We start from the raw sequence: 57,671 nt of genomic DNA, 5'->3' as shown, positions 1-57,671 counted from the left end.
TGAGCATTTATCTTTTTCCTTTTGGGCAGACAAGTTCTTTCAGGCTTACTGCAGTGTATTACAGGAAGAGCAGATTCGGTTCTTTGAGGTCACGGCGCAAAGAAGCGCTGATTTTTATATCAATAAGATCGTAAAGCGGTTGAGAATACTGTTTGAAAGCACCAGCTTGACTGAAGAAATGCATAAGCTGAATGAGCGATACGAGAAACGGATTGAAAAGCTGAGAGAATCCTATTGCAATACCAGTCAGCTCTATCCCGATGCTGCAGATTTGAAACTAGAACTGAGCTTAAATGATACAGGAAGTGAAATTATCGGCATACGGCAGCTAGAGCGGTATTTATTAAATTTTCAAAAAAGTCTAGCGGCTGAGTATTGGTATAGAACACAAGTCGTTTACCGCTTTTATCAGATTGTACGGGATGATGTTCAGCAGCGCTATGTGATTCACTTTTATCTGAGCTTTAACCGATCACTCTATTCTGACCCTTTGGGATATTGCAATGAGATCAGAGAGCACTGGATGAGAACGACTGGATATCTGGGCACATGCGTTTATCCAGAAATGCATCATCAGCTTTCCGATGCTGATGCACAAAAAGCGTTGCGGATTGACTGGATCATGCAAGAAGAAGCGGGCTGTCCTTTGGGTGCATTAAATAGCATGCCGGAGAATCAAACGGGTCAGTTTGGGCTTCCGAGTAGAATCTGCATCTACCCGAAAGGATTTAAATGGTTTGATGGAGCCCCTGTACGGCGCTGAAAATTCATATTGCATTCCAGCACTTGCTTGACGCTCTACATTGCGCAGATTATCCTTAGACTGCTGACCTACATCGTCAGCGGGTTTTAGCAGACCCATTTACCTAAGTACACTAAAAAGTCTAACTTTTTGGTGGGTATCCCTACGTACCCCCTCTGCGGCGGAACGGGAGGGGGGACGTCTTCGGACGTGCTGATTTCTTAGGTATCAGTCTGCTAACCCGTCTTCTGTTTCGCCACCATCATTTAGCAGTGATTTGGTGAAACTTCTTTATACCTAAGGAGTACGCCATGCGCTTACATCAAGACCGTCTTTTATATTTCTCTTTTTTAATGTGTGTGCTCGATCTACACCACAGGGGTAATGTGACCTGATGCTGTGTATTTCATACATTGCTGTGTAGATCACTTTCTAAGAATAAAACTTTTTTAAGTACATATTACCGATATGAAGATGAATCTCTCATGCTGTTTTTGAGGGGGATAGATTTGTGTGCTTTATCGTCTATAACACTTCAAAAAAACATAGATATTCATTCTAACATTCATGCATGGGGAGCACTGCGTCTGATTAAGACCAAGACCAGTGATGCCTATAAAAAAGAGAAAATGATGATGTTTAAAACTTTCCTAAAAACTGCCCTTATTTCATCACTACTTGCAGGCGCATCATTGGCGCAGGCAGGCTGGTTTGCACAAGCCAGTGAATCCTACCTTGTTCAAGCACGTCATACAGGCGGTGGGGTTTATCAATGTCTTTATAAAACCAATCCTGGCAACCGTGGTTGGCGTAATTTCACGGTGAACTTTCAAGGTGGTTGTCCACGCTTTGTTCACTTTAATGCGCAGAATGGTCAAGTCACTGTGCCCAACTAAATGAGGGGAACATTCAAATGACTCAAAAAACCATATTGGGCTTGGCGGCAATCTTAGCCCTGACCTTGATCAGCATCGCAGGCTTCTACTTCTTTAGCCATAAACACACAACTGAAAAAACGGTTCCAGCCAGTACTTCTGAGGTCAGCTCTGCACAACCTTTAGAATCCGCCAGTTCAGAAGCAGTATCCACTGTGATTGCAGCGGCAGAAGTGGATGGCATCGATGTCAAAGAATTGACCACGGGAAGCAAGCGTCTGAGTCCATCAGATCATGAACCTGAATTGCTGAGTTTTGAGTTTGATCAAAACCTTAAGGCGGTGGATACCTTACTGTCGATGCTGCCTTATGATGAACTGCCTGAATTTGAGCAGGACAATATAGACAAGTATCAGCGCTATATCTTTGCCAAAGCCGCAAAAGATACAGGCAAATCAGTGCAAGACTTTAGCTTGCAAGAACATGGCGCACTGGAATCGGAGCAAGCGGGTAATCGCTACTACGTTTATAAATTTGATAACGGCACAGACTGTGAAATCCATCTGGCCAGCATTGACTTAAATACAGGCGATTATGGCGTGAGCTATAACTACTGCTAAGGATGAATTTGATGAAGCAACTTTTAAAACCCTTACTCCTCGCAGTGACTACAACGACAGGCATCATGTTGAGTGGCTGTAATGCAGGTCTTGATCCAAACACGTTTACGGTCGAACTCGATGTAATTGATACCAGTAACTGGTATGCCCAAAATCAATCCGCTACGGTATTGACCATCCGTTCCAATATTGCAGAGCCTATCGATGTCAGCCATGTTTCTGTCAATCATGGACAATGTCGTTATGAAGGCTATCGTCGATCATTGGAATATCCGCAGCATTTTAAGATGGGGCAACGTTTAAGACTGAAATTAACAGACTGTAGCTACAGTAATGTGGTGCAGGTTGATGTCGAAACAGATAAAGGCACTGCAAGCTACAGCTTTCAATAACCGTCGTGCATTCTAAATGTTAAAACACAGCATTTAAATTTAGATGAAACACCAAATCAAACCGTGTCCTCAATGGGCACGGTTTTTTTATGCCCTTCATCCAGCGCTTTGCACTGAATTCATTTCGCAAGGAATCCCCATGTCTTTTATTCGATGTCCCTACTGTCAGTCTACGCATGTCAGACAAACCGACTCAGGCAATACGCATGCCAATTATTTTGAGCAACTACAACGTTGTATCTCACCAACACAGATGGCGATGTTGGGGATGCAAGTTGCACGAAAATCAGGCTTTTCACCACTCTTCGGTGCAGCCGTTGGGGTAGTGGTGGGTGGTGTACTGGTGGTGGTGAGTCAGTATGCCTTTGAAAAATACTACAGCAATGCCGAGCAGTATCTCTGTCTGGATTGCCAACAAGCGTTTGCATGGATGCCGTAATCGCATCTCTGACTTTACACGGTTGCATCTTTAAATCTTTACATCTTTTACTTTTATTTGAGGAATAATCAAAATGGCACATCAACTTGAACAAATGGCGTATGTCGGACAAACCCCATGGCATGGTCTGGGCAATCAACTTAGCCAAAACCAACCGATTGAAGTCTGGGCCAAGCAAGCAGGTATGGACTGGCGCATTGAATCATCCAATGTCAGCTACATGGCTCAAAACTCACGTGGACAAAGCATCATCATGCCGTATGAAGAACAACGGGTACTGTACCGTTCAGATACTCATGCGCCTTTATCGGTGGTGAGTCAGCGTTATCAAGAAGTCCAACCAATGGAAATTCTGGAGTTCTACCGTGATCTGACTGAGCAATCAGGCTTTGAACTGGAAACCGCAGGTGTCCTAAAAGGTGGGAAAAAGTTCTGGGCCTTGGCACGTACAGGACAAACTGCAGAATTGAAAGGTGGGGATGTCAGCAATGGCTATATTCTGCTGGCAACCGCATGTGATGGTACTTTAGCCACCACCGCACAATTCACCAATATCCGTGTGGTGTGCAACAACACTTTAGCCATTGCCTTGCGTGGACAGAGTTCCAATGCAGGCGTGGTCAAAGTACCGCACAGTACCAAGTTTGATGCTGATAAAGTCAAAGATCAACTCGGTATTTCAGTGAAAACATGGTACGACCATATGTATGAAATGAAACAACTTACCCAACGTAAAGTCACCCAGAAAGAAGCAGCGGCTTATTTTGATGCGGTATTTAACAACAATAGCCTAAGTGCGATGGAACAGGAGGATAACATCATTCAGTACTACCGTAATGTTGCATCCCAAGCCAATCCACAGCCGAATAAAACTGAACCGAATGGACGTGCCATGACCAAAGTCATGAATATGTTTAATGGGCAGGGACGTGGAGCAGACCTATCTTCAGCCAAAGATACCGCTTATGGACTGCTTTGTGCGATCACAGAATTTGTCGACCATGAACGTCGAGCGATGAGTACCGATCACCGCCTTGATTCTGCATGGTTTGGTGCAGGCGCAGCATTGAAACAACGTGGATTGGAGCAAGCTTTATATCTTGCAGCCTAAATTTTATCTTGTATCCCTCTTTGCCACATCTTCGGATGTGGCTTTTTTTATGCCGTTTTAAAATCAATGATAGAAGGATAAACCCATGAATCAGATTATAAACCCAACAGTAACGTCTCAATCTCAGTATTTACCAACTGTAGCCAATGACAAGCTTAAACAAAGTCAATCAGGTTCAAAACGTAGCTTAAATGCCAAACGTCTGATCAACACCAAACAACTGGACTATCAGGCATGGCTTGAAGTGCGTAAACAGGGAATAGGCAGCAGTGATGCCGCAGCTGCCTGTGGCTTGAATCCCTATATATCGATGCTGGAACTGTGGCTGATTAAAACAGGACGGGTAAAGCAAAACATTGATGATGAAAGCTCAGGACATGCACCTTTATATTGGGGCAAGCAGTTAGAACCGCTAGTGGCTGAATACTACAGTCTGCATACCAACAGCAAAGTTCGTCGGGTCAATGCGGTGCTGCAGCATCCTGATCCTGACAAAGCCTTTATGTTGGCGAACTTGGATTATGCCGTGGTGGGCAATGAAGACGTGCAAATACTGGAATGCAAAACCGCAGGAGAATATGGCGCTAAACTGTGGCGAGATGGTGTGCCGTTATACGTGTTGTGTCAGGTACAACACCAACTGGCGGTGACAGGTAAACAAGCGGCACATATTTGTGTCTTGCTGTGTGGGCAGGAAACCAAAATCTACAAAGTCAGTCGTAACGAAGCCCTGATTGAACAGATCATTCAGGCAGAACGATTATTTTGGGAATGTGTTGAAAATGATGTTCCACCAGCAGTGGATGCCAGTGAATCGGCAGCCAAAGCTTTACAACAGCTCTATCCTGAACATACCCCACTGAGCTGTGTTGACCTAACGGAGGTCGAACTTGCCAATGAACTGTTTGATCAGTTGATAGAGGAAAAACAGCAGATTGAACAACACCAAAGCCAGTTTGATCTACTCAAACACCGAGTTCAGGCACTGATGCAGGAACATGAACGTGCCGTATTTCAGCAAGGTTCAGTGACATGGAAGAAGAGCAAGGATAGTATTAGCCTAGACATCAAATCCTTACTTCAGCACCAACCTGAACTCATTCAACAGTACCCACTGCAGAAAGCAGGCAGTCGTCGTTTCAACATTTATCACGATTAGCTCAAAACTTAGAGTTAATCACTCAGCAAGAAGCAATCTGAAATCCCGTGCAGCCCTGCATGGGATTTTTTTATGCCGATTTTATTTTAAGCAAACAGTGCAACACTTCTAAACATCTCAACGACAGAGGAATTTCAACATGATTAAAGGTCTAGCAATCACACCACCCATCTTGGGCCGGATCAGTATTGGTCGTGTAGTCGAAAAGAATGGCAAGCGTCTGCCTGAGAAAGACGATCAGTTCACCATTACCAGTCAAATACAAGGCAAGGATGGTTGGGTCAAACACCCCTTGGATGAGCAATTGCGTAGTCAAGCACCGAATCAAAAGCTGCGTAGCATTCCTGTGCGTATGATCTTCAATGATCCTGAATTGAACTTACGTGCCGAGTACAGCTTGTTTGACCGACAGACAGGTCGCCCGATTTGTGTGGGGAATGGTCAGACCTGCCAACGCATGACATCACAAGGTGTAGAGCAACATCCTTGTCCATCACCCGACTTATGCCCACTTGGACAAGGCGGGCATTGCAAGCCTTATGGACGTCTGCATGTCAATTTAGGTGAAGCAGATGAGTTTGGGACTTTTATTTTCAGAACCACAGGCTTTAACAGCATTCGCACTTTGGCAGCACGTTTGAATTACTACCATGCAGCATCAAATGGGTTGCTTTCATGCTTGCCACTGCAGCTGACCTTGCGAGGAAAGAGTACAACGCAAAGTTATCGTCAACCTGTGTACTACGTGGATTTAACGCTCAGGGATGGCATTCATTTACAAGAGGCGATTCAAACAGCGAAGGAAATTGACCAGAAAAGTAAGTTGTGTGGTTTTAATCAGGCTGCTTTAGATCAAATGGCACGGCAGGGTTATGGTAATGCACGATTTGAGGTGAATGCTGAGGAGGGACTAGATTTGGTTGAAGAGTTTTATAATGATAAGGGTTTTGAGTCTGAATCGGTACAAACTGAAATCAAAAATAAATCTAAATCAGAGCTTAAGTCCCATCAGGGAGAGGGTGTTGTACAAGAGATTCAGAAAAGCTTGAAGCAGAATGTAAGGATTGTAAATTAAAAAATTTAAAGAGAACAGCGAGTTCTCTTTAATTTATTTTTTTTGTATTAAAAAACAAATAAGATGATTGAATCTAATACCAAGCGATACCAAGCAAAAACTTTTAAAGTATGTTTTTCTACAAATTTAACCATGGCTTTTACCACAAGCAAAGCTGCGATGAATGCGGTTACAAAGCCTACGGAAATATTCAATAAATTTTCTGAAGTTAAAACATCAACGTTGCGAAATATGTCTAAGTAACGGCACCAATAATGGTTGCACCAGACCGTGAAGTCCCCGGAATCATCGCAAGACATTGAACCAAACCAATAACAATGGCCTGTTTGAATCCAATATTGGTTGCCTCAATGGTTTGGACTTTAAAATTTTTAGCTTCTACAGCAAAAATTAACAGTGCACCAATAATCAGTGCAGATGCCACAACCGAAGGACTGAATAAAACTTGTTTAATAAAATCAACAGCTATAACTCCGATCACTACTGCAGGAATAAATGAAATGAAGACATTTATCGCAAAACGTCTCGCATGGTAATCACCTGATATAAAACCATGTAGTAGATTAATAATTTTTTTACGGTAGAGCCAACAAACGGCTAAGATTGCGCCCAGTTGAATGACAACTTCAAAGACACGGCCTGAGTCTGAATGAAAATCAATTAAATGGCCAAATAAAATTAAATGACCAGTACTGGAAATGGGTAAAAACTCCGTTAAACCTTCTATAAAACCTAAAAATAAGGCTTTAAGTACTGAAATTATATCCATAAATAAAGTGAGTCACAGAATAATAATAGCCATCACTTTTAAGATATTTTTCTGCATTTATAAATTCACTGAGCCAAATTTTTACGCTTTCTTTACGCGGCATCCAAAGTTATGGATAGAGACTTTACGGTTTTATTTTTCATACTAGATAGTGGAATATCCCAATGCTTAGGATGAAAAACATGAGTGCGGTCATTCACGCGCATCAGCAGGTACAGCATCAAAAAAATTGCGTTGTACAAAACAATCAAAATATATCTTATTTCAACTTCTTTAAGCAGATTTCAGCTCTGAAACATAGGAGTGAAATGCCATGTTAGAGTTTGCTTTGCTTTTAGCCATCGTCTTTGTTCTGGCTTATCCCTTGGGTAAATACCTCGCAGCGATAATGCACAACCGCGAGATGAAAATTGATCCTCTATTCAATTGGATTGAAAAGCCCATTTACGCGGTTTTAGGAACCAATCCCAAACGGGGAATGAATGTCAAAACCTATTCATTCAATTTTGTCATGAGCTGTGCGGTGATCGGTTTGGTGACTTGGATTCTATTTATGGTTCAAGCCAGCCTGCCGCTGAATCCAAACCATGCACCGAATATGTCATGGGATTTGGCGCTGCATACCATGATTTCATTTTTGACCAATACCAATCAGCAGCACTATTCAGGACAGGCGCAACTGTCATATTTATCGCAAATGGTTGGCATTGTCGGCTTGCAGATCATCACGCCGATGATGGGGCTCGCAATGGTGGTGGCAACAGTACGAGCACTATTTTATAAACAATCCAATGTGCTTTCTGAAACCGATAAGCAAACCAGCTTTAAGCATAAAGTGCAGCAAATTGATGTCGGCAACTATTGGGCTGATGTGATTCGTCCGACATTCCGCTTTTTGATTCCTTTATGCATGGTTTGGTCATTGCTGCTCACTAGCCAAGGTGTGCCATCGACTTTTCAAGGCGGACCAGAAGTTCAAGTCATCGATCAAAGCAGCGAATTAACAGCGCAAAAAATACCTTTAGGCCCAGTTGCACCAATGGTGGCGATAAAGCAATTAGGTAGCAATGGTGGTGGCTGGTATGGTCCGAACAGCAGTGTACCTTTGGAAAATCCGACACCATTGTCAAACTTTCTAGAAATGCTTGCGATTTTACTGATCCCTGTTTCGGTGATTTTCATGCTGGGCTTTTTCACCAAACGTGCCAAATTCGCTGGCTTTGTCTTTGCTTCGATGCTGCTGATGTCGATCATTTCCGCAGTCAGCGCTATCTGGTCAGAAAGCCTTTCATCGACGTCAACATTGCTTTCAGTCATGGAAGGTAAGGAAGTGCGTTTTGGCGAAGCATCTTCTGCCTTGTGGTCAGCGGTCACCACCCAAGTCAATAACGGGTCTGTGGATATGATGCACGATTCATCTGCTCCGCTCACAGGCATGGTGCAATTGTCCAATATGCTGATCAATGCCATTTGGGGCGGAATTGGCTGTGGTTTGCAGCAATTCATTATTTATCTGTTTTTAGCGGTCTTTATTGCTGGCTTAATGACAGGGCGTACTCCAGAGCTGTTTGGACGGAAAATTGAAGCCGGTGAAATCAAGTTGCTCGCTGTGGTGATTCTGATTCAACCCATTGTCATTCTTGGTTTAACGGCAATAACCGTATTTTTCCCTGAATTGACGGGCAACAGCAATCAACAATACCACGGCATTTCCCAAGTGTTGTACGAATATGTCTCTGCATTTGCCAACAACGGCTCAGGCTTTGAGGGGCTGGCAGACAATACCGTATGGTGGAATGTCACTTGCGGTATCGCTTTATTGCTCGGCCGTTTCCCGACCTTGATTATTCCTTTAATCATCGCTGCACGTTTAGCTGCTAAACGCCAAGCGCCTGAAAGCAGTGGCAGTTTAAAAGTTGAAACGCCAACATTCGCACTAACGTTAATCGCAATTGTGGTGATGTTGACCTTATTGCAATTTATGCCAGTCCTGGTCTTGGGACCAATCGCTGATCATCTGTTATTGGTTCAAGGTTAAGGGTGAGTACAATGAATCATTCAAAACACGCTGTTCAAACACAGCAAAACACCATAGCTTCAACCTTATTTCAAGCTGAAGCGTGGAAAAATGCTTTTATTAAACTGCTGCCGCAGCATGTGATTAAAAATCCAGTGATGGCCATCGTTTGGCTTGGCACGCTGATTACACTGATCAGTACAATTCTAGGTCAATCTAGTTTGGTTTTTGGTTTCTTGGTGACGTTGATTTTATTTGTGACGGTTCTCTTTGCCAATTATGCCGAAGCGGTTGCTGAAGCCAAAGGCCGCGGACAGGCGTCATCACTGCGTCAAGCTCGTCAGAATTTGACGGCGCGCCGTATCCATTCTAAAGATGATATGGATGGGGTGCAGATTTCAGCGGCTGAATTGAACATGCATGACTTCATTGAAGTGCGTGCAGGGGAATTGATTCCCGCAGATGGTGAAATAATTCAGGGCTTTGCCACGATCAATGAAGCTGCAGTAACAGGTGAATCTGCGCCGGTACTCCGTGAAGCGGGCACAGATAAATCTGGGGTGATTGGCGGAACCAAAGTCTTAACAGACCGGATCATCGTGCAAGTGACCGCAGAGGCGGGGAATAGCTTTCTCGACCGAATGATTGCTTTAGTCGAAGGCTCAAACCGTCAAAAAACACCGAATGAAATTGCCTTAGGTATTTTACTGACCGTGATGACTGTGACTTTTATAATCGTCGTGGTCAGCCTGCCGTTGATTGGACATTTCCTGAATATGGAAATCAGCCCGATTTTATTGGTGGCGCTATTGGTCTGCTTGATTCCAACCACCATTGGCGGCTTATTGCCAGCTATTGGGATTGCAGGGATGAACAGAGCGCTCAAAGCCAATGTGATTGCCAAATCAGGCAAGGCGGTTGAAGTTGCAGGTGATATAGATGTTTTACTACTCGATAAAACAGGAACTATTACTTACGGTGACCGTCAGGCGACCGCTTTTTATCCATTAACAGGAGTGACGGAGTCTGAGCTTCGCCAAGCGGCGGTACTGACTTCTTTGGCCGATCCAACACCAGAAGGTAAATCGGTGGTGGCTTTGGCCAAAGAGCAAGGTGAAAGAGTGGCCGAGCCTGAACAGGCTGAATTTATCGCTTTTAATGCTTCAACACGCATTTCAGGTCTTAACTTGGCGGATGGTCATCAAGTGCGTAAAGGCGCTATGGATGCCATTCTTAAATTCGCTTCGCAAAACCTTGAAAATCATGCCGAACTGAAAGCGCGCGTAGAACAAGTAGCTTCAAAAGGGGCAACGCCGCTGGTGGTGGCCAAAGACCATCATTTGCTGGGGGTGATTGAACTATCGGATGTGATTAAGCAAGGCATTAAAGAAAAATTTGCGCGCTTACGTGAAATGGGCATTAAAACTGTGATGGTGACCGGAGATAATCCGCTCACAGCAGCGGCCATCGCTGCCGAAGCTGGTGTGGATGATTATATTGCTGAGGCCAAACCTGAAGATAAACTCACTTGTATTCGAACCGAGCAAAACAAAGGGCACTTGGTCGCGATGGTCGGCGATGGCACTAATGATGCACCAGCGTTGGCTCAAGCAGATATTGGCTTAGCCATGAACTCGGGAACGCAAGCAGCCAAAGAAGCAGGCAATATGGTGGACTTAGATTCTGATCCAACCAAATTGCTATCTGTGGTTGAAATAGGCAAACAGCAGCTGATTACTCGCGGTGCATTAACCACCTTTTCCTTGGCAAATGATGTATCAAAGTATTTTGCAATTTTGCCGGCATTATTCGTCGCGGCAATTCCGCAAATGCATGTGTTAAATGTCATGCAACTAGGCAGTTCTGAAAGTGCCATCCTGTCTGCGCTGATCTTTAATGCGATCATTATTCCTATGCTGATTCCAATTGCACTGCGCGGTGTGAAATTCAAACCTTCGACATCTACCCAATTATTGCGCCGCAACATGCTGATTTATGGTGTGGGCGGGGTGCTGCTACCGTTTATTGCCATTAAAGCGATTGATCTGCTGATCAGTCCAATCTTGGCCCTATAAATTTTTTGAGGATGACAAAGTGAATATGCAAAATCATCAATTGGCAGACTCATCATGGGGTGAGAAACTGCGCGCTTCGTTTGGAATGACCATCATTGCTCTAGGCTTATGCGGCTTTGTATATAGTGCTGCTGCAACCAGCTTAGGACAAATGCTCTTTCCAAAACAAGCCAACGGCAGCTTGATTGTCGAAAATAATCAAGTGATCGGTTCACGCTTAGTGGCACAGCCTTTTGCCCAAGTTCAATATTTCCATCCGCGTCCATCTGCCGCAAATTATGATCCTATGGCGATGGCCGGAAGCAACATGGCGAGAACCAATCCTGAACTGCAGAAAGCCATAGAGGAACGGCTGAATCGAATCGCAGCGAAGGAACAGATTGAAAAATCTAAAATTCCTGCGGATCTGGTCACCGCTTCAGGCAGCGGCATCGACCCTGAAATTAGCGTGCAATCAGCCATGATTCAAGTGAAGCGGATTGCCCATGCACGGCATATGCCTGAACAGAATATCGAAAAACTGATTCAGTCGCATACGGTTCAGCCGATTTTTGGGATTTTAGGGCAGGCACGTGTCAATGTGCTTGAATTGAATTTGGCTTTGGATCGGGGCGGGAAGTGATATGAATGGCTTGATGATTAAAATATAGTGATTGAAAGCTATTGAATAATCTGAATTAAGTTATATACGATTGTTGGGCGAGGGGATGTTCTATACCTCCGCCCAACGGTGGCATCCATATTGCCCAGCAATAGCCAAGCTGACTTTAGACGCATTTAAATGAATTTAAAAACATCTTTTAAAGCAATAAATAAAGATTACTTCTATGACTGATCCACGAACCAATAAAGCCGATGTTTTGCTGCAACATACACAGCGTTATCAGTCTGGGCGGCTGACGATTTTTTTAGGCGCAGCTCCGGGCGTGGGAAAGACCTTTGCCATGCTGGTTCGTGCGCATGAACTGGCGCTGCAGGGTATTAATATCGTCATTGGCTATGTAGAAACGCATGGCCGTAGAGAAACTGAAAATTTAATTTCTGGTTTAGAGATTATTCCGCGCAAGGCTATTGAATATCAAGGGCAGCATCTGGAGGAAATGAATCTGGATGCTGTTTTGGAAAAAAAGCCCAGTATTGTTTTGGTGGATGAGTTTGCCCACACTAATATGCCCGGCAGCCGTCATGAAAAACGATGGCAAGACATCAATGAAGTATTAGATGCTGGAATTGATGTTTTTACAACCATGAACATTCAACATTTGGAAAGTTTGAATGATGTGATATATCAAATAACAGGGATTCGTGTCACTGAAACCGTGCCAGACCGGGTATTCGGACGGATTCGAGATATCCGCTTGATTGATTTGCCTGTAAATGAGCTGTTGGAGCGCTTAAACCAAGGAAAGGTCTATGTGCCTGAGCAGGCCGAACAGGCCTTGCAGCGATTTTTCAACAGCTCCAACTTAACGGCACTGCGTGAACTGGCAATGCAAACTGTGGCCAATTATGTTGATAATGATGTACGCGAAAATTTCGCCATTCAAGGGCTTGCTCAAATTCCCTTAAAAAATCATGTCTTAATTATGATTGATGGCAAAGGGCATTCTGAAGCTTTAGTTCGGACTGGATGCCGTATTGCCGAGCATCGTGCGGCAAACTGGACAGTTGTTGCTTTTTCTCATGATACGCAAATCATGAATAAACAGGAAAACTCGCAAAGCCGTGAAATTGAACGGGCTTTAAACTTAACGCGTCAAATGGGCGGAATGACTGAAGTCCTTCACGGCCAGCAACATGCTAAAACTTTATTTGATTATGTGATGGACCGCGGCATTTCAACCTTGGTTTTAGCACAAGCGGCTCCGCAAAAGTTTTCGCTGAATTTAAGGCTCAATTTGATTGATCAGTTGTTGCAATACCGGCCCAGTTTTGAACTCAGTATTGTGCCGATTATTGCAGAGAATAAGCATCTGTCCTTTTTCACTCAAAGGGCATTCTTGTCGCTGAGAGAAATACAGTACGTACTAGCCACCACGGTCATCAGCATTGTGATTGCAAGCTTAGGGGAAAAGTATTTAGGGATTGAAGATCTTTCGGTGATTTTTATCACCGCTGTGGTTTTTGTGGCATCAAAAACACGGATGCTGGCTGCAGCTTTTTCAGCCATCCTATTCTTTCTAGCTTATAATTTTTTCTTTATTTCCCCGCAATTTACATTTCAGATTTCTGCACATCAGGGGATTGTCACCGTGGTTGCATTTTTGGGCGCGGCTTTAATTTCGAGCCGATTAGCGTCACGTTTGAAAGAACAGGTGACTGCACTCAAAACGGCGAACAGTTATAACAGCATTATGCAGGATTTAGGGCAGAAGCTGTCCACAGCATTAGATTTGGCACAAATCAAGGAGATTGCTGAACATAGCCTGAGTAAAAATCTCAATGCAGATGTCTGGCTGTATTTCCCAGATACTGCAGCAACTCAAGCATCATCCACTATCATGAGTAATAAAGAAAAAATTTCAGCCGATTGGACATTCAAAAACCATCAACCGTCCGGTCGCTTTACCCAAACCTTGACGGAAAATGAGTGGTGGTTTTTGCCCTTATTGGCTTCCAAGCAATGCTTAGGCGTGGTGGGGTTGAAACTTAAAGATGTGCAAGCAGTAATCAATACGGAGCAAAAACAGCTCGCTGAACTCATGGTAGAGTATCTTGCGCAGGCGATTTTCCGCACCCAGCTGACCAAGGCTTTGGAAATAGCCAATGTGAATTCTGAAACGGAAAAATTGCGCTCGGCATTATTATCATCCGTATCGCACGATTTACGCTCGCCTTTGGCGTCGATGATTGGAGCAGCGGATACTTTGAGCACTTACCGCCATTCCATGAATGAAAATGATCAGGACAGCTTGCTGGAAGCGATTCATTTAGAGGGGGAACGTTTAGACCGCTATATTCAAAACCTACTGGATATGACCCGTTTAGGCCATGAAGGCTTAAGCTTGAAGCGGGACTGGATTGGAGTTGATGAACTGATCGGTTCAGCAGTGCGCCGTTTAAACCGTTATATGCCAGATGCATTGGTTGAAGTGCATGCGCCTCAAGAATCTTTGAGTTTATTTGTACATGCCGCCTTGATTGAACAGGCCATTTTTAATGTGCTGGAAAATGCCGCAAAATTTTCACCAGAGAATAAAGCTGTGATGATTGAGGTGCAGCAGGTGAATGAAAATGAGATCGAAATTGCCATAACTGATAAGGGGCAGGGTATCCCGGAAGGTGAGCGGGAACGCATTTTTGACATGTTTTATACCATGCAGCGCGGTGACCGCGGGCAATATGGTACAGGCTTGGGCTTGACGATTGTGAAAGCGATTGTGGGTGCGCATATGGGGAAAATCATGGCATCATCAGGCAAGAACAATCAAGGAACATGTATCCGCATACAGCTTCCTATTCAGCAAATTACTTAAAGCATCTAGCAGCTTTTAGGTGGGAAAATGCCAGAACAGAATGAATCAGCCAGCTCCATGACCAATGTCTTGATTATTGATGATGAAAATCAGATTCGAAAATTCTTGGATATAGCACTCAGAGCGCAAGGCTATAAAACCCTTTTGGCTGAAAATGGCCAAAAGGGTTTGGAACTCCTAGCTTTGCAAGGCGCAGATTTAGTGATCCTCGATTTGGGTTTGCCAGATTTGGATGGTTATGAGGTTTTGTCTGAGCTTCGCACATGGTCGCACGTTCCAGTGATAGTGCTGTCTGTGCGGGCAAATGAAGAAGAAAAAGTGAAGCTTCTGGATGCTGGCGCAAATGATTATGTCACCAAGCCGTTTAGTGTTCAGGAGCTGGTGGCGCGCATTCGTGTACTGCTTAGGCAGCACCAGCATAGTACTGTTGATACTGTAATTTTTGATGATGGCGTATTAAAAATCGATTTTTCCAAACGGCAGGTTTTTTTAAATCAACAATTGCTCTCCTTAACACGCAAAGAATATCAGCTGCTGAATTTATTGGCGAAAAATAAAGGCCAATTGATTACTCAGCCGCAAATATTGAAAGAGCTGTGGGGGCCAACGCACCAAGAAGATACGCATTATTTACGGATTCTGGTGGCTAAATTAAGAGTGAAGTTAAATGATAATGCTGTGCAGCCTAAATATATTATTACTGAACCGGGAGTGGGTTTGCGATTTTTGAAGATTTATTAATATTAAATATGCCATTTATTTTACATGAGTAATTAGACCTCTTTCATAAATCATTTTTTGCTCAGTTCCAAGTTGTAGATTCCAGCGATTAAATTGAATCTCAAACTAAGCCTTTTACATCTATTTCGATAACGCTCAGCAAGGATTTTGAAGGTTTTCAGGTTGCCAAATACATGCTCAATTCCGATTCATCTTTTATTGATTTCTTGATTATAGATTTTCAATTCAGGATCCAATTTACAGTGTCTTTTGGCTTTTAATGGCAACAGGCTATTCGGATACAACACATAAATCCGCTGATAGCCTTTATCTGCCAGGATAAAAGCCCCAAAAGGAATCTGGTTTAAATTGCGTTTGAACAACTCGAAATCATGCACTGCCCCGCGACTGGCACATAAACTCAGAATTTGCTGAGTTTTGTAGTGAATCATGGCTTGTACTTTAAAGGTATGGGTCTTTTTTTTGCCGCTATAGCTTTTCTTCTGTTTTTTTAGGCCTTTGGATTGGAATTTCCGTGGCATCCACGATCACAACATTCCAGTCGATGCCTTCGCCCTCGGGTAAATCTTTGGGTAAATTAAACAGATTGGACCGAAGCAGGCAGTCTTCAACATGACGGACAATTCTTGAGGCTGTGGGCTCTGAAACCCCGTAACTCGTCGCAACGTGAAATAAGGTTCGGTATTCCCGCCAATAGCTCAGACAGAGCAGAACCTGATCCTCCAGGCTTAACTTGGGCGGTCTGTCTTTGGCAGAGACATGCTTCTGCAATTGCTCAACCATCAAATAGAAAGTTGACCATGAGATGCCTGTGTATCGCTTGAACTGAGGATCAGAAAGCTTGTTTGAATCGATGTATTTCATCCGCAGATTATGCACGAATGCTAAGAAATCCGGAGTGCAAATATTAACCAAAAAGAAGATCGTTTTTTGATTTATGAAAGAGATCTATTGTTATTTTTATGTTTTAACTTATTTTAAATTAGCTTTTTCGTGGTTTTAATAGTTTAAAAAATAATCATATTAGTTGGGTGCTTTTTTACGGTTTATTTACGTTACATTCGGTAGAACTTGTTTTATTTTGATCATTGTTAATATTTAACAGGACAAAATAATGAGTAATTTACTCATGGCTAGACATAATATAGCTGACGAAGAAGCGGTCCCTGAATCCATGCCATCTGCGCGTCAATGCTGCGATATTGAAGATATTCTATTTTCAGAAGAAATCGAAAACTATCTGCAGCGCTATCCCAATACCCGTCATGTTGAGATTTGCCTGCACGATCTGAATGGTCATGTCCGCGGCAAGCGCATAGATATTGTCGGTCTAAAAAATATTGCACAAGGCTGTTATTTCCCAATGTCTATTTATGCCATGAGTCTTGATGGAGAAGTGATTGAAGAATCGGGTTTAGGAAAATCGATCGGTGAGCCGGATTATTTATGTAAACCTATATTGGGAAGCCTGCAGCCCTGCGCTTTAAATCCAGAGTCCAATGCACAGTTATTCCTAACCATGAAAGATGACAATCATCAAGATTGCGAAGTTGAACCGCGCAATATTTTAAAAAAAAGTTTAAGAGCGCTGCATGATCAAAACTTTTATCCTTGCATGGCCGCAGAATTGGAGTTTTATTTATTTGACAGCAATGAAAAATCTGGCTCCAATCAGATTTATTTAAATCAATGTTTTGATGTGAATGCGCAAGATAAATATCAAGACGTTCTGGATGAAATTGAACGGATTGCCCTTTTGCAGGGGATTCAGATTACAGGCTTAGTCTCGGAATCATCTTCCGGGCAATACGAAATTAATATTCAGCATAGCGGTGATATTTTGAAGCTATGCGATCAGATCATGATGCTAAAGCGCACCATTAAGCAAGTCGCTGTAGAACATGGGTTACATGCAAGCTTTTTGGCTAAGCCTGATCTGAATAAAGCGGGCAGCGGCATGCACTTTCACATGAGTTTGTTAAATCAAGACCAGCAGAATATTTTCAGCATGAAGCAGAATCCTTTACCGTCACGGCAATTATTAAAGGCGATCAGCGGGCTGATAGTCTTGCTGCCGCCGTCCATGGCGGTGCTTGCCCCGAATGTAAACTCATTCCGCCGGTTTAAAGCTGGAAACCATGTGCCCTTAGAAGCTAATTGGGGCGTGAATAACCGCAATGTGGCCATTCGCATACCACGTTCGGACAATGAAAATCAACGCTTGGAATATCGTGTTGCAGGTGCGGATTGCAATCCTTATTTAACTGCAGCCCTGATTTTGATCGGCACACTGCATGGGTTGACACAGAATCTAGAAATTCCACAGCAAGCCACTCAGATAAAAAATAAACATCAGCCGCACTTTTTAAGTACGAATCAGCTGGATGCTTTAACATTTTTTCACCGGAATACTGTTTTGCAAAAATATCTCGGCAAAAGATTTATGGAATTATGGTGTGCAGTTAAACGTGCTGAGCATCAGTATATGTACAGCCAAATTACTTTGATCGAACAACATTGGGATATTTAACTGCTTAAAAATGTATAACACGATAAATAATGAAGATGATGCTAGAAATCAGAAGCTCAATGAAGAATTATATTTGAAGTATAGTTTACAGGAAATTGATTCTGACATTTTAGTAAAGAAATACCAGTATGCGTCAAAAAGTATGAAAAAAATAATTCATACTATTTTTAAAGAAAGAGGTTTTAATCGAAGTGAGATAGATCATATATTGAAATCACTCAAGTAAAATAATTATGCCAATAGTATTGCTGATACTATTGGCATTTAACTTTTAAAAAGATTTAGTCAGGGTGAATACTGCTTCAGTTTTTACCCCTTTTTTATTTTGACTTGTAAAGTCTTTGGTTTTTAAATTACTACCAACCGCTGCTAATTCTGCATTTATTCCCATTGGCTTATAAGCTGTCATTAAAAAGTAAACATGTATTCTTTTCCGAATTGGTTTGATACTCTCTCCACCCATTGCTCTATTTTATCAGCTGTCATGACTTGAAAATCTCGCCAATAATATTTCATCTGCTTCCATACCATCTCGATTCGATTTAACTCAGGGCTATAAGCTGGAATAAAATACAAATTCGTCGAAAAGTTACTTTTAAGTAGCTCTCTGTAATCAGCCATCTTTTTACTTCTATGAATCGAGGCATTATCAACAATAAGAACCAATGGAAGGTTATAAGTCTGTTTTACTTGTTGAGCTATTCCAGTTAAATAGGCATAAAACCAAGTGCTTGTAACTGACTCTTGTAAACAACTTGTCACCAGTTTCCCCGTTGAAAGCAAACACCCCATGACATTAACTCGTTTTAATCTTATTGCATCAACCGCATGAACATCACCTATCTTTGTCCACGCATAGCGGTTATCAGGTGTAGATGAAAACCCTGTTTCATCAACATAACCTAATATAATTTCACCACGTGCCGCTTGCTCTCGTAATTTTTCAATCTGCTGTGTTGCTTGTTCAAATGCAATCGGATCTCTTTTTTTTCAAGCTATGACGGGTACGCTTGAAGACCATACCTGAATCACGTAAAAACTTACGAATGGTTTCAACAGACACGGACACTTCGTATTCTTCATGTAGTTTGACTCGGATTTGTTCTGCATTGAGTGGACTTGTATTGACCCAATCTAGGATTTTCGCCTGATAGTCTGAGATCAATGTATTGGGCCGACCTGAGCGATGACCTTCTTTAATCGATTCAAACTCATACAATTCCCAACGTCGGCGTTGTAGCCTTATGGTTTCTGGGATACGTTCTTGTAGAGTGGCAACTTCCGCAACACTTTTACCTTCAGAAAGCCAGAGAATAGTTTGGGCACGTTGTCTTTCACGCCAATGTTTTGCATGCTTGGCCAGAAAAATGAGTCGTTCTCGCTGTTCTAAACTAAGTGGTACAGAAACAATTCGAGGCATGTGTGAACATCTGTTAACTAAAAAAGCTTTTTCGCATGATTAGTTATTTTTGTCAACTTAGCGGTAAGTTGCACCAATTTTCCAATCAAAAAAATGGTCTTTTGCTTCAGAACCATAAATGTCCTGATTTGCTTTGGAATAACCTAAGCTAACATTTGTGCCAAAATTAGTTTGAGCAATCGGTGTAGCATATAAGACATTAAAATACCAATTTGAGATATCTTTACCTATACTGTCACTGGCAGCTTTGCCGCCATAGTTATAGGTATAGCTTATGCTTGGTGTAAAGCTATCGTTCTGATGCAGCAACGCATTAAAGATCATTTTGAAATAGTATTCATTATAATTTAAATCGCTGTTGCCGATGTAATTGTAGCGCAGCATGCCAAGATCAACTGCAGGATGGATTGAACCTAGCGCGATTGGCGCTGTATAGCCGATCTGGGGATCCAGTTCTAAATTTACTTCGTCATCAAAATCAACATTCGATGCAAATGCAGCAAGATAAAATCCTGAAGCATGGCTTAAAACAAAGTTTCCCTGCAAGGCCGGATCATTCTGGGTTTGCGTTTGGCCGCGCCAGCGGTAGTCGCTGGCCAATGATACATTACCTGAAAAGCTTAAAGCGGGAGAGCTTTCATCTCCAGTAGCAAAAGCATAACTTGAATAGAGCGGTATAAGGCTAAAAAGTAGATGGTATAATTTTTTCATAACACTTTAAATTAGTAGTCATTGAAGTAATGTATGTTATGGTTTAATTTATTGATATATAATAAAATTATCGTAAATTTTGCGTAAAATAAGTATAAAATTTAAGATGAATATTTTTTAAAGTCGCAGATTCAAATCCCAAGTGCAACACATTTGTAGTTAGTTGAAAAAGTTAGGTGTATTCATAGAATCATTAGACTTTACCGCAAGGAAGGGTTTTGCCAATGCACGGTTTGAAACGGATATAGAGGAAGGGTTAGAGGTGCTGGAGGAATACTACCCTGAACAAGAACAAAACCGTACGGTGGAGCAACAAGCTTCGCCTGAAGGGTTTGTGCAGGGTATTCAGCAGGGGTTGCAGCGATCAGTCAGACCCGTCAATTAATCGATTGGTTGGAAAAGAGCAACTTTCTAGGTTGCTCTTTTTTTTTACGACATTATAAGACGTAGCAGTTGTTAAAGGACTATTTTAGCTAAAGTTATCCCGTTAAAATGACAGGACTTTATTAATCTCTATTTTTTTTGTTAAGTGCATGACTTTTAATAGGTCATTGATATGCTAACTTAGCAACATTGTTTAACATTAAGTATAAAACCAAAGCGGTTGATCTTGGATTGAGGAAATAAAATGCATTCATTGGAACAAAAGTTTCTAAATGACTTAGATGACAAGCTTTGGAAAGCCGCCGATAAATTACGCAGCAGTCTGGATGCCGCTAACTACAAGCATATTGTTTTAGGACTGATTTTCTTAAAGTACGTATCAGATGCTTTTGATGAACGGCAATCTGAACTCAAAGAATTGTTTGCACAAAAAGACGATCACAACATCTATTACATGCCGCGTGATCAGTACGACAGCGAAGAAGAATACCAACAGTCTATTGCTGATGAACTAGAAATACTGGATTACTACCAAGAAAAAAACGTATTTTGGGTGCCAAAAGCAGGCCGCTGGTCAAATATCCGTGATGCAGCCGCTTTACCAATTGGCTCAACCATTTGGCAGGATGAACAAGGTACAGATGTCAAACTGCGTTCTGTATCCTGGCTGATTGACAATGCCTTTGATGCAATTGAAAAAGCCAATCCAAAGCTTAAGGGTATTCTTAATCGTATTGGACAGTATCAGCTGGACAATGACAAACTGCTTGATCTGATCAACACCTTCTCTGATACCAGTTTTACCAAGCCTGAATATAATGGCGAAAAACTCAGTCTGCACAGCAAAGATATTCTCGGGCATGTCTACGAATACTTTTTAGGACAGTTTGCTTTGGCTGAAGGCAAGCAAGGTGGGCAGTACTACACGCCTAAAAGCATCGTAACCTTAATCGTTGAAATGTTGCAGCCTTATAAAGGTCGTGTGTATGACCCTGCAATGGGTTCAGGTGGATTCTTTGTATCCAGTGAAAAATTTATTGAACAACATGCACAGGAAAAGCATTACAAAGCATCAGAGCAGAAAAAGCATATTTCTATTTATGGGCAGGAAAGCAATCCGACCACATGGAAACTGGCAGCTATGAACATGGCGATTCGCGGGATTGATTTTAATTTTGGTAAGAAAAACGCAGACAGCTTTTTAGATGATCAGCATCCAGACTTACGTGCTGATTTTGTTATGGCTAATCCGCCTTTTAATATCAAAGATTGGTGGCATGCTTCGCTAGAAAGTGATGTACGCTGGAAATACGGTACACCGCCACAAGGTAATGCCAACTTTGCTTGGATGCAGCACATGCTACATCATCTGTCACCAACAGGCAGCATGGCACTTTTACTTGCCAATGGTTCGATGAGTTCCAATACCAACAATGAAGGTGAGATTCGTAAAAACTTGATCGAAGCCGATCTGGTGGAATGCATTGTTGCATTACCAGGACAACTGTTCACCAACACGCAAATTCCAGCCTGTATCTGGTTTCTAACCAAGGACAAAAAGAATGGCTTGTCGTTAGATAAAAAGAAAGCCAACCGTGAAGGCAAGACGCTGTTCATCGATGCCCGTAATTTGGGCTATATGAAAGATCGCGTACTGCGTGACTTTACCGATGCAGATATTGCTAAAATCACCAATGCTTTACATGCTTGGCAACAAGGCGAAAATTTTGAAGGTGAAGCGTATCAAGATGAGAAAGGGTTCTGTTTCTCTGCTGAGTTAAAAGATATACAAAAGCACGACTACGTACTGACTCCGGGGCGTTATGTGGGTGCAGTCGAGCAGGAAGATGATGGCGAGCCATTCGCTGAGAAAATGCTGCGTTTGACCGCTCAGCTCAAAGAACAATTTGCTGAAAGTGCGGTCTTGGAAAGTGAGATTAAAAAGAACCTAAAGGGCTTGGGCTATGAGTTCTGATCATTCTTTATTGCTGGAAATTCAGAAGGGTGAAAGTCAAACCCTTGAATTTAAAGAGCAGTTACCGAAAGGGCAACAGGTCGCAAAGACCCTGATTGCTTTTGCCAATACCAGTGGTGGTAAATTGGTAGTGGGTGTAAGTGATGATCGCCAACTCGTAGGTATTCAAGATGATATTTTTGAGCTGCAAGATCAGATCACTTCGATGATCAATGAACTGTGTGCGCCAAATATTTTGCCGTATATCTATATCGAGAATATCCAGGGCATTGAGTTGCTAGTGATTGAAGTCAGCCGTGGTTCATTATTGCCTTATTATCTCAAGCCGCAAGGCAAGGCACAGGGGACGTATATCCGTTTAGGTGCAAGCAATCGTGTGGCATCGCCTGAATATATTCAGCAACTTGAATTGCAACGTCTGAACCAGACTTTTGATGAACAGCCGAATCCACAATACAGTTTAGATGACATTGATTTACAGCCTTTACAGCAAGCCTTTGCTGATCTGGGTAAAGAGCTGTCTTTGCAGAAAATGCGTAATCTTAAATTGATCATTCAGCAGAATGGACAGGATTACCCAAGTCATGGGTTACTCATTTTGTTGGGGCTTTATGAGCAAGTTGAGATCAAATGTAGCCGCTTTAAAGGCACGACCATGACAGTGTTTTTGGATAAGAAAGAATACCGTGGAGACTTATTTAGTCAGTTGAAGCAAACAGAGCAATTCATCAAAAACCATCTGCATCTACGTGCTGAAATTTTAGGGTTACAACGTACAGAAAGTTTTGAAATTCCAATCCCTGCTATTCGTGAAGCCTTGGTGAATGCAGTGCTGCACCGTGACTATAGCAATGCAGGGCGTGATATTAAGGTTGGCATTTATGATGACATTTTGAATATCGTATCGCCAGGTGGATTACCAAATGGACTCACTGAAGAAGATTTAGCGCAAGGTCGTTCAGAGATTCGTAACCGTGTTCTGGCGCGTGTGTTTAAAGAGCTGGGTTATATCGAGCAGTGGGGCAGTGGTATTGCCCGTATTAAAGATCTTTGTTTACAAGCAGGTAATGCAGAACCTCAACTGAAAGCACAAGGTGATTTTGTAGATTGGGAATTTTATCGTCCTTCGATTGAGCAATTAGGTGGCTTAATAGGTGGCTCAATAGGTGGCTCAATCCAAGAAACTATGCTGACAGATCGTCAAAAAGAGATTTTGGTTTTGATTCAACAAAATCCCAAAGTTTCCTATCGTACTATGGCGGAGCAGCTCGGTATTAATGAGTCAGCAGTGAAAAAGCATCTAAACAACTTAAAAGATGCAGGCTGGCTTGAGCGTGTGGGTGGGACTCGTGGCTATTGGGTGATTAAGAAAGAGTTTGGGGGTGTGGTGTGAGTTCTACTCTACGTTTGTTTTGGGAAGCTGCGGGCGGTAATGTGCCTGAGCATTGGGAATTTAAAACAATAGATGAGTTATTAGAGCATCCGAAGGCTATATCAGTTGGTGTGATGTATCCGGGATCTGATACTGATGGTGGTGTTCCTTTAATTAAGGTTTCTGATGTTAAAAATGGAGCAATTGCATCACGCCCTTCATTTTGTATCAGTAACAAAGTTGATGAAGAGTATAAAAGGACTCGTTTAAATGGTTCGGAGCTTTTACTGACATTAGTCGGTAATCCCGGTGATTGTGTAATCGTAACTGATGAAATGTGTGGCTGGAACGTGGCTAGAGCATTGGCTGTGATTCGCCTGAAAGATACTCAATTGCGGTCTTGGATACGTTATGTACTGGCAAGTAAGCCCGCACAACATTTAATAGAAGCTAGATTAAATACCACAGTTCAAAAAACCTTGAATTTAAAAGATGTACGGGAAATTGGCATTCCAATTCCTCCTAGAGAAGAACGTGATTCAATAACAAAAGTAATTGATTTAATTGGGAAAAATACATTAATTAATACGCAAATAAATCAAACCTTAGAATCTATCGCCCAAGTGATTTTTAAAAGTTGGTTTGTCGACTTCGATCCTGTCCGTGCCAAAATTGCAGCTAAGCAGGAAGGAAAAGACCCTGAACTTGCTGCCATGTGTGCCATTAGTGGTAAAAACGAAGAAGAGCTTCAGCAAATGTCTGAAGATGATTTTGCTGAGTTACAAGCGAGTGCTGCGCTGTTTCCTGATGAGTTGGTAGAGAGTGAGTTGGGGGATGTGCCGAAGGGGTGGGAATTACAGCAACTTAAAGATATTGCCAAATATAGCTCTAATAAGATTTTATTAAATGACCTAAATCTTGAAAATTATATCTCTACAGAAAATATGTTATCTGAAAAGAAGGGAATTGAAAAAGCGAGTTCATTGCCAAAAGTGAATAACGTGCCTGCTTTCAAAAAAGGAAATATTTTAGTTTCTAATATTCGGCCTTATTTTAAGAAAATTTGGTTTTCTTCTTTTGAGGGAGGACATTCTAATGATGTCTTAAATTTTGAGGTCTTAGAAGAAGGTTGTGAGGAATATTTATACAATTTAATTTACCAAGACAGTTTTTTTGATCAAATGATGGCTTCATCTAAAGGATCAAAAATGCCTAGAGGTGATAAAAAAGCTATTATGAATTTTCAGGTTGTTATACCATCAATAACTTTAAGGAGACTATATTCGAGAAAAGTTAGAAAATTTTATTTAAAACAAAATATTATAGAAAAAGAAAATCAGGCTTTAAAAAGTATTAGAGATACTTTATTACCAAAATTATTATCGGGTGAGGTTAATTTGGCGGCGTTGCAGTGTGAGGGTGCTAAAGCATGAGTATTACAGTTGAACAAATAAATCTTTGGCGACAATTGCCTTCGGAAACACAAAATCTGGAATTTAAAGAAGCAAAAACACAATACGATACTAAAAAATTATCTCGATACTGCGTTGCTATTGCAAATGAGGGTGGTGGTCATCTAATTCTCGGAGTCAAGGATAAATTGCCTCGAGAAGTAGTAGGAACGCAGGCTTTTAATGATGTTGTTGATATAGCTGGTAAGTTATTTACTTGGGTTGGATTTCGCGTTGATATAGAAGAAATTAATCATCCAGATGGCAGAATATTAGTATTTATTATTCCACCACGCCCTAGGGGAACAGCTTATCACTATGAAGGTGCTTATCTCATGCGTTCGGGTGAGGAACTCGTTCCTATGTCTGAAGACCAACTGCGTAAAATTTTTGCTGAAGGACAGCCTAATTGGTTGGAAGAGATTGCACTTAAAAATATATCAGCTCAAGATGTAGTACATCTTTTAGATACTCAGACTTTTTTTGAATTATTGAACCTACCATATCCGACGGATCAATCAGGTGTAATTGGAAAACTTATTAGCGAAAAGCTGATTGAGAAAACAGATGTTGGTTTTAACATACTGAATATTGGCGCAATATTACTGGCTAAAAATCTTAAAAATTTTAGCCATATTCAGAGAAAAGCAACTCGGGTAATTGTCTATAAAGGGGAATCAAAATTAGAAACACTTTCTGACTTAACTGGAGAAAAAGGTTACGCAGTTGGTTTTATTGGGCTAGTTCAATATGTCATGGGTAAATTGCCTCAAAATGAAATAATAAAAAATGCTATCCGTAAAGAAGTGAAGTTAGTGCCAGAAGTGGTTATTAGGGAGCTACTAGCAAATGCCTTAATTCATCAGGACTTTGAAATGACAGGTGCATCACCTGTGGTAGAGGTTTTTTCTAATCGCATAGAGATTTCCAATCCTGGCGAACCAATTGTACCTGTTGAACGATTCATTGATGGTTATCAGTCTAGAAACGAACGTTTGGCAGATATAATGCGTCGGTTTGGTATTTGTGAAGAAAAAAGTAGTGGTATTGATAGAGTAATTGAATCAGCTGAGATTTTACAATTACCAGCTCCTGAATTTCTTATAAGCCATAAAAGAACAATAGTCGTTATTCATGGGGAAAAAGCTTTCCGCGATATGAGTGGTAGTGATCGTATTCGAGCATGTTATCAGCACTGTGTTCTACAATATGTCTTGAGAAAACAAATGACGAATCAATCACTAAGACAGCGTTTTGGTGTATCAGAAGGAAGTGCTAATATTATTTCTCAAATAATTTCTTCTGCTGTCGAACAAAATTTAATTAAGAATGATCCGAATGCCCCTGACTCTAGACGTTATGCTAGATATATACCATTTTGGGCATAAAATCTTATTTCATCGCAAATCGAAATTACTCTTGAATTGTCTGTAAGATTTTGATTTTAAATTTATTTTTTATTTCATTCCAAATCAAGCCAGTGGTTTTGATTGGGGGCTTAACTATGAATAAGACGGAATCTAAGTTGTTATTAGGATACATAATCTTATTTCAGAGCAAATCAAAGTGACTTCTAATTTTAAATTTAAAATATTGATTAACAATTATTTTCTTATTTCATTGTAAGTTGATAAAAATGCTAGATAGGTGAATTTGATCATGAACGAAACACAACTCGAAAACTTATGCCTAGATTGGTTCGCTGAAAATGGCTGGGAAGTCGTTCATGGTATTGATATTGCACCTGATAGCAGTAATCCTCTACGCAAAGACTATAAACAGATTTTAATCGAAGCTGATTTACAGGCGGCTTTTGAACGCTTAAATCCACATTTGCCTGCAAGCTGTTTTGAACAGGTTTGGCAAAAACTGAGCAAGCCTGAAAGTTTGGATCTCGTCACCAATAACCGTGCTTTCCATCGTATGTTGTTGGAGGGTATGCCTGTCACGTATAAGAAGCAAGATGATTGGGTACATGACCATGCCTTCTTGGTGGACTTTAACCATGTTCATCAAAATCGCTTTGTGGCGATTAATCAATTTACTATTCTAGGTACTAAACAACCTCGACGCCCTGACATCATCTGCTTTATCAACGGTATTCCGTTTGCCGTGTTGGAGCTAAAAAGCCCAACCGATGAAAATGCTGATATATGGGATGCCTTTAACCAGTTGCAAACCTACAAAGAAGAAATCTCGGATTTATTTGTTTATAACGAAGCCTTGGTAGTGAGTGATGGCGTAACAGCACGTGTAGGCTCACTGACGGCGAATCAGGAACGTTTTTTGCCGTGGCGTACGATCAAGAATGAAGATGATAAACCTGCTTTAGAATGGGAACTTGAAACATTAGTTCGAGGCTTCTTTGACCGAGAGTTGTTTTTAGATTACATCCGATTTTTTGTGTTATTTGAAACAGATGGTGAAAAGACCATTAAGAAAATTGCAGGCTATCATCAATTCCATGCGGTTAGAGAAGCCGTACAAGCGACCATTGCGGCATCCAATCCAACTGGGGACAAAAAAGCAGGCGTTGTGTGGCATACACAAGGCTCGGGTAAAAGTATTTCCATGTGCTGCTATGCAGGCAAAATTTTACAGCAGCCAGCCATGCACAACCCAACCTTGTTAATCGTAACTGACCGTAATGACTTGGATGGACAGCTTTTTGAAACCTTTAGCAATGCTCAAGGTTTATTAAAACAAACGCCAGTACAAGCAAATAACCGTGATGAGCTGAGAAAGTTTTTAGCTGAGCGTGAGTCTGGTGGCATCATCTTTACCACAGTACAAAAATTCGCATTACTAGAAGGTGAGAGTGAGCATCCATTATTGAATGGACGCCATAATATTGTTGTGATGTCAGATGAAGCACATCGTAGCCAATATGGTCTGAAAGCAAAACTGAGCAATGATGGCACATACAAGTTCGGCTATGCCAAGCACATGCGCGATGCTTTAAAGAATGCTGCTTTTATTGGCTTTACTGGAACTCCGATTTCGAGTGAGGATAAAGACACCAGAGCTGTCTTTGGCGACTATGTTTCCATCTATGACATTCAGGATGCCGTCGATGATGGTGCAACCGTCCCAATCTACTACGAATCACGCTTGGCAAAGCTGGACATCAATCAGACTGAAATTGAAGATTTGTCTGATCAAGTCGATGAGGTTGTAGAAGATGAAGAAGATGTCGGTAACAGGGAAAAGACCAAGAGTGAGTGGAGCCGACTAGAAAAACTGGTGGGTGCCACACCACGGCTGAAACAGATAGCAGCGGACTTGGTTGTTCACTTTGAAGCCCGTACCGAAGCAACGGCAGGCAAAGGCATGATTGTCAGTATGAGCCGCGAGATCTGTGTTCATCTTTACAATGAGATTGTTGCCCTCCGTCCAGACTGGCATGATCCTGACCCTGAAAAGGGAAAAATTAAAGTGGTCATGACGGGATCAGCCTCAGACAAACCGTTACTGCAACCGCACATTCACAACAAGCAAGTTAAAAAGCGTCTTGAGAAACGCTTTAAGGATGTCAAAGATCCTTTGCAGTTAGTGGTTGTTCGCGATATGTGGCTCACAGGTTTTGATGCACCGTGCACGCACACCATGTATATCGACAAGCCAATGAAAGGCCATAACCTCATGCAGGCGATTGCACGCGTGAACCGGGTCTTTAAAGATAAGCAAGGTGGTCTGGTTGTTGACTATATTGGCATTGCTAATGAATTGAAGCAGGCCTTAAAAACCTATACCGATGCCAAAGGGAAAGGTGAGCCGACCTTACGTGCAGAAGAAGCCTATGCGGTTCTTGCTGAAAAGATGGATGCAATACGAGGAATGTTCACCAAAACCAACGAGCAGGCAGGTATGGATTTGGGTGCTTATGAAACTCAGGCACACCGACTGATTATCCCCGCAGCTAACTATGTGCTGAGCTTAAAGGATGGTAAAAAGCGTTTTCTTGATTTAGTTCTGGCAATCAATAAAGCCTTCTCTTTATGCAGCACCTTGGATGAAGCGAAGAACCTGCACAAAGAAATTGCCTTTTACTCAGCCATTAAAGCAGTCATTAGCAAGCATACCTCTGTAGATCGTAAACTGTCGCAAGCGGAAAAGGACAGTACGCTAAAACAGATTCTGGACAATGCTGTCATTGCTGATGGGGTAACAGATGTCTTTGCAATGTGTGGTTTGGATAAACCCAACATTGGCTTGCTTTCAGATGAGTTCTTGGAAGATGTACGGCAGATGCCATACCGTAACTTGGCAGTTGAACTTCTGGAAAAGTTACTCAATGATGGCATTAAGGCAAAGACGCGAAACAATGTGGTACAGGAAAAACGCTTCTCTGACCGTTTGCAGGAAACCTTGAGGAAATACAATAACCGAGCGATTGAAACTTCTCAGGTCATTGAAGAACTCATTCAAATGGCAAAAGAATTTCAGGCAGAGATGCAGCGTGAAGCTGCACTTGGTTTGAATCCTGATGAAATCGCTTTCTATGATGCTTTGGCAAACAATGAAAGTGCTGTCAGAGAGCTTGGAGACGATACGCTGAAACAGATCGCACGAGAGATTACAGAGAAGCTTAGGAAGTCAACGACAGTGGATTGGCAGGTTAGGGATAGTGTGCGTGCTCAGCTGAAAATATTAGTACGTCGTACTTTGCAGCGATGGAAATACCCGCCTGATAAAGCGGCTGAAGCGATTGAGCTTGTGATGAAGCAAGCTGAGCAGTTGTCGAATGCGTGGACGACTAGCTAAAAAATCATTTATAAAGAACGTAATGTACACAAAATAATTTACATGCTCTTCTTGGGCGAAACCTTTGAAAAAATAGATAAAGTTACAATAACCAATGTATTTTGGGGGGAACAATGCGTATCGAAAAAGTTAGAGTTGAGGGGTATAGACTTCTTGAAGATATTGAGATTGTATTAGAAAAGAATTCAACTGTGATTGTAGGGCGAAATAATAGCGGAAAAACATCTTTTACTAGCATATTTGATTGTTTTTGTGGTGAGTCAGGAGCCCGTTTTAGGTTGGAAGATTTTTCTAGTTTGTCTCGTGAGAAGTTTTTAAATGCAAGAAAATTGAAAGAAGAGGGGGCAAGTCCAGAGCAGATATATAATACACTGCCTATAATCACTCTTTCTTTGACATTTCGATACGATAGTGATGCCCCGACTTTAGGGCCTCTTTCACCATTTATCATTGATTTAGATATGGACTCTACAACAGCGATTGCTTGTATTGAATATAGGCCTGTCTTAGCAAAAATGCATTTGTTGTTTGATATACCTCAACCACCAGTAGGTATGGAACCTCAAATACATTTTTTTAAGTGTTTACGTAATAACTTATCAAAAATTTACGAAGTGCATGTTAGTGCAATAGATCCGACGGATAAGTCTAATAAGAGAAATTTCGAGGATACTTCAGCATTCGCAGCATTATTACAATGTAACTTTGTTCAAGCACAAAGAACTCTTGATAAGACAAAGCTTGGTGAGGCTGATGTTATCGGAAAATTACTTAGTGAATTGTTTAAAACAGCTGCTGCACCAACGGCTACAGAATCTGATCAAGAGTTAGCTGCGAAATTAAAGAAATCTGTTGAAGATATTGAGCTTAATGTTCAAAGTGATTTTGACAAAATGCTCAAAAAGTTATTACCTGTTATGGGGGTGATGGGTTTTCCAAGTCTTAATGATACTGAATTAAGGCCTGAAACTTCATTAAATGTAGAGGCACTTTTGTCTGGGCATACAAAAGTTGTTTATAGTGGTACAGATGGTGTGCATTTACCTGAGGGATATAATGGTCTTGGTACGCGAAATTTAATCTATATGCTGCTACAACTTGAAAGCTATCACAAAATTTACCGATCTCAAATTACTCGCCCTTCAGCCCATTTGATATTCATTGAAGAACCTGAAGCTCATTTGCATCCACAGATGCAGGAAGTTTTTATTAATCAATTAAATGTTGCTATTCAAAAGCTTTCGAGTGCCTATCCAGCAGAAGACGTTTGGAATGTTCAGTTTATTATTACTACACATTCTTCTCATGTTGCTAATGCGGCATGTTTTGATGCAGTAAGATATTTCTATAACCAAAAAGATGCAGTGAAAAGTATTAGAAATACTAAAGTTAAAGATTTTAAAAAGGGTATGCAAACAATATCTGTTACTGATAAAGAGTTCTTGCATAAATACATGACTCTGACTAAGTGTGATCTTTATTTTGCAGATAAAGTGATTATGGTTGAGGGGACAACTGAACGGTTATTAATGCCTCGCCTCAGAGAATTAGTTGATAAATCCTTACCAGAACATCAAAAATTAGCAAGCCAGTATGTAACTTGTATTGAAGCTGGAGGAGCTCATGCTCATCTTTTTTATCCACTCCTCGACTTTCTTGAACTTAAGACTTTGGTAGTTACTGATTTAGATTCAATCAAAAAGGTGGAAAAAGAAAATAATAAAAAAAAGAAAATTAACGTATGGGAAAAATGCCCAGTAGCGGAAGGTACGCGAACCTGTAATACCGCAATAAGATATTGGTTTGCTCCTAAGGATATTAAAAAGATAGAGGATTTTCATTTATCCCCAGTAGAACTTTCAGGCAAATCTCGCCACTGAATGCCTGTGCGCATACGATAAAGTATGCCTTCCAGTGTATTTCGGTGTTCATATTTATTGTAAACACGCCCTGTCTCTTTAAGTATTTGCTTTAGGGCTTCCTAGGCGTTATCTGTTAGCATTGTCCTTGGCATAGCAACGTCCGTTCTCGGTGGTATTTTTGATTTTTGGCGAAACCATTATACCTTGTTGCTATGCCGTTCATTTTTCACTCAAAGATGTAAGCATCCGGCTAACACAGCCTTACCAAGCGATCCTATAAGCCTTAATTTAGTTCCCACCTAAAAACAAGTGGGGACTTAATCCATGAACATGGATATATATTCAGCAACACCTCCTGTTGCTAAAAAACGCAGAACATACAGCCAAGAATTCAAACTCAGTATTGTCAATGCCTGTAAAAATCCTAATACCTCGATCGCTTCGGTCGCACTGCAACATAGTATTAATGCCAACCTTGTCAGTCGTTGGATCAGGATCTTCAGCCATCATGAGGGTGCCGTGCAGGATCCTACTCATGTGAATCCAGCATTTATTGCTTTGCCTTACACTGCTGCAATCAGCCAACCTATTGATGAGAGGATCACGTTGTGTATCACCGTGCCTCATACGAATAATGATATTCAGCTAAAATGGCAGACATCAGAAATACCTGTCTTGGCAGAATTACTCAAGGCACTTGCAACATGATCCGCATTGATGAAATCTGGTTGTCTACTCAGCCCATGGACATGCGTGCAGGTATGGATACGACCATGGCTCAGGTGGTGAGAGCCTTTGGCTACATCAAACCGCATTGTGCTTACCTGTTCTGTAATAAACGTGGCCATCGCATAAAAGTGCTGGTACATGATGGACTGGGCATCTGGCTGTGTGCCCGGCGGCTGGAACAGGGCAAATTTCACTGGGCTAAAGTTCACCAGGGTGAAAGCGTAGCCCTCAGCCCGGAACAGTTACAGGCACTGATCCAGGGTTTGCCTTGGCAGCGCATTGGACGACAGCAATTGGTCACAATGCTCTAAACTAGCTTGGTCCATTCTGCTATTCTCCAAACGTTCTATTTCATTCTTCTCATGACCTCAGGCATACTGCGGTCATGAATACACTGCCTGATTTAAGCCAACTGACCCATGAACAACTGCTGGAATTTACTAGACAGTTGGCAATGCAACATCAGTCTCTGGCACAATCAAAACAAGAATTAGAAAAATCAAACCAGCAATTAGATGCCAAAGTTCAACATCTTGAAGTATCCAATCAGCAATTAGATGCTCAAGTTCAGCATCTTTCTATTCTCAATCAAAAATACGAGCATGAACTGGCGCTGTTTAAACAGCATAAATTCGGCAGTAAAAACGAACATCTCACCGCAAAACAAATCCATCTGTGGGATGAGGCGGTCGAAGAAGATATCGCAGCTGTTGATCTGGAACTGGAACGACTGAATGCAGATAAAACCGATGCAGCGACACAGAAAGCCACAGTCAACAAACCTAAACGTCGACTGCTGCCAGATCATCTACACACCATCCGTATTGAGCATGAACCTGCATCAACCCAATGCAGTTGTGGCTGCCAGTTACGTCGTATCGGCGAAGATATCAGTGAAAAACTGCATTTCAGACCGGCACAGTTCTATAAGGAACAGCATGTACGTGGCAAATGGGTCTGTGATCAGTGTGACACCCTGACTCAGCAAGCGATGCCTGCCTATGTGATTGATAAAGGCATTGCTTCACCTGAACTGCTCAGCCATGTGCTGGTATCGAAATATGCCGATCATTTACCGCTGTACCGTCAACGTCTGATCTATCAGCGGGCGGGAATCGAGCTTTCTAGATCAACGTTATCTGACTGGATAGGTCGCTGCGGTGTAGAACTGGAGCCTCTGGCCAATGCCTTAAAAGAGGTGGTGCTGCAACAGCAGGTGCTGCATGCAGATGAAACACCAGTCACCATTATGCGGATGGGTGATGATGAGAAAAAACCGAAGAAAGGTTATGTCTGGGCCTATGCCACCACACAGTACAATCCAGTTCAGGCAGTGATCTATGACTTTCAAGATAGTCGTTCAGGCCAGCATGCTGAAGAGTTCTTGAAAGGCTGGCAGGGTTATCTAGTCTGTGATGATTACAGTGGTTATAAAGCACGCTTTAAATCAGGCGATGTCATTGAGGTGGGCTGCATGGCCCATGCACGTCGTAAATTCCATGAACTGCATGTAACTGGGAAAAGTCAGGTCGCTGAACAGGCCTTAGTGCTGATTCAGAAACTGTATGCGATAGAAGCAGAACTCAGGAAAAAGACCGATGGTACAGCGGAAGACCGCCGCGAATACCGACAACAGCATAGTCAACCGGTGATGCAACAACTATATGAATGGCTCAACCAACATCAACTGACGGTACCATCGAGTTCTCCAACCGCCAAGGCCATCAATTACACTCTGAAGCGTTGGCCAGCCTTAAGCCGCTATCTGGATGATGGCAATCTACCTATAGATAATAATTGGGTGGAAAACCAGATGCGACCTTGGGCGTTGGGACGTAAGAATTGGCTATTTGCAGGTTCGCTGCGCAGCGGTCAGCGAGCGGCAAATATCATGACTTTAATCCAGTCAGCAAAGCAGAATGGGCTGGATCCGTATGCCTATTTAAGTGATGTTCTGAAAAGGCTGCCGACACATAAAGTGACCCAGATTGAAGAGTTACTGCCACACTGCTGGAAACCTGAATCGAATTAAAAATTGGTATGGGATTCAGCGGACGCTTACTCAAAGATCAACAGCCTCTAGTAAGGCACGTACTTGAAGCACTTAAAAGATAAAAATAAAGGCTCTCTAATGTGTTTAGGAGCCATCTAACTTATAGTTGTTTCGGGTGAGGCTTATTTGTTTTTGTGCTCCAGTGCTGTAAGTGATGTACCTACGATAAATATAGACACGACAAACAAGCCTAAATCTTTTAGCAAAAACTGGCCAGGAACCACAGAGATCGCAGGAAACCCAAGAGATGCCTCAAAAACACCGGGTGTAGTCAGCATGAACGACAATGTCGTAAAAAAGAGTCCGGTTGAAAGTACACCGCCCAAGATTGCGAGCTTAGGGGAGAAAACTCGTGCAGCGATTAACAGGCCAACTGAAATTTCAAGCACACCCAGAAAATTTGAGAATCCTTGAATGCTGAGGAAGCTATACATCCACGAAAGCAGAGGGCTATTACTAACAAAACCATGTATACCGTTTGCTTCGTAGCTAGTGAATTTCATGCCACCAAACCACAAATATATTATCGTCATGGCAACGTAGATGCCACCTATACCAAACTTAGTGATTTTTGCACCGAGATTATTACTAAGGGTATTGGTAGTCTGGACACCATTTTCAATTTCGGGAATAGTCATCTTATATCTCCAATTATTTTTAGCCATGTGGACTCACTCTATGTAGCCCACTAAAATGATATGACTCTTGAGAAAAACTATATGTTTACTCGAGTCGAACCTAACTTAGGTAATTGCTGTAGTTGAGCACCAATGGATTAGACATCAATGCCTAGTGGTTGAACGGCCGGGAAGTCGACCTCGGTCTGTGTCACTTCGTTAACGTAGTTAGTGAAAGTGTTCAGGGCAACAGCCAACAGAATATCCACTACATGTGCATCACTGTAGCCAGCGTTCAGCACCGCTTGGACCTGGTCATTGCTGACTTGCCCGCGCTGGCGGACTACGGCGGCAGCAAAACGCACGGCTGCGTCGGCCTTAGGGTCATTTGATGCACCGCTGCGGTTGGCAGTGAGTTCAGCATCATCAAGCTTGGCCACCTTACGGCCTAGGAAGGAATGGGCAGCAAGGCAATAATCGCAGCCGTTGATCTCAGCGACGGCTAGGGCAATACGCTCAAGAGTCGCTGTACCCAAGCCGCCCTGTGCTGATGCTGCGCTCAATTGCAGGTAGCCAGTCAGCGCAGCAGGGCTGTTGGCAACGACGCGGAACATGTTAGGAACGCGGCCCAGTTGTTTTTCCACAGCCTTGAGTGAGGTATGGGTAGCAGTAGGCGCGGCGTCGATTGTGGTAGGGGTGTTCAAACGTGACATAAATTTCTCCTAGTGATTTGAAAGACAGCACGCTGTATTGGCGTGGAATAAATTGTATTTAAGAAGGTTCTGCTTGATAATCCGTTGCTATCAGACAGCTCATCTTCACGTCTTGCGCAGTCGCCATTTCAGTGCCACTACACACCTTCGTTGACGTCACGCCGTCCTGATTTCTAAGGAGGTCTTCGAGACCCCAAAAACACCCTCCGGCAACGATCACATAATCTAGTTTCATAAAGCCTCCTTAGTTTTCATCCACTTACTGATTAGACTGACTTTACAGCATGTAAAATAGATATAATATGTTCAATAGTTCGTATAACATGACCTATTGGACAGTTTACGTAGGGGCTATGTATGGATGCAGACTTTGGATATCAGATTAAAAGAGTTGTGAAATTAAGGGTTCACGAAAAACTGCAAATATAGGGCAAATCAGATTGTCTATACCCATAATTTAGAGCGCCCGAGCATCAGGAACTCACTGAAAGCAGACGTTTCTGAAAATAAACAAGGCACAGCGCTTGAAAATTTCGAGACATCAACGTTTTGCCAAAAGGCTAAAAATGCGTGCACTACTCATTTCGCATTTAAAGAGAGCATCGGTTATTAGGCAATAACGATGTGGCCAAAATTTGTCGACCACTACACTATCTCGTAAACGAGTTTGATAGACGTCAACTAGTACGTATTTTTAGTGTAAGGTCATATTAATGCACGATGCTAAACTCTGCTGTGAGCTAGGTAGGATGTATAAATACCATAAATATTTCAATGCTTTACTTTTTAAAGCTCAAGTGAGTTACTCAGTTCCGACTGTTGGTGGCAGATTTGGAATCTCGCGATTTGTCTTAAATGTCAGCCAAGCAAGTCTCTCGCTAATAAAGTGTTGACTATCCCTGACAAAGTAACAATTTCTTGCCATAATCAGACTTAAGCACTTTACTTAGAGTGTATGTGCGCCGCTTAATGCATCAATGCTGCTAATTCCCTGATTGACATCAATCACTTTGTTTCCTGTTTGATACTCTGAGATAAACAAGATCGAATGATGCAAAAGGGGACTATTTAAATACTGAGGGAACAAATGGCAGTAGATTTGAGCATAGAAACCGCTCTGCTCCTAGAGCGCTGGCAAGGCATTGTAAACTCGATGGCTCAAGTCGCGGAAGTGCCTTGTGTGCTGATTAATCGATTAGATAAAAACGAAATTTGTCAGGCTGTTGGCAGTGTGTCAGTACCAACTTTTTATTGCGGTGAACCTGTTCCATTGGCACTTAACACTTATTGTTCCCAAGTCATTTCCAGTAACCAGCCATTACTAGTTGAAAATGCAATCGGTACCCGATATGAAAACAATAACCCAACATTTGCAGCAGGCTTTAGTTATTACTATGGCCTGCCATTGCTTTGGCCTAGCGGAAAAACTTTCGGTACTTTGTGTATGTTGGACTTTTCAAGCCCAGATCGGGCATCACAACACTGTTCCTTACTCACACTTTTTAAGCAGGCCATTGAATACGATTTACAGATGCTTCAACAACAGCAAGATCTGCTAAAGCGTGAGCAACAAGCAGACAAAAAATTTATACAACTATTCAATGAGATGTCAAATAGGATAAGACCGGTAACTAATAATAAGTTGCTTCAATCTGAGTTGTTTGTACTTTTGACAAGCCAATACCAATACTGGCATCAGGAACTGGATAAGCAGCTTAATCAAACCGTCCTGACTGATGAAAACTCCATTCATATAGCGGCACTGGTTCGAATTTGGTCAAATTTGTTGGCGATTGCCCATGAAACAGAATGGTTGAGAGCTACGGCAGTTCTAGAACCTTATAGTTGTGATGCTGTTGCGTCACTGGTCAATGCAACTCCATTATTAGAACAAGCAGTGTATAAAACAGCGCTGACCCTTGGTGCTGATCTCGTTTTGAGGAGTCATTTGCCTAATCCACTGTTACTAAGTGGGAAACCAGAGTTATGGTCTCTGATAGGACTAGCTATCACGAGCTTTTTAGTTGTTGGCGCCAGCGGTACAAGTATAACTATTTTTGTCAGTAACCGATTAAAAGGTAAGTACAGAGTTTTGGAATGGTCCCTTCTTGTAAAAGGCCAGACGATGCCGCTGCGTTTTACCCGCGATAATCAAGCGCTTTATGGTTTTGCAACAGTATGTGCCGAGTTAGCGGGTGCTGTTCTTGAATCTGGTGAGTGGCAATTAACTGAGAGTCTTCAGCAACAGAGTCGTTATCTCAACTCAAATCGTGATCACGTTGACGACATTGAAAGCAGGAATGCTTCAAGAACTGCTAATGGCATAACCAGGCTTATCTGCTTATCGATACCGGTGATGGGAGACGATTTATAAACACTCAGCGATGATCAGCGAAGTTGTGTTTTAGTTTTCTTGTTGGCACTACATCCGGTATGGCGGCCTTTAATCTGAGAGTGACACTTGGGATAACTGAAAAACTGGCTGTGATTCTGCTGAACGGAGCTTGGTGCTAAGCATGTTGGCGTCATTCAAAGCAAGGTCAACACTGCTATTAACGTTTACGATTATCTGACGGACGTGCTGCTGCGCGTCAACCAACATCCAGTAAGCAAGGTACATGAACTAATGCCGAAGTTACGGAAAGCTCAGTTCGAAAGCGCATTACAGCGTTCAGCTCTATTTAGCAATCCCGATGCTTCGGTAAAATAAGCCACGGAAAATGCTCCGGAGGCCGCATGCACACTAAATAGATGACGTTAGACGAAGAGTTGGATTTAAACGAGCAAATTATAGAGCCTGCGACCGGAAAAGCCAAAAGTTTATAAATACAGCTAAAACTCAAATCAAGCAGGCGAATATTGTACAAAACAATACCATTGCTACAGAGATAACTTCAAGTCTGACAGATCTATGCTAGAGTTAAATTGTTAGCGGCAGTGTAAAAATGACCCCCTAATGGCATTTAAAAACTGACCCCCTTGGTTAATATAGCGGTCATTTTGGACTGCTCAACATGTTAACTTTGGAGCAAGCAGTGACAATCCAAATACTTCATCAACAAGGTAAATCTATTAAAGCCATTAGTCGTGAACTGGGGGTGTCCAGAAATACCGTACGTAAATATTTACGGCAAAACACCACACCTCAGTATCAGCGTATACAGCCTAGAATAAGTATCCTTGACCCATATAAACCCTATTTACTCCAACGTGTAAACGCAGCTCATCCTGAATGGATTCCTGCTGTTGTGCTCTACCAGGAAATTTTAGGGTTGGGATATCCAGGAAAGATCAGGATCTTGAGGGAATACCTTGCAACATTAAAACCAGTTGCTCAACCGGAACCGATCATTCGTTTTGAAACCCAACCTGGCCAACAAATGCAGGTGGATTTCACCACAATTCGACGCAACAACACGACTTTAAAAGCCTTTGTCGCAACATTAGGGTATTCCAGAGCGACTTTCGTGAAATTTTATGATCATGAACGTACGGATGCATGGATCGATGGTCTGGAAAATGCATTTCAGTTCTTTGCAGGAGTACCTCAAGAAATCCTGTTTGATAACGCTAAAACGATCATGATTGAACGGGATGCCTATCAGGAGGGGCAGCATAAATGGAACCCCAAACTGCTCGATTGCGCCAAGAAATACAGCTTTCGTCCCCGCGTATGTAAGCCCTACCGTGCACAGACCAAAGGCAAAGTTGAACGCTTTAATGGATACCTCAAATCAAGCTTTATTGTGTTATTAAAAGCAAGCTTGAAGACTTCGAGTTTACTGTTAGATGTTGATGTCGCCAATGCCCATATTGGCCGGTGGCTACATGAAACCGCCAATCAGCGGATTCATGCCACCACGCAAGAAAAACCGGCTGTTCGACTGCAACAGGAGCAGCAAAAATTTACGCCATTACCGCAATCAGATACAGGTTCCAGCACTGTACCTGTTGCAGCAGCACAGCATGTCATGCCCTACGAGAGTTTGCAGCATCCCTTATCTGTATATGACCAGTTGCTGGGAGTTTCCTGATGAATCTGCAATACGACCGTATAGAGCAGCTTTGCCAAAAGCTCAATCTGCCTGCCATCGCATCACAATGGTCACATCATGCACAACAAACATTAGGTCAGGATGGAAGTTATGCCGACTTTGTTGAAGCGATCTTGACGCATGAATATGCTGCCAGGCAACAGCGCAGCCAGCAGGTACTGATGAAACTCTCAGGCCTGCCTCAAGTCAAAACCCTGGAAGACTATGATTTTAATTATGCCCTAGGGGCCCCTAAATCACAGGTGATTGAACTGTTCAATCTGAGCTTTATTGCTAGAACAGAAAATGTGGTGTTTCTCGGGGCTAGCGGAGTAGGAAAAACGCATTTATCTATGGCATTAGGCTATAAGGCCATCATGAACAGCATTAAGATCAAGTTCATTACCGCAGCGGATTTAATGCTGCAACTGAGTACAGCCTATCAGCAAGGTAAATTGAAAACCTATATGCAACGTGCGGTACTGGGACCAAAGTTACTGATTATCGATGAAATTGGTTATTTACCGTTTGGACGTGAAGAAGCGAATCTGTTCTTTAACGTGATTGCCAAGCGTTATGAAAAAGGCAGTACGATATTGACGAGTAACTTACCCTTTAGCCAATGGTCTAAGTCATTTGCGGATGATGTTACGTTGACCGCTGCGATGTTAGATCGGCTATTACATCACTGTCATGTGGTACAGATATCGGGTGAGAGTTATCGTTTGAAGGATAAAAAAAGAATTGGGATTCAGCCCCAGGTTGAAATTTAATACGAGATCAAAGGGGTCAATTTTACTTCGCCATTTTTAAGGTAAAAGGGGTCAATTTTAAAATGCCGTTGACAAAATCAACGATTTAATTCATTTTTCTATGCAGGATCTTTGAAAAATGCAGTAGAAAAACGGAGAAGTACATGACCTTTAGTTTAGCTCAAACAGCTAGTGCAGAAACCACACTAAAAGCACCTGCTGAAGCAGATCAGAACCTGCGGGATATCACTGAACTGGCGTGTTATATCTGTGATGCACCAGTGGCTATGGTGACGCGAACCGATGACACAAAGCTGAATCTAATTGCAAAAGTTGGTATTTCGCGTACCTCTGTATTAATTAAAGAGTCCTTTTGCGTGTATGCAATGGAAACACCTGATGCGGTAATGGTGGTCCCTGACGCTACTTTAGATCACAGATTCAGTACCAATGCTATGGTGATTTCAGGACCTGGCTACCGATTTTATGCTGGCTCGCCGCTGATTGATCCCGAAGGTGCAGTGATTGGTACTATTTGTGTCTATGATCATGTTCCTAAGCAGCTGAACCAGCGGCAGATAAGCTCTTTGCAGGCTCTGTCCAGACAAGTGATCGCCATACTGGAGCTGAAAAAAGTCGGCGAACAATTACATAATACCAGCATGACGGATGCGCTGACAGGGGTGAACAACAGAAGAGCTTTTGACCTCAAGTTTGAAGCTGAATTTGCTCGCTGGCAAAGAACAGGACAATCTTTTGTACTGGCATTGATTGATATTGATCACTTTAAGAGTTTTAACGACAGCTATGGTCATGCCGCAGGAGATGAGGCACTGAGTCAAGTCGCGGCTCTGTTTCAGCGCCATAGCAGGAACTATGACTTTTTCGCCCGTTATGGTGGTGAAGAGTTTGTGCTGATCCTGCCAGGCACAGACACAGCGTCCGCAAATAAAACACTGGAAAAGTTAAGGCTGGTAGTGGCTAACCATGAGTGGTTATTACGACAATTAACGGTCAGCATAGGTTTGGCCAGCGCTGATTTATTTGACGACAAAAAGCAGTTGCTCGAAGTCGCCGATCAGATGTTATACAAAGCTAAAACCCAAGGCCGCAATCAAACCAGTGTGTTCGCCACACTGTAAGAGATCTGTTCATGCTGCGCTGATCTCAAGACCTCATAAAAACTGAGGTCTTGCTTCGGTCGATAAGCTGGTCTGATATTGGCATTATTTATTCCTTTCAAATACATGGGTAATGCGACTTACACAGATTTTTTATGCTCTCTTGGACTCCATGTGAAGGAGATCGTCACATTCTTTACATATAGAAAATAGAGTTCTTTAGCCAGCTGCAATTTCAGATTAACCGATTCGGTAAGCTTTCTGCATTTCCGGAGACAACTTTTTTAGCCAGCTTGAGAGACTGAAGCCTTTTCTATCGGTACTATTTAATTTAGTAAAATACAGATGTTCATCCCAGCGAGGACCGAAATCTACTTCTGCAAGACTTACAAGCTGTTTGTTTCTGCGAAGACGATGCTTTTGATGGTAATCTTCGGCGGGCCAAAAATAACCATTTTGTTCTCCGGCCTCAATCACCTCGGGAGATTTCTCCTTTCCAATCGCTTGAATCAGTTCTTCAGCTACTTGTTTTTGCTCCAGATCAAAAACAAAAAGTATCTGGCGATACTGGCCCTGCTTTCTACCATGAACAGACCATGATTCAAAACTTCCAAGAAGTTCCCTGTAGCTGATTTGGTCTTTATCGTAGATCACTCTGACGACTTCGGCGTGTCCGTTGATGTTGCGGTAACTCGGATCCAGAGTTGATGCTCCAGCGTAGCCAACACGTGTTTGCACTACTCCCTGCGTCCCTCCAAAATTAGAATCCGGTCCCCAAAAGCAACCCATGCCGAAAACCGTTTGACTAAGCTTCCCGATTTTCAATGCTTCTTCGATTGCTTCAGGGGTTGCAAATTCATAGCTTTCAACACCGTCTTCTTTATTCATTTTTAGATCCGACATATTTTTCACCTAACTTTCAAAAATTGAAGCCACTCCCATTCCTCACGCCGTGCAAACGACGATAAGACCACGTTTTCCAACACCAGCTTGATGAAGTATCTTTGCTAAAACTCCGCAGCATGTTTCTTGGTAACACAACTGCGGAAAATTGCTGTAATCATTGATCTTACTGCTTATTAAGTTATTAATAATTCTAAAAAACTCATTATTTCATTGAAGCTTCCAACCACCTGTCAAGGTCCTTGAACTTGGGGTTTCTCAGCTTCTTTGTCCCAACCACTATTGTCGGGAAATTCAGCTTTCCGTTCGAATAGAGGGAGCACAGTTCATCAGCAGCCGCGTCGTCTTCATGAACATCTAAAAAATCAAACTCGATTCCTTTTTCTTTCAAGTACGACTGGTAAATCTTGGTTTTGTGGCAGTCCTTATGACCGAACAGCTTAATCCCCACGACCCCCTCCATTTTCTAAAATTACTCTACAAACTTCAACGACTCCGAGTTGATGCAGAATCGAGCCCCAGAGGGCTCAGGACCATCTGGAAAAACGTGCCCTAAGTGGGCTTCGCACACATTGCATAGCACTTCGATTCTTCGTCCGTAAGTCGTGTCCAGTTCATATTGAATTACGTTGTCGGCGACGGGCTCAGAAAAACTCGGCCAACCTGTTCCCGAATCAAACTTAACGTTCGAATCAAACAGTTCAGTGTCGCAGCCCGCGCAGGCATACCGTCCTGCCTCATAAAATGAACAGAGTTCCCCAGTGTGAGGGCGCTCGGTGCCTTTCTTCCGCATGACATTAAATTGAGCGGGCGTCAGAATTTTTTTCCACTCTTCCTCGCTCTTTTCTACTTTTCTAGGAGGAGCGGGAGTGCCGTTATCGAGATAGTTGTTAATGCTTTCCCAGTTGAACATAAATTTGCTCCTTTATTTTTGGGTTTGTTCTTTAGCTATCAATCCACGCGAAGAAGTCAGTCGCGCTACCAATGAATTTTCCATCCACAAAAACTTGCGGAACAGTTTGAAGGTTGGTTTTTTTCTTCAACTCATCATAAGTCTTGGGATCGTCATCCACGCGAATTTGTTTAAAATCAACTTTTTCAGAAGTTAAGTACTCCTTCACGCGTTTACTAAACGGACAATGGTCTTTTGTGTAGATGACAACGTTCTTAAGTTCTTTCATTTTTTCCTCTTTCGTTTGATTCATGGTTTAATCTCTCTCAAAATGGCACGTGTACCCGTGGGGATTCTTCTTCAAATAGTTTTGGTGATACTCCTCAGCGTCATAAAACTCTTTTTCCAAGGCTACCGTCGTGACCACGGGATTCTCGAAGCGACCGATCTCATTGACCTCATCAATCACGTTTTCGATAATCGCTTTCTGTGCATCGTCACGATAGAACGCTGCCGAGCGATACGAAGTGCCAACATCATTTCCTTGGCGATTCTTCGTAGTCGGATCATGGATTTTGAAAAAGTAATGTAGAATCTCTTCGAGAGATATTTCGTCTTGGTCGTATTCCACGCGAACCGCTTCGGCGTGCCCCGTTTTCCCTGTTATAATATCGGCGTAGGTAGGATCATCAAAATCTCCGCCAGAGTAGCCCACCTTCGTTGACGTCACACCGTCCAGACTCCTAAGGAGGTCTTCGAGACCCCAAAAACACCCTCCGGCAACGATCACATAATCTAGTTTCATAAAGCCTCCTTAGTTTTCATCCACTTACTGATTAGACTGACTTTACAGCATGTAAAATAGATATAATATGTTCAATAGTTCGTATAACATGACCTATTGGACAGTTTACGTAGGAGCTATATATGGATGTTCTCAGTGAAATTTTAGATAAGGTAGAGCTTACTAGCAGCTACTGGTATAGAACCTCATTTGCGGGAGACTGGGGCATCAGCCTCCCGCAGGAAGAGAATCTAGCGAGATTTCACATCGTGACTCATGGCGAGTTTTGGTATGAGGTGCCAAAACTTAAACTTAAAGCATTGGCGGAGCAGGGCGATATTTTGATCTTTTTCAAAGGGATGGAGCACACCATGGCCAGTGCACCAAAAATCAAGGCCGAGCCTGCGGTCGAATTTAGAGCTAAAGCCAACCTCACCGAAGCTCAAGTTTTGGAATACGGTGATCAGAGCAAGCTCAAAGCCAACGTCGTTTGCGGACATTTTTGTTTTAATGGCGGACCCGATCATCCATTCTTAAATTCGCTGCCAAATGTCGTGCATATCAAGAGTGCTGATAACTCCCACTCGCCTTGGCTTGCCATGCTTTTAAGTATTATAGAGCAGGAAGCAAAATCAGGGCTTCCTGGAAGCAACACGTTAGTCAGAAAGCTGACCGAAATTATCTTCGTGCAAGCGTTAAGAATCCACATGTACAAATCCAATAAAAATGCTGGATTCTTCAAACTGATCGAAAATCCGCAACTCAGCAAAACCTTGGAAGCTATTCATCATAGTCTCGATAAAAAATGGGGTCTTGACGATCTCGCCGGGATTGCGGGGATGTCGCGTACGAACTACAGCGTCAAATTTAAGGAGCTGTCAGGCATGACACCTCTTGATTATTTAACCTATTGTCGGCTTGAAAAAGCAAAGCAGCTGCTTAAAGAATCCGGTAAGTCTGTTCCCGAAGTGAGTGAAGCCATTGGGTATCCGGCACATGAACACTTTCAAAAGTTGTTTAAGAAAAAAATTGGCAAAACTCCTAGCGCGTACAGAAAAGAAAATTCTGAAAAGGTGTAAAAATGAATATCTATAACTCTCCTGTTACCAAAATAGCTTTCTGGGTCATCGTCGTCGGCAGTGTATTCTGTCTTCTTCTCCCTTTATTCTTACCTCTTCTTCCTCTTCACTACTTGAAGGATTATGGCGAAATAGGAGATGCTTTTGGAGGTATTTCGAACCCATTCGTACAGATACTAGGTTCAGTAGTTCTGTTTTTAGCGCTGAAAGCCCAGATTGATGCGAATAGAATCCTTCATCAGCAAATCGAAAAAGAAAACACGAAGGAGCAACTAAGGCACGAGTTAGATCAACTTCACGAACTTTATATGTTCGTCGAAAGAAACATCAAAAATTTTAGTTACGATCAAGAAAAGACCGTTGATGGCAAGACGCAAGTGATCCTTCTGTATTCTCGACGTGCGATTAAATGTTTCATGGAGGATCTAGAGAGCTTAGATGTTGATATTCACAAAGATGACGACATTTTAAGGTTCGACGGGGTTAAAGAAATTATGAGCATTTTGAACAGCGTTGACCTATATTTCGACAAAATCAAAGACAGCGAGATTGCACCTTATCATAAGAGTTTTTATAAAACGCTTATGCAGCACGAACTTCTCTTCAGCGTTTTTCCTTATCAAGATCTCGACAATCAAGCGTACCTAAAACAAGAGCATTGCCCAGAGTGTGGTGAATATCATGCAAATTATCCGCCACTGATTTATGACCGGTTACAGAAAATTAAAAAAAGTTTCTCCTGATGTATTATGGATATTTATTCGGTATCGGTCCTACCAAAAAGCTATTTGTAGTATCTCGAGTACGTGCTGTGGTGTAGTAATTCCAATCTTAGAAAACTCAAAGCTTATTCTGAAACTATCGGAATTGTCGGTTGGGTGAGACTTAGTCGCCCCGTAAAGCCTTATCGGGGCGGCAAAGATAACTTTTTATATCACTGCTATTGATGACGTCCTTTGTTTACTAAAGTTGTAAGCCCTTATTCTTTGTTTTAGACCTTCAACCACTCCGGGCTTGTCACTAGGAGAGTCCCCTTGGCTAACCTTAGCCGTCAGATCGTATTCAGCGATTTCTAGCCGGTCCCCCTGAATCATTTTACGCCAACCGTTCCACAACTTAGGGTCAAGCTCTTCGGTACGCCAACCATCGGTCGGTTCGCTCCGACTCGCTAAAGCCAGATCCCTGATTTGGTTCTGGAGCGTTAGATCGTCAATCATTGTTTGGGAGTGAGAATGTTGAGGGATTAAGTTTTGATACAAAAGATTAAACTTACACCAATTTTACGCCATGGAATTTTAATATTTTTATAAATTATTGATATTTAATATATATTTTAAATTTATTGTCCAATCCATCATCGGGGCAACCGAAATGCGAGGTTGTAAAGTTTGGATGGCACGTGTCATAACCCACCTGAATTGAAAAACAAAAGCACAAGACCACGCATTATACGGGGTTTAAGTGAAAATCGACAGTATCCCCAACCCACATCCATTGGCATCAACTTTGCTTTGTTCGCTATGAACAAAGCAGCGCAACCGTAGGTGCCAAAGCGGAACTGCTCAGTATTTGTATGCGTAGCCGTTTTTTAGTATGTTGAAAAGATAACGATAAAGCGGCACAAGAGGGATAATAATATGTTGGTTTTAGAAGAAATTTATCGAACCAAGAAAAACGAGTTTTCAAAGGCCTTTAATTTACGCATGCAGCGCAGTTTGAGCTGGTGGAAAAAAGCCATTGCTTTACATGATGATCTTGATTTGCAGTTTATGACAGCATGGGTAGCCTTGAGTGCCTTGTATGCGCAAAGTCAGACAGCAGAGCATACACAACAACAGACCTTGCAGCAATTTGTGCAGCGTATGTATCAAAAAGATGTCGATCAGCGCATGGCGAGAATTATTTGGGAAAAATATCCACAAAGTTTAGAGGTGTTGCTGACCAACCCTTATTTGTATCAAAGTTTTTGGGATTGGCGTAATCAAAAAATGACTGAAGCTGAATGGCGTGCAGATTATGAAGCAGAGAAACAGCAGATTATGCAGGCATTGCACATCCATGATTCAGCTACAATTTTGGCATGTTTGTTTAAGCGCTTATTGACGTTACAGCAGCAACTTTTACAAGGTGGTGCAACTTATAACAGTGCAATCAACCGCAAACAACTCAGCCATGCCAATACTTTACTGTGTGCGTTGATGCCGTGTTTTATCCAAATTTTATTGGAAAATTTAGAAAATGTGGAGTTGAGTCAGCCATTTTATCCTGTGATGCAAATGTCTTAAGCGACTTGCTTGATTGTAATAGCAGCGTTTAAGGCATGGCGGTGTGTTGACGTTGATGTTGCCAGTCGAGCAGGGCAAAGCTCATTGCGGCGGCAACAAAACACAAACCAACTAGGCAACTCCATAACCATCCACCGTGTTGCCATGCATAGATTCCCAAGGCAGAACCACAAGCACCGCCAGTAAAATAACTGGTCATATAAATTGAGTTAATCCGCGATTTGGCATCGGGGCGTAAGCGAAAAATTACGTTTTGGTTGCTGCTGTGTACGGTGGCAAGCCCAAGGTTAATTAAGCCAAAACCAAGAATATAGCTCCATAAGCTAAATTGTCCGTTGTATAGAAAGACCCAACTGATTGCCAATAGCGCCAAACCACCCCACGTCAGCGCTGTGACATAGCCACGATCTGCAATTTTACCCACTTGTTTGGTCGAAAGTGCGCCAAATACTCCGACCATTGCCACAATGCCGACCATAAAGTCAGCTAAGCCAAAACTAGATTTGAGTAATACGGCAATGGTGGAAAACAACACGCTCATCGCAGCAAAAGCAAAAGCCCCGAGTAATGCACGATACACCAAGCGGCGTTCTTCTAAAATCAGTTTGCCCATGGACTGAAATACGGCCAAATAGCTGAGTTTGCTGGTAGAAATAAAAGGCAAACGTGCTTTAAGTACCGCAGCAATACACAACATGAATATCCCGCTGAGCAGATAAATCACTTTCCAGTGAAATAAATTAGATAGCAAGCCTGCTAAACTGGTCGAAAGTAAAATACCGACCAATAAACCACTCATCAGCAAACCAACAACTTCGCTCATTTTTTCAGGTTTTACGGTCATGGTCGCAAAAGGAATTAATACTTGTGCCGCCACAGAAAATAGCCCTGTGATGATGGTGCCAATCCAAAGCATGCTTAAATTGCTAGAAAAGGCACACAAAAACAAACCTACCGATGCCAAGAACATGAATAGGGGAATGAACTTGGTTTTATTGACAATATCGCCCATCGGTACAATAAACAGTAAGCCGAGTGCATAAGAGACTTGTGCAAATGTCACAGTCAGTGCAACTTGTGACTGTGGAATTTGAAAAGATTGATGAATGGAGTAAATCAGAGGTTGGCAATAATAATTTGCACCTGCACATAAACCGCAGGCAATCGCCATTAACCAGAGCAGGGTTTTGTCTTGGCTAATGTCAGGTGCAGTATTCATAATTATCCTAAGGTCAATGGTAAAACGGGGTTGCAGTAGCTCAAAGATTGAATCCAATATTCAACTTCATTAGTGGCAGGATGTCGCCTTTAGCTTAATGAGAAAACTTGTTTTTGGACAAGGTGATCATCATCACGCCTACAATATTGAGCATGCAGCCGAACCATTGTATGCCATTTAGATGTTCACCTAAAAATGCTGTGGCCAATAGAATCGTCAAGATGGGGCCAATTGAAGCAATCATGGCCGATTGTGCCGCACCTAAACGGGCGATACTGTGCGCCATGAGTAAGGTGGGCAAGACTGTGACAAATATCCCTAAAGCAATACCATAGCCTAGCACTTCTACAGGCAGTTGTTGCACCAGTCCGAGCGGATTAGGTGTGACCAAACTGTAATGCGTAAGCGTACCGATGCAGGCAATACTTAAAGCCAGACCTGTAAAATTCCAAGAGCCAAAATGCTGAATCAGGCTTTTGGTCAGCAATAAATAGCCTGCAAAACACACTGCACTGGCGAACACCAAACTACTGCCTAACCAAAAATACGTGTCATGTGGGGTATTGCTCTGTTCCTGTAACATCACAATCACTGTTCCGCCATAACTCAGAGCAATTGCAAACAGACTCAGCCAGCTAAGTTTCTGCCGATACATTACGCTCGAAGCCAGAACGGTGAGCGTTGGATATAAAAACAGAATAATGCGTTCTAATGAAGCGCTAATGAACATCAGCCCTAAAAAATCCAGCCAGCTAGAAAAATAATAGCCCATCAGACCTGCAAATATTATTAGCAGCCAATTGCGTGTAGAGATGTTGCGACTGTGATGGCGATTGAGCCAACAAATCAGCAAGAAGAAAGGCAGGGCACTTGCCATGCGCAAAGCCATGAGTACGGTTGCATCGACCAACGGTGAAAGTGCATAAGCCTGTTTAATAAAAATGGCTTTGGTACTAAACAAAAAGGCTGCAAATAAGGCAAAGATGGAGCCCCATTGTGTGGCGTTAAGTCTGATCATGAAAAATGCTGTCGAGCAAGGTGGATGCAAGAGAAGTGACACATGCCGCGCACACAAATGCAAGTTGCATGATAGATAAAGGCAGATGCGACTGCATGGATCAAGCTGTGTGTGCTGTATTTGAGCAAGCATAGCCGATTTTATGCAGATGGTCTGCTTGAGATGGCATAAATTTTGTGAAAAGTAGAGTAAATGGGATTTGCACGATAATGGTGCAAATTAGTTGAAAATATTGCAAAACAGAGAAAATCCATCATCAGACAAAATGACGCACAAAAAAAATGAAAAAAATAGCAGCACTTAACTTAGACCTGAGTTGAATAAATTCAAGCTTCTTTTAAAAGTTTTACTGTTTCAAATATTCGGTTTTACTCATAAGGCAAAGGTAGGTTTTTCTAAGGTTTTCAGATGCGCAAAACACTTCTAAATTGAACCATGTTGTGCGGTGTAAAAATTGTCAGAAAAGTCAATTTGGTGTTTAAGTTTTTGCTTTTAGCGCTTAAATGTATAGATATGCAATCTTTTAGCGCTAAGTCGGATTTTCCCAATTAAGTGAAATGCATGTCAGAATGATCAATGCTTAATTCATTTAAATGTGGTCAACTGCAAGCTCAAAGCATCGCTTTTTTTCTTTTAGACACTTCAAATCGAAGTTTTGCTGAATAATTAGACTTATATTAAAGAAGCAAAACCTATCAATTATATCTCGCAACAATATTTTTATGAATCATCAGTTCAAAATATGGGTATTTATTAAATAAATATTGGGTGGTAATTTAAAAATGTTGCATTAGAATCCAAAAATTCAACAAAACTTATCCTGAGGGGAAAGCATCGTTATCCACGATGTTGACTTAAGAAAAACTAGCTTGAGGGACGCTCATGCAGATCGGAATTCCAACCGAAACTGTTGTCGGTGAAAATCGTGTCGCTGCGACGCCAGAAACAGTAAAGAAGTTGATTAGCGCGGGTCATAGCGTAGTCATTGAACGTGGTGCGGGTGTTAAAGCCGCTTATATCGACAGTGCTTATGAACAAGTGGGTGCGACCATGACAGATGATGCTTATCGTGGCAGTCAAATGATTTTGAAAGTTCGTGCCCCGAAGGGTGATGAAATTCAAAAACTTGCACCGAATAGCACTGTCGTGGCGATGTTTGATCCTTACCGCAATACTGAATTAGATCAGTTTGCTGCGGCTCAGGTGTCTGCATTTGCGTTAGAGCTTTTGCCGCGTACTTTGTCACGTGCACAAAATATGGATGTGTTGTCATCACAAGCCAACTTGGCAGGCTATAAGTCAGTGTTGTTGGCTGCAGCAGAATACCAACGCATGTTCCCAATGTTAATGACGGCTGCGGGTACTGTAAAACCTGCACGTGTTGTAATCATGGGTGTGGGTGTTGCGGGTCTGCAAGCCATTGCAACGGCAAAACGTCTGGGTGCGGTAGTTGAAGCAACTGACTTGCGTCCAACTGCGAAAGATCAGGTAGAGTCTTTAGGCGGTAAATGGCTAGACGTGCCAATGTCTGAAGAAGAACAGCAAAAAGCTGCAGATGCTGCCAAAAATGGCTACGGCTGGATGCCAGGTGAACAATACATTAAAGATCAGGCAGTGATTGTAGATAAAGCTGTTTCTAATGCGGATATCGTGATCACCACTGCGTTATTGCCAGGTCGTGATGCACCGCGCTTAATCAAAGCAGAAACTGTGGCAAAAATGAAGCCAGGTTCTGTGATTTTAGATATGGCGGTTGAAACGGGCGGTAACGTCGAAGGTTCACAATGCGGTGAAACTGTAGTGACTGCCAATGGTGTAAAAATTTTGGGTATTCCAAATATTCCATCGACTGTATCGACAGAGGCATCTGCACTATACGCGCGTAATGTGTTCAATTTTGTTGAAACATTATTTGATAACGACAAGAACTTCGCATTGAATCCAGAAGAAGAAATTCAGAAAGCATTGCTGGTCACTCATAACGGTCAAGTGCTGTTAAAGCATGGTTAAGGAGAACTCTCATGGTTGAAACAATTACGATTTTTGTCCTTGCCATCTTCGTAGGTTACTACGTGGTGTGGGGGGTAACACCTGCGTTACATACGCCATTAATGGCAGTAACCAATGCACTTTCTTCAATCATTATTGTAGGTGCGATGATTCAAACTGTCGGTCTACCAATTATGGGTGTAGAAGGAAGTGTCGACTTCCAAACCATTAATGTGGTGAGTGTACTGGGTGCGATTGCTGTGTTCTTGGCAAGCATCAATATTTTCGGTGGTTTTGCAGTGACTGCACGTATGCTGGAAATGTTCAAACCAAAAGCAAAGAAAAAAGAGGGCTAATGCATGGAATTTATTCGTGAATATGCAGACTGGTTCTATTTAATCGGGGCTGTACTCTTTATCTTAACTTTACGTGGTTTGTCTGGTCCTAAAACTGCGATTGCAGGTAACCGTTACGGCATGATCGCAATGGCGATTGCAGTCTTGACCACATTCTTTGTGGCAGACAATCCTGTTGTGTGGATGATTCTGGCAGCTATGGCGGCAGGTGCGGTGGTGGGTATTGCCCGCGCACGTACGGTGCCAATGACTCAAATGCCTGAAACTGTAGCGTTAATGCACTCTTTAGTCGGTTTAGCTGCGGTTTTAATTGCGATTGCTGCGATTATTCATAACAACAAGTTGATCGAACTCGGTCCAGACTTGTTGGCTGCAAATGGCATTACTTTCCATGAAATGAGTAAAGTTCATTTATTTGAATTGTTTGTTGGCTGTTTCGTGGGGGCGATTACCTTTACCGCATCTGTTTTTGCATACGGTAAATTGGCGGCAAAGAAATGGGCAAAAACCATTTCGGGTGCATGGGTAAAACCTGTTCAAGCGTTAATTTTTCTTGCCATGCTCGGTTTCGGGATTCACTTCTTCCTGAGCGGAAACATGACTTCATTCTGGGCAATGACAGGTTTGGCATTGGCATTCGGTTGGGTATGGATTGCACCAGTGGGTGGCGGTGACATGCCAGTTGTGGTGTCTTTGTTGAACTCATTCTCAGGTTGGGCAGCAGCCGGTATTGGTTTCACGCTTGAAAATAACATGCTGATTGTTGCAGGCTCATTGGTCGGTTCTTCAGGTGCGATTCTGTCTTACATCATGTGTAAAGCCATGAACCGTTCAATCATCAACGTATTGTTTGGTGGTGCGATGGGCGGTGCAGCTGCACCAACAGCAGCAGCGGGTGCGCAAGTGCAACGTAACTACCGTTCTGGTTCTGCTGATGATGCTGGCTTCTTGATGTCAAATGCAGACAGCGTGGTGATTGTACCTGGTTATGGTATGGCACAAGGTCGTGCTCAGAATGCGGTAAAAGAATTGGCAAACTTGTTGAAAGAGCAAGGTGTAACAGTTCGCTTTGCGATTCACCCAGTGGCAGGTCGTATGCCAGGTCACATGAACGTATTGCTTGCAGAAGCTGATGTACCGTATGAAGATATCTTGGAAATGGACGAAATCAACTCAGATTTCCCTGCTACAGATGTGGTGTTGGTGATTGGTGCAAATGACGTAGTAAACCCTGCGGCAAAAGATGATCCAAACTCGCCAATTTACGGTATGCCAATTCTTGAAGCGCATAAAGCACGTACCATTATGGTCATCAAGCGCTCTATGGCAACAGGTTATGCGGGTCTAGACAACGACTTGTTCTATAACGACAAGACCATGATGATCTTTGGTGATGCCAAAAAAGTTGTGGAAGATATGACCAAATCAATCAACGGTACAGGTCACTAAGACACTGTTCCTAGAGATGAAACCGCCTTCGGGCGGTTTTTTTATGGCTGATGTAAAGTGGTCAATTGAGATAGGGAATTTGGTTAGGGTAGGTTAATGCGATATAAAAACGATTAAAGATCTAAACCTCAAAATATTGGCATTAAAAAAGCGACTTATTTGAAAGTCGCTTTTTGTGTATCTCTAAGGCTGCTCAAGTGAGATGTTGTATTAAGCAACAGACTCAGGCGTAGTACGCCATAAGCTTTCTAGGTCGTAAAATTTACGTGCTGTTGGGAGCATGATGTGAACAACTACCATACCAAGATCGACCAAGATCCATTCTGCATCACGTTCACCTTCAATACCGATTGGGCGAAAGCCTGCTTTGCGCGCTTCTTCAGCAACATTATCGGCAATAGATTTTACGTGGCGAGTTGAAGTGCCGCTAGCAATTACAATGGCATCTGAAACATTACTAATGCTGCTGACATCAAGTTCAACAATTTCTTTGGCTTTTACATCAAGGAGAGCTTCATGTACAACTTTAAGACAGGTTTGTACGTCATGCTTTTGGGTATTCATTGCAAGATCGTGAGAATTAGAAGCGCCGGGCGATGGTTCTAAATTCATGGAGTGTATAATTTCCTAAAATTATTCATCATCTAATATAGCTGTTTTAGCCTGAAATTTCAAATTGGTTTAATTTTAAGCATTTTAATGCGAGGCAAAATATTTGTCTTTCCATGCAAATGATTGATTTGACGTAAGACTTGGGCGGTATTCTGCAGCGACATAACCTGAATAAGGACTGTGCTGTAACCATTTAAAAATAGCAGCATAGTCTAACTCGCCCGAATCGGGTTCATGGCGTCCCGGATTGTCAGCAAACTGGATATGACCAATATCCTGTATGTTTTCTTGCAATTCGCTCAGCACATCTTCGCCCATCATCGCCATATGATAACAGTCGTATTGCATTTTAAGAGCAGGATGTTTGACCGCTTCTAATATCTCTTGAGCTTGCGCAATATTTTGAACTAAAAAACGAGGCATGTCGGTGCCATTAATCATTTCAAATACAGGCTGAATATGATGTTGAGTGAGCATCGAGCAGGCCAGTTTTAGATTTTCAGCCAGTGTGTTTAAGCACGGCAGTAAATCGGCATCGACAGGTTGTTTGCCGGCCAAAATATTAACGCGGGGGACATTTAACGCTGTGGCATAGCGGATAGCCAACTCTAGGGCATGATGAAATTCAATCTCTTTTCCGGGTACGCCCGCCAAACCATTGCCACCTTGCATGAGGTCACCTGCAGGGACATTAATTAAGCACAGGCTGAGTTGGTGGAGTGTGAGTTGGGTTTGAATCTGCTCAATACTCAGCTCATAGGGAAATTGAATTTCAACATGCCGAAAACCATGTTCGCGTGCAAGGGCAAAGCGTTCAATTAAAGGCACTTCGGTAAAAATCATCGACAGATTAACCGCCAGTTTAGACATGCAGATGCTCCTTGCAGGCAAAGATTGGATCAGGAATCAAGCCGATTAAGCTTCGACCTGATGGATAATGGTGGCTAAATCTGCTTCTGCAAAACCCTTGGCTTGATGAGCTTGTAGTTGTGAAAGGGCTTTTTCCGCCACAGGAATCTGTAGCTGAAATTGCGCTGCCAGTTGTAAGGCATTGTTTAAATCTTTAGATAGGGTTTGGACTTTCCATTGCACAGGCTCAAAACTGTGGGTTGCCATGCGTGGCGTTAAAATCTGAAACGGTTTCGAGTCGGCAAAACCACCTGCCAAAGCAGGTGCAAGTAGCTGTGTATCTACACCTGCTTGAGCAGCAAGGGCAACGGCTTCGGCAATTAGGGTACTGTTGGCAGCAACAATCAGTTGGTTACAGATTTTAGTAGCTTGACCTGTTGCGGTTTCGCCCATACGAGTCACACGTTGTGACAGCACCGCATAAATCGGGCTTAATTTTTCGATGGTGTTTGCATCCCCCCCTGCAAAAATTACTAGCGTACCTTGTTCTGCTCCCGCGGTGCCACCAGATACAGGTGAGTCAATCCAAGTCACGTGTTTTTGCTTGGCTTGTTGTGCAAGGGCTTTGGTTTGTGCAACCGATAAGCTGGAAAAATCAACAATGACTTGTTGTGTGGTTAAGTATGGTTCAATTTGATCAAATACGCTTTGAACTGCATGATCATCGGCTAAACAGGTCAAAATGACAGGGTATTGCCCGATCTCTTGAAGCTGAAGCGGTTTAGCACCTGCATTGATTAACGGTTCGCATGCAGCAGGGCTGCGGTTCCATACTGCGACCTTATAACCCGCCTGAATTAAGCGGGTCGCCATGCGCGTGCCCATGAGTCCCATACCTAAAAAAGCGATTTGTGTGTCATGGTCAAAGTGCATAGCGAGTTCTCCTTTTTTCCTACATTACAAGCCCTTGGCGAAATGTCAATCTCGCCTTTGGTCAAAGTAGGCAGCAGATTTTGCGATTAAAATTGACGTGGGGCAAAGCGTACTTCTGGATTCTTATCCTTTTTACGTGCCAGTTGGCTATTTTTACCCAATAATAATTTTAATTGCCAAATTTTTTCTAAGCGTAAAGATTTTGCAGGCGTGTGTTCCATGGCATCCAATACTTGTTTGGCTGCTGCCAAAGCATCGGGAGAGCGCTGTGCAATTTCTTCAGCAAGTACTTGTGCTTGTTGTAATGGGCTATCGGTAAGATGTGTCACTAATCCAATCTCTTTGGCATAGTTTGCATCAAAAATACGTGCGGTGAGGGTTAATTCTTTGGCAAGGTCTAAACCAATCAAACCTTTTAAAGAACGGCTGAGTCCCATGTCTGGCACTAAGCCCCAGCGGCTTTCCATGATCGACATTTGTGTGTCAGGATGTGCAATACGAATGTCGGCAGCCAACGCCAGTTGCATGCCTGCACCAAAACAATAACCTTGCATTGCTGCAATGACAGGTACAGGTAACTTCTGCCAAACCAAAAATGCTTTTTGGAATAGACTTTGCCCCGGTTTAATCAGTTCCCAAGCTGCAAAAGCACGGTTTTGTGGATTGTTGAGGTCGGCTAAATCAATGCCTGCACTAAAAACTTGTGCTTCACCTGTTAAAATTACACAACGTAAACTGCGGTCTTTTTTCAGTTTTTCTGCGGTGCGTACCAATTCCTTGAGCAGGGCAAAGCTCATCGCATTGCGCTTATCTGGACGGTTTAAGGAAACGATTGCAATGCCATTATTTTTTTCGATTCGAAGTAAAGTCATGATGTGAGCTCTTGTTTTTACTGAGCAAAGCATAGCATGCACAGACCCAAGATAAATGACAGCAGAGTCACGGCCAAAACGGTGGACTCTGCCTGAAATGATTCCTAAAAATCATGCGATGCTGTTTGTGAAACGTGTATTTAAAACGCTATTTTTGTTTTGACGAAATGCTATTCATCCCAGATTCACTACGAACCAGTTGCTGTATGTTGAGCAAAAATATGTTCTGCTGCATGTTCCACTTGTTGGATACATGCTTTTAACTCCTGATAACGATTGAGTACTTCCTGCACAAAGAGTTCATCGGCTTTACGGCGTTCTTTACGCAGGGTCGAAACAAACTGTTCAAATGAACCTGTTACTTCTTGCAGGTTTGGCGTGCCAACATAACGGGTTGCACCATACAGACGATGCAGCACATGCTCGAGTTGCGGGAAATCTTCAAGTTCAAT

General features: G+C 42.3%; 53 protein-coding genes and 5 pseudogenes (2 of these 58 cut by a window edge). 35 read left to right on the top strand and 23 right to left on the bottom strand.

Going from position 1 to position 57,671, the window contains the following annotated elements; translation table 11 throughout:
* From LZP46_RS12655 to LZP46_RS12620, 8 genes are all read left to right on the top strand, one after another.
* A protein-coding gene (locus tag LZP46_RS12655; RefSeq protein WP_178319492.1) for a hypothetical protein crosses the window boundary here: on the top strand, window positions 1-763 show its 3' portion. 200 nt of this gene lie to the left of the window's left edge; only the last 763 of its 963 coding nucleotides appear in the window; its start codon lies beyond the left edge, outside the window; its stop codon occupies window positions 761-763.
* 614 nt (window positions 764-1,377) lie between these two features.
* A complete protein-coding gene (locus tag LZP46_RS12650) occupies window positions 1,378-1,638 on the top strand; it encodes a hypothetical protein (protein WP_002126044.1) in 261 nt (86 codons plus the stop codon).
* Window positions 1,639-1,655: 17 nt separating this feature from the next.
* Window positions 1,656-2,237 (top strand): hypothetical protein, encoded by a 582-nt coding sequence (locus tag LZP46_RS12645; RefSeq protein ID WP_004692370.1) that lies wholly within the window; start codon window positions 1,656-1,658, stop codon window positions 2,235-2,237.
* Between the two features lie 11 nt (window positions 2,238-2,248).
* On the top strand, window positions 2,249-2,629 hold the full coding sequence (locus LZP46_RS12640) for a hypothetical protein (RefSeq protein WP_004960803.1): 381 nt from the start codon (window positions 2,249-2,251) through the stop codon (window positions 2,627-2,629).
* Window positions 2,630-2,768: 139 nt separating this feature from the next.
* On the top strand, window positions 2,769-3,068 hold the full coding sequence (locus LZP46_RS12635; protein WP_178319491.1) for a hypothetical protein: 300 nt from the start codon (window positions 2,769-2,771) through the stop codon (window positions 3,066-3,068).
* Window positions 3,069-3,141: 73 nt separating this feature from the next.
* A complete protein-coding gene (locus LZP46_RS12630; protein ID WP_043045771.1) occupies window positions 3,142-4,179 on the top strand; it encodes a DUF932 domain-containing protein in 1,038 nt (345 codons plus the stop codon).
* 85 nt (window positions 4,180-4,264) lie between these two features.
* Window positions 4,265-5,338 (top strand): YqaJ viral recombinase family nuclease, encoded by a 1,074-nt coding sequence (locus LZP46_RS12625; RefSeq protein WP_178319490.1) that lies wholly within the window; start codon window positions 4,265-4,267, stop codon window positions 5,336-5,338.
* Between the two features lie 139 nt (window positions 5,339-5,477).
* Window positions 5,478-6,413 (top strand): recombination directionality factor, encoded by a 936-nt coding sequence (locus LZP46_RS12620; protein ID WP_178319489.1) that lies wholly within the window; start codon window positions 5,478-5,480, stop codon window positions 6,411-6,413.
* Window positions 6,414-6,460: 47 nt separating this feature from the next.
* On the opposite strand, the pseudogene LZP46_RS12615 reads toward LZP46_RS12620, so the two are convergent.
* A pseudogene (locus LZP46_RS12615) lies at window positions 6,461-7,182 on the bottom strand (undecaprenyl-diphosphate phosphatase).
* A gap of 313 nt (window positions 7,183-7,495) precedes the next feature.
* Between LZP46_RS12615 and kdpA the strand changes: the two are divergent.
* From kdpA to LZP46_RS12590, 5 genes are all read left to right on the top strand, one after another.
* Window positions 7,496-9,220 (top strand): potassium-transporting ATPase subunit KdpA, encoded by a 1,725-nt coding sequence (kdpA, locus tag LZP46_RS12610; RefSeq protein WP_039908909.1) that lies wholly within the window; start codon window positions 7,496-7,498, stop codon window positions 9,218-9,220.
* Between the two features lie 11 nt (window positions 9,221-9,231).
* Complete coding sequence (gene kdpB / locus LZP46_RS12605) at window positions 9,232-11,274, top strand: potassium-transporting ATPase subunit KdpB (protein WP_005403695.1); 2,043 nt, start codon at window positions 9,232-9,234, stop codon at window positions 11,272-11,274.
* 19 nt (window positions 11,275-11,293) lie between these two features.
* Entirely contained in the window at window positions 11,294-11,896 is a 603-nt protein-coding gene (gene kdpC, locus LZP46_RS12600; protein ID WP_004682291.1) for a potassium-transporting ATPase subunit KdpC, read from the top strand.
* Window positions 11,897-12,101: 205 nt separating this feature from the next.
* Window positions 12,102-14,750 carry a sensor histidine kinase gene (locus tag LZP46_RS12595; RefSeq protein WP_005403696.1) on the top strand — a complete coding sequence of 883 codons (2,649 nt, stop codon included), beginning with the start codon at window positions 12,102-12,104 and terminating at the stop codon, window positions 14,748-14,750.
* Between the two features lie 27 nt (window positions 14,751-14,777).
* On the top strand, window positions 14,778-15,491 hold the full coding sequence (locus LZP46_RS12590; RefSeq protein ID WP_004692355.1) for a response regulator: 714 nt from the start codon (window positions 14,778-14,780) through the stop codon (window positions 15,489-15,491).
* Window positions 15,492-15,679: 188 nt separating this feature from the next.
* On the opposite strand, the gene LZP46_RS12585 is transcribed toward LZP46_RS12590, so the two are convergent.
* Together LZP46_RS12585 and LZP46_RS12580 are read right to left on the bottom strand one after the other, a co-directional pair.
* A complete protein-coding gene (locus LZP46_RS12585; RefSeq protein ID WP_004692353.1) occupies window positions 15,680-16,012 on the bottom strand; it encodes a transposase in 333 nt (110 codons plus the stop codon).
* Entirely contained in the window at window positions 15,960-16,355 is a 396-nt protein-coding gene (locus LZP46_RS12580) for a transposase family protein (protein WP_078388747.1), read from the bottom strand. The genes LZP46_RS12585 and LZP46_RS12580 overlap by 53 nt, the downstream gene beginning before the upstream one ends.
* Window positions 16,356-16,605: 250 nt before the next feature.
* On the opposite strand from LZP46_RS12580, the gene LZP46_RS12575 reads away from it, so the two are divergent.
* Complete coding sequence (locus tag LZP46_RS12575; protein ID WP_004692352.1) at window positions 16,606-18,021, top strand: glutamine synthetase family protein; 1,416 nt, start codon at window positions 16,606-16,608, stop codon at window positions 18,019-18,021.
* A gap of 10 nt (window positions 18,022-18,031) precedes the next feature.
* A complete protein-coding gene (locus LZP46_RS16360; RefSeq protein WP_004692350.1) occupies window positions 18,032-18,247 on the top strand; it encodes a hypothetical protein in 216 nt (71 codons plus the stop codon).
* Window positions 18,248-18,292: 45 nt separating this feature from the next.
* Here LZP46_RS16360 and LZP46_RS12570 read toward each other — a convergent pair.
* The 4 genes and pseudogenes from LZP46_RS12570 to LZP46_RS12555 form a co-directional block, all read right to left on the bottom strand.
* Window positions 18,293-18,421 (bottom strand): annotated as a pseudogene (locus LZP46_RS12570) (TorF family putative porin); the annotation flags it as partial.
* 8 nt (window positions 18,422-18,429) lie between these two features.
* Window positions 18,430-18,969: an IS630 family transposase gene (locus LZP46_RS12565; protein WP_141730351.1), complete on the bottom strand. Its 540-nt coding sequence runs from the start codon at window positions 18,967-18,969 to the stop codon at window positions 18,430-18,432.
* 16 nt (window positions 18,970-18,985) lie between these two features.
* Window positions 18,986-19,441: a helix-turn-helix domain-containing protein gene (locus LZP46_RS12560; protein WP_004973749.1), complete on the bottom strand. Its 456-nt coding sequence runs from the start codon at window positions 19,439-19,441 to the stop codon at window positions 18,986-18,988.
* 60 nt (window positions 19,442-19,501) lie between these two features.
* Window positions 19,502-20,152 (bottom strand): annotated as a pseudogene (locus tag LZP46_RS12555) (TorF family putative porin); the annotation flags it as partial.
* A gap of 196 nt (window positions 20,153-20,348) precedes the next feature.
* Here LZP46_RS12555 and LZP46_RS12550 point away from each other — a divergent pair.
* From LZP46_RS12550 to LZP46_RS12520, 7 genes and pseudogenes are all read left to right on the top strand, one after another.
* A pseudogene (locus LZP46_RS12550) lies at window positions 20,349-20,537 on the top strand (hypothetical protein); the annotation flags it as partial.
* A 243-nt stretch (window positions 20,538-20,780) separates the two neighbouring features.
* Entirely contained in the window at window positions 20,781-22,511 is a 1,731-nt protein-coding gene (locus LZP46_RS12545) for a class I SAM-dependent DNA methyltransferase (RefSeq protein ID WP_178319568.1), read from the top strand.
* Entirely contained in the window at window positions 22,501-23,904 is a 1,404-nt protein-coding gene (locus LZP46_RS12540) for an AlbA family DNA-binding domain-containing protein (protein ID WP_178319567.1), read from the top strand. Before LZP46_RS12545 ends, LZP46_RS12540 begins: the two co-directional genes overlap by 11 nt.
* Window positions 23,901-25,316, top strand: a complete 1,416-nt coding sequence (locus tag LZP46_RS12535) for a restriction endonuclease subunit S (protein ID WP_178319566.1) — start codon at window positions 23,901-23,903, stop codon at window positions 25,314-25,316. The genes LZP46_RS12540 and LZP46_RS12535 overlap by 4 nt, the downstream gene beginning before the upstream one ends.
* Window positions 25,313-26,722, top strand: a complete 1,410-nt coding sequence (locus LZP46_RS12530) for an ATP-binding protein (protein WP_178319565.1) — start codon at window positions 25,313-25,315, stop codon at window positions 26,720-26,722. The genes LZP46_RS12535 and LZP46_RS12530 overlap by 4 nt, the downstream gene beginning before the upstream one ends.
* A 271-nt stretch (window positions 26,723-26,993) precedes the next feature.
* Window positions 26,994-30,098: a type I restriction endonuclease subunit R gene (locus LZP46_RS12525; RefSeq protein ID WP_178319564.1), complete on the top strand. Its 3,105-nt coding sequence runs from the start codon at window positions 26,994-26,996 to the stop codon at window positions 30,096-30,098.
* Between the two features lie 113 nt (window positions 30,099-30,211).
* Window positions 30,212-31,978 (top strand): ATP-dependent nuclease, encoded by a 1,767-nt coding sequence (locus LZP46_RS12520; protein WP_002115233.1) that lies wholly within the window; start codon window positions 30,212-30,214, stop codon window positions 31,976-31,978.
* Here LZP46_RS12520 and LZP46_RS12515 read toward each other — a convergent pair.
* Window positions 31,957-32,064: pseudogene (locus LZP46_RS12515) on the bottom strand (transposase); the annotation flags it as partial. The gene LZP46_RS12520 and the pseudogene LZP46_RS12515 overlap by 22 nt on opposite strands.
* A gap of 220 nt (window positions 32,065-32,284) precedes the next feature.
* Between LZP46_RS12515 and LZP46_RS12510 the strand changes: the two are divergent.
* The 3 genes from LZP46_RS12510 (at window position 32,285) to tnpC (ending at window position 34,721) form a co-directional block, all read left to right on the top strand.
* Complete coding sequence (locus tag LZP46_RS12510; protein ID WP_125318918.1) at window positions 32,285-32,668, top strand: transposase; 384 nt, start codon at window positions 32,285-32,287, stop codon at window positions 32,666-32,668.
* Window positions 32,665-33,000: an IS66 family insertion sequence element accessory protein TnpB gene (gene tnpB / locus LZP46_RS12505; protein WP_236094015.1), complete on the top strand. Its 336-nt coding sequence runs from the start codon at window positions 32,665-32,667 to the stop codon at window positions 32,998-33,000. The genes LZP46_RS12510 and tnpB overlap by 4 nt, the downstream gene beginning before the upstream one ends.
* Before the next feature lie 74 nt (window positions 33,001-33,074).
* Complete coding sequence (tnpC, locus tag LZP46_RS12500) at window positions 33,075-34,721, top strand: IS66 family transposase (RefSeq protein WP_236094014.1); 1,647 nt, start codon at window positions 33,075-33,077, stop codon at window positions 34,719-34,721.
* A gap of 143 nt (window positions 34,722-34,864) precedes the next feature.
* On the opposite strand, the gene LZP46_RS12495 is transcribed toward tnpC, so the two are convergent.
* The 3 genes from LZP46_RS12495 to LZP46_RS12485 all read right to left on the bottom strand — a co-directional run bounded on the left by LZP46_RS12495 (window position 34,865) and on the right by LZP46_RS12485 (window position 36,307).
* Window positions 34,865-35,380 (bottom strand): YkgB family protein, encoded by a 516-nt coding sequence (locus LZP46_RS12495; RefSeq protein WP_004911234.1) that lies wholly within the window; start codon window positions 35,378-35,380, stop codon window positions 34,865-34,867.
* Between the two features lie 137 nt (window positions 35,381-35,517).
* Window positions 35,518-36,072 carry a carboxymuconolactone decarboxylase family protein gene (locus tag LZP46_RS12490; RefSeq protein WP_000088799.1) on the bottom strand — a complete coding sequence of 185 codons (555 nt, stop codon included), beginning with the start codon at window positions 36,070-36,072 and terminating at the stop codon, window positions 35,518-35,520.
* Between the two features lie 58 nt (window positions 36,073-36,130).
* Window positions 36,131-36,307 carry a peptide-methionine (S)-S-oxide reductase gene (locus LZP46_RS12485; protein ID WP_005006244.1) on the bottom strand — a complete coding sequence of 59 codons (177 nt, stop codon included), beginning with the start codon at window positions 36,305-36,307 and terminating at the stop codon, window positions 36,131-36,133.
* An 852-nt stretch (window positions 36,308-37,159) separates the two neighbouring features.
* Here LZP46_RS12485 and LZP46_RS12480 point away from each other — a divergent pair.
* The 4 genes from LZP46_RS12480 to LZP46_RS12460 all read left to right on the top strand — a co-directional run bounded on the left by LZP46_RS12480 (window position 37,160) and on the right by LZP46_RS12460 (window position 42,000).
* The gene (locus tag LZP46_RS12480) at window positions 37,160-38,446 is read left to right on the top strand and encodes a GAF domain-containing protein (protein WP_000257537.1); all 1,287 of its coding nucleotides are present in this window, start codon (window positions 37,160-37,162) and stop codon (window positions 38,444-38,446) included.
* Between the two features lie 640 nt (window positions 38,447-39,086).
* Entirely contained in the window at window positions 39,087-40,106 is a 1,020-nt protein-coding gene (gene istA / locus LZP46_RS12470) for an IS21-like element ISAba8 family transposase (protein ID WP_236094013.1), read from the top strand.
* Window positions 40,106-40,879 (top strand): IS21-like element ISAba8 family helper ATPase IstB, encoded by a 774-nt coding sequence (gene istB / locus LZP46_RS12465; protein ID WP_178319071.1) that lies wholly within the window; start codon window positions 40,106-40,108, stop codon window positions 40,877-40,879. Before istA ends, istB begins: the two co-directional genes overlap by 1 nt.
* Window positions 40,880-41,022: 143 nt before the next feature.
* On the top strand, window positions 41,023-42,000 hold the full coding sequence (locus LZP46_RS12460; RefSeq protein WP_002119794.1) for a sensor domain-containing diguanylate cyclase: 978 nt from the start codon (window positions 41,023-41,025) through the stop codon (window positions 41,998-42,000).
* Between the two features lie 219 nt (window positions 42,001-42,219).
* On the opposite strand, the gene LZP46_RS12455 is transcribed toward LZP46_RS12460, so the two are convergent.
* The 5 genes from LZP46_RS12455 to msrA all read right to left on the bottom strand — a co-directional run bounded on the left by LZP46_RS12455 (window position 42,220) and on the right by msrA (window position 44,579).
* Window positions 42,220-42,882 carry a peptide-methionine (S)-S-oxide reductase MsrA gene (locus LZP46_RS12455; protein WP_001281573.1) on the bottom strand — a complete coding sequence of 221 codons (663 nt, stop codon included), beginning with the start codon at window positions 42,880-42,882 and terminating at the stop codon, window positions 42,220-42,222.
* A gap of 205 nt (window positions 42,883-43,087) precedes the next feature.
* On the bottom strand, window positions 43,088-43,333 hold the full coding sequence (locus LZP46_RS12450) for a glutaredoxin family protein (protein ID WP_178319072.1): 246 nt from the start codon (window positions 43,331-43,333) through the stop codon (window positions 43,088-43,090).
* A 21-nt stretch (window positions 43,334-43,354) separates the two neighbouring features.
* On the bottom strand, window positions 43,355-43,795 hold the full coding sequence (msrB, locus tag LZP46_RS12445) for a peptide-methionine (R)-S-oxide reductase MsrB (protein ID WP_000483554.1): 441 nt from the start codon (window positions 43,793-43,795) through the stop codon (window positions 43,355-43,357).
* A gap of 31 nt (window positions 43,796-43,826) precedes the next feature.
* The gene (locus LZP46_RS12440; RefSeq protein ID WP_001076938.1) at window positions 43,827-44,087 is read right to left on the bottom strand and encodes a glutaredoxin; all 261 of its coding nucleotides are present in this window, start codon (window positions 44,085-44,087) and stop codon (window positions 43,827-43,829) included.
* Between the two features lie 3 nt (window positions 44,088-44,090).
* Window positions 44,091-44,579 (bottom strand): peptide-methionine (S)-S-oxide reductase MsrA, encoded by a 489-nt coding sequence (gene msrA / locus LZP46_RS12435; protein ID WP_000762837.1) that lies wholly within the window; start codon window positions 44,577-44,579, stop codon window positions 44,091-44,093.
* Window positions 44,580-44,701: 122 nt separating this feature from the next.
* Here msrA and LZP46_RS12430 point away from each other — a divergent pair, with 122 nt between their 5' ends.
* The 3 genes from LZP46_RS12430 (at window position 44,702) to LZP46_RS12420 (ending at window position 47,922) form a co-directional block, all read left to right on the top strand.
* Window positions 44,702-45,637 carry an AraC family transcriptional regulator gene (locus LZP46_RS12430; RefSeq protein ID WP_002123001.1) on the top strand — a complete coding sequence of 312 codons (936 nt, stop codon included), beginning with the start codon at window positions 44,702-44,704 and terminating at the stop codon, window positions 45,635-45,637.
* Between the two features lie 2 nt (window positions 45,638-45,639).
* Window positions 45,640-46,380 carry a hypothetical protein gene (locus LZP46_RS12425; protein ID WP_178319073.1) on the top strand — a complete coding sequence of 247 codons (741 nt, stop codon included), beginning with the start codon at window positions 45,640-45,642 and terminating at the stop codon, window positions 46,378-46,380.
* Window positions 46,381-47,274: 894 nt separating this feature from the next.
* Window positions 47,275-47,922, top strand: coding sequence for a hypothetical protein (locus LZP46_RS12420; protein ID WP_236094012.1), 648 nt, complete (start codon window positions 47,275-47,277; stop codon window positions 47,920-47,922).
* A 28-nt stretch (window positions 47,923-47,950) separates the two neighbouring features.
* Here the strand turns inward: LZP46_RS12420 and LZP46_RS12415 are convergent, their stop codons facing one another.
* Complete coding sequence (locus tag LZP46_RS12415; protein WP_236094011.1) at window positions 47,951-49,141, bottom strand: MFS transporter; 1,191 nt, start codon at window positions 49,139-49,141, stop codon at window positions 47,951-47,953.
* A gap of 94 nt (window positions 49,142-49,235) precedes the next feature.
* Entirely contained in the window at window positions 49,236-50,159 is a 924-nt protein-coding gene (locus tag LZP46_RS12410) for a DMT family transporter (RefSeq protein WP_004974922.1), read from the bottom strand.
* Window positions 50,160-51,041: 882 nt separating this feature from the next.
* On the opposite strand from LZP46_RS12410, the gene LZP46_RS12405 reads away from it, so the two are divergent.
* Genes LZP46_RS12405 through LZP46_RS12395 form a run of 3 tightly spaced genes read left to right on the top strand, consistent with a single transcriptional unit; the run spans window position 51,042 to window position 53,953 of the window.
* Complete coding sequence (locus LZP46_RS12405) at window positions 51,042-52,169, top strand: Re/Si-specific NAD(P)(+) transhydrogenase subunit alpha (RefSeq protein ID WP_236094010.1); 1,128 nt, start codon at window positions 51,042-51,044, stop codon at window positions 52,167-52,169.
* Between the two features lie 11 nt (window positions 52,170-52,180).
* Window positions 52,181-52,504, top strand: a complete 324-nt coding sequence (locus LZP46_RS12400) for a proton-translocating transhydrogenase family protein (protein WP_004974924.1) — start codon at window positions 52,181-52,183, stop codon at window positions 52,502-52,504.
* 3 nt (window positions 52,505-52,507) lie between these two features.
* Window positions 52,508-53,953, top strand: coding sequence for an NAD(P)(+) transhydrogenase (Re/Si-specific) subunit beta (locus LZP46_RS12395; protein WP_004974925.1), 1,446 nt, complete (start codon window positions 52,508-52,510; stop codon window positions 53,951-53,953).
* A gap of 210 nt (window positions 53,954-54,163) precedes the next feature.
* Here LZP46_RS12395 and rsfS read toward each other — a convergent pair whose 3' ends face one another.
* The 5 genes from rsfS to LZP46_RS12370 form a co-directional block, all read right to left on the bottom strand.
* Window positions 54,164-54,565, bottom strand: a complete 402-nt coding sequence (rsfS, locus tag LZP46_RS12390; RefSeq protein WP_236094009.1) for a ribosome silencing factor — start codon at window positions 54,563-54,565, stop codon at window positions 54,164-54,166.
* Window positions 54,566-54,649: 84 nt separating this feature from the next.
* Window positions 54,650-55,435 (bottom strand): hydroxypyruvate isomerase family protein, encoded by a 786-nt coding sequence (locus tag LZP46_RS12385; RefSeq protein ID WP_236094008.1) that lies wholly within the window; start codon window positions 55,433-55,435, stop codon window positions 54,650-54,652.
* A 45-nt stretch (window positions 55,436-55,480) separates the two neighbouring features.
* Window positions 55,481-56,347, bottom strand: coding sequence for an NAD(P)-dependent oxidoreductase (locus LZP46_RS12380; RefSeq protein ID WP_178319077.1), 867 nt, complete (start codon window positions 56,345-56,347; stop codon window positions 55,481-55,483).
* An 86-nt stretch (window positions 56,348-56,433) separates the two neighbouring features.
* Window positions 56,434-57,219 carry a crotonase/enoyl-CoA hydratase family protein gene (locus LZP46_RS12375; RefSeq protein ID WP_178319078.1) on the bottom strand — a complete coding sequence of 262 codons (786 nt, stop codon included), beginning with the start codon at window positions 57,217-57,219 and terminating at the stop codon, window positions 56,434-56,436.
* Window positions 57,220-57,407: 188 nt separating this feature from the next.
* Window positions 57,408-57,671: the final stretch of a GacS-like sensor histidine kinase gene (locus LZP46_RS12370; protein ID WP_236094007.1), read on the bottom strand. It continues 2,556 nt past the right edge of the window; 264 of the gene's 2,820 nt are visible here — the last part of the coding sequence; its start codon lies off the right edge, out of view — the gene reads right to left on this strand; the stop codon is at window positions 57,408-57,410.

The sequence above is a fragment of the Acinetobacter sp. SCLZS86 genome (assembly GCF_021560715.1).
GTDB lineage: Bacteria > Pseudomonadota > Gammaproteobacteria > Pseudomonadales > Moraxellaceae > Acinetobacter > Acinetobacter towneri_A.
The sequence above is the reverse complement of the archived record's forward strand: the minus strand, read 5'-3'. Positions and strand labels throughout refer to the sequence as shown.

What these genes read in the sequence shown, in the direction of transcription:
- LZP46_RS12625 (WP_178319490.1), top strand. Translation starts at nt 4,265, where the DNA reads ATGAATCAGATTATAAACCCAACAGTAACGTCTCAATCTCAGTATTTA.
- tnpB (WP_236094015.1), top strand. Translation starts at nt 32,665, where the DNA reads ATGATCCGCATTGATGAAATCTGGTTGTCTACTCAGCCCATGGACATG.
- LZP46_RS12595 (WP_005403696.1), top strand. Translation starts at nt 12,102, where the DNA reads ATGACTGATCCACGAACCAATAAAGCCGATGTTTTGCTGCAACATACA.
- LZP46_RS12575 (WP_004692352.1), top strand. Translation starts at nt 16,606, where the DNA reads ATGAGTAATTTACTCATGGCTAGACATAATATAGCTGACGAAGAAGCG.
- LZP46_RS12425 (WP_178319073.1), top strand. Translation starts at nt 45,640, where the DNA reads ATGAATATCTATAACTCTCCTGTTACCAAAATAGCTTTCTGGGTCATC.
- rsfS (WP_236094009.1), bottom strand. Translation starts at nt 54,565, where the DNA reads ATGAATTTAGAACCATCGCCCGGCGCTTCTAATTCTCACGATCTTGCA.
- LZP46_RS12640 (WP_004960803.1), top strand. Translation starts at nt 2,249, where the DNA reads ATGAAGCAACTTTTAAAACCCTTACTCCTCGCAGTGACTACAACGACA.
- tnpC (WP_236094014.1), top strand. Translation starts at nt 33,075, where the DNA reads ATGAATACACTGCCTGATTTAAGCCAACTGACCCATGAACAACTGCTG.
- LZP46_RS12415 (WP_236094011.1), bottom strand. Translation starts at nt 49,141, where the DNA reads ATGAATACTGCACCTGACATTAGCCAAGACAAAACCCTGCTCTGGTTA.
- LZP46_RS12490 (WP_000088799.1), bottom strand. Translation starts at nt 36,072, where the DNA reads ATGTCACGTTTGAACACCCCTACCACAATCGACGCCGCGCCTACTGCT.
- LZP46_RS12545 (WP_178319568.1), top strand. Translation starts at nt 20,781, where the DNA reads ATGCATTCATTGGAACAAAAGTTTCTAAATGACTTAGATGACAAGCTT.
- kdpA (WP_039908909.1), top strand. Translation starts at nt 7,496, where the DNA reads ATGTTAGAGTTTGCTTTGCTTTTAGCCATCGTCTTTGTTCTGGCTTAT.
- LZP46_RS12455 (WP_001281573.1), bottom strand. Translation starts at nt 42,882, where the DNA reads ATGTCGGATCTAAAAATGAATAAAGAAGACGGTGTTGAAAGCTATGAA.
- LZP46_RS12645 (WP_004692370.1), top strand. Translation starts at nt 1,656, where the DNA reads ATGACTCAAAAAACCATATTGGGCTTGGCGGCAATCTTAGCCCTGACC.
- LZP46_RS12580 (WP_078388747.1), bottom strand. Translation starts at nt 16,355, where the DNA reads ATGAAATACATCGATTCAAACAAGCTTTCTGATCCTCAGTTCAAGCGA.
- msrA (WP_000762837.1), bottom strand. Translation starts at nt 44,579, where the DNA reads ATGAAACTAGATTATGTGATCGTTGCCGGAGGGTGTTTTTGGGGTCTC.
- LZP46_RS12440 (WP_001076938.1), bottom strand. Translation starts at nt 44,087, where the DNA reads ATGAATCAAACGAAAGAGGAAAAAATGAAAGAACTTAAGAACGTTGTC.
- LZP46_RS12650 (WP_002126044.1), top strand. Translation starts at nt 1,378, where the DNA reads ATGTTTAAAACTTTCCTAAAAACTGCCCTTATTTCATCACTACTTGCA.
- LZP46_RS12510 (WP_125318918.1), top strand. Translation starts at nt 32,285, where the DNA reads ATGAACATGGATATATATTCAGCAACACCTCCTGTTGCTAAAAAACGC.
- LZP46_RS12405 (WP_236094010.1), top strand. Translation starts at nt 51,042, where the DNA reads ATGCAGATCGGAATTCCAACCGAAACTGTTGTCGGTGAAAATCGTGTC.
- istA (WP_236094013.1), top strand. Translation starts at nt 39,087, where the DNA reads ATGTTAACTTTGGAGCAAGCAGTGACAATCCAAATACTTCATCAACAA.
- LZP46_RS16360 (WP_004692350.1), top strand. Translation starts at nt 18,032, where the DNA reads ATGTATAACACGATAAATAATGAAGATGATGCTAGAAATCAGAAGCTC.
- LZP46_RS12410 (WP_004974922.1), bottom strand. Translation starts at nt 50,159, where the DNA reads ATGATCAGACTTAACGCCACACAATGGGGCTCCATCTTTGCCTTATTT.
- kdpB (WP_005403695.1), top strand. Translation starts at nt 9,232, where the DNA reads ATGAATCATTCAAAACACGCTGTTCAAACACAGCAAAACACCATAGCT.
- LZP46_RS12620 (WP_178319489.1), top strand. Translation starts at nt 5,478, where the DNA reads ATGATTAAAGGTCTAGCAATCACACCACCCATCTTGGGCCGGATCAGT.
- LZP46_RS12380 (WP_178319077.1), bottom strand. Translation starts at nt 56,347, where the DNA reads ATGCACTTTGACCATGACACACAAATCGCTTTTTTAGGTATGGGACTC.
- LZP46_RS12540 (WP_178319567.1), top strand. Translation starts at nt 22,501, where the DNA reads ATGAGTTCTGATCATTCTTTATTGCTGGAAATTCAGAAGGGTGAAAGT.
- LZP46_RS12495 (WP_004911234.1), bottom strand. Translation starts at nt 35,380, where the DNA reads ATGACTATTCCCGAAATTGAAAATGGTGTCCAGACTACCAATACCCTT.
- LZP46_RS12420 (WP_236094012.1), top strand. Translation starts at nt 47,275, where the DNA reads ATGTTGGTTTTAGAAGAAATTTATCGAACCAAGAAAAACGAGTTTTCA.
- istB (WP_178319071.1), top strand. Translation starts at nt 40,106, where the DNA reads ATGAATCTGCAATACGACCGTATAGAGCAGCTTTGCCAAAAGCTCAAT.
- LZP46_RS12485 (WP_005006244.1), bottom strand. Translation starts at nt 36,307, where the DNA reads ATGAAACTAGATTATGTGATCGTTGCCGGAGGGTGTTTTTGGGGTCTC.
- msrB (WP_000483554.1), bottom strand. Translation starts at nt 43,795, where the DNA reads ATGTTCAACTGGGAAAGCATTAACAACTATCTCGATAACGGCACTCCC.
- LZP46_RS12630 (WP_043045771.1), top strand. Translation starts at nt 3,142, where the DNA reads ATGGCACATCAACTTGAACAAATGGCGTATGTCGGACAAACCCCATGG.
- LZP46_RS12590 (WP_004692355.1), top strand. Translation starts at nt 14,778, where the DNA reads ATGCCAGAACAGAATGAATCAGCCAGCTCCATGACCAATGTCTTGATT.
- LZP46_RS12635 (WP_178319491.1), top strand. Translation starts at nt 2,769, where the DNA reads ATGTCTTTTATTCGATGTCCCTACTGTCAGTCTACGCATGTCAGACAA.
- LZP46_RS12430 (WP_002123001.1), top strand. Translation starts at nt 44,702, where the DNA reads ATGGATGTTCTCAGTGAAATTTTAGATAAGGTAGAGCTTACTAGCAGC.
- LZP46_RS12480 (WP_000257537.1), top strand. Translation starts at nt 37,160, where the DNA reads ATGGCAGTAGATTTGAGCATAGAAACCGCTCTGCTCCTAGAGCGCTGG.
- LZP46_RS12460 (WP_002119794.1), top strand. Translation starts at nt 41,023, where the DNA reads ATGACCTTTAGTTTAGCTCAAACAGCTAGTGCAGAAACCACACTAAAA.
- LZP46_RS12375 (WP_178319078.1), bottom strand. Translation starts at nt 57,219, where the DNA reads ATGACTTTACTTCGAATCGAAAAAAATAATGGCATTGCAATCGTTTCC.
- LZP46_RS12385 (WP_236094008.1), bottom strand. Translation starts at nt 55,435, where the DNA reads ATGTCTAAACTGGCGGTTAATCTGTCGATGATTTTTACCGAAGTGCCT.
- LZP46_RS12520 (WP_002115233.1), top strand. Translation starts at nt 30,212, where the DNA reads ATGCGTATCGAAAAAGTTAGAGTTGAGGGGTATAGACTTCTTGAAGAT.
- LZP46_RS12400 (WP_004974924.1), top strand. Translation starts at nt 52,181, where the DNA reads ATGGTTGAAACAATTACGATTTTTGTCCTTGCCATCTTCGTAGGTTAC.
- LZP46_RS12395 (WP_004974925.1), top strand. Translation starts at nt 52,508, where the DNA reads ATGGAATTTATTCGTGAATATGCAGACTGGTTCTATTTAATCGGGGCT.
- LZP46_RS12560 (WP_004973749.1), bottom strand. Translation starts at nt 19,441, where the DNA reads ATGCCTCGAATTGTTTCTGTACCACTTAGTTTAGAACAGCGAGAACGA.
- LZP46_RS12585 (WP_004692353.1), bottom strand. Translation starts at nt 16,012, where the DNA reads ATGCCACGGAAATTCCAATCCAAAGGCCTAAAAAAACAGAAGAAAAGC.
- LZP46_RS12525 (WP_178319564.1), top strand. Translation starts at nt 26,994, where the DNA reads ATGAACGAAACACAACTCGAAAACTTATGCCTAGATTGGTTCGCTGAA.
- LZP46_RS12530 (WP_178319565.1), top strand. Translation starts at nt 25,313, where the DNA reads ATGAGTATTACAGTTGAACAAATAAATCTTTGGCGACAATTGCCTTCG.